We start from the raw sequence: 57671 nt of genomic DNA on the forward strand, positions 1-57671 counted from the left end.
CACAGGAATGGGCGGGAATCCGGAAACTGCCGCATCAATGGCAGGACTCTCTGAGCTTAACTGTAAAAATCCCTCTCCATTTTCAATCAGCTTTGGGTCCAGATCACTCATACCCGATGGCCGATCGATTCCCAGCGTTCCTGAAGAGATATTGCCCAACCATACTTCGTCCCCTGACGGGTCATCAAATATCACATCCCTTGGGTTCGCGAAAATATTGTTGGCAAACACTACATGCTGAGGTGGGTAACTTCCTGATCCTCCCAACTTTACTTCCTCAGAATCCACAATGGTATTGAAATAGATATGAATGGAGTCTAAGGGATCGGAGGACTCGTTTTGCAAATAAATGGCGCGGCTGCTCAATCCGGAAAAGTAGTTGTTATAAATGAAGTGGTTTTGCCCTTCACGCACTCGGACACCGCCCATGTTGTTCAGAAAAAAATTGCCATAAACAATGGCCTCATCCCCGTGACGTAGCACCAGCTCCCCTTTTGAGTTATTCTCGAAAGTATTGTACCGAAAGACATTTTGCGCAGCCTTATTTGAAATCAATTCCCCATCACCATCACAATTTTCAAAATAGCAATACTCTACAATGGTCCGGCTGTCCAGGTGTGCCTGTGTGCTCACACCAATGCGAATAGGCTCCACGCCCATGTCACCACCACTACCCCGAAAGTTTCTAAATGAGCAATACTGAATTTTATGATATCCCGGTTCATTATCCACCAGAATGGACAGGATGTTTTGATCTGCCAGAGTGATTCGATTCTCGAAATTGCAATAGCTAATGGTTGTCCTCCGTGAATCTTCATCAACGATCAAATATTTAAAGCTCGTATAACCCAAAATGTTTATTCGAGTAATCAGTACATCACTCCCCCAATTTCGGATCACATCATCTGTACCAATATCTCCCCCTACAAATTGAAATCCAGACAGGACTACTTTGTCGGCATCTATTTCCACTTTTGAAGCTCCCGTGAAGATGACGGATCCATAGCTTTCTGCGGTAACGACAAGACCTGCAACTTTGATATCCATAAAAACATCCTCGTATCTGCCTGATTTCCAGACAATGGAATCTCCATCTACTGCATCATCAAGAGCAGATTTGAATTCTGACAGGGAAGAAACATCGTACCTGGTTTGGGCAAGTGTCACTTCTGCAACAAGTAAAATCACTAAAAGGGCTGCAATTCGCATATTAATCAATCTGTGAAAAAGTAACTCTTAATTATTCAGTACTCTCGTGAATCGTCCTCCCGGAACTATTCACCGTTATCGGTACTCATCGGTTTGTGTGTTTTCAGCCATTCCTGGCCCTCCTTAGTCAGGAAAAAGTCCATCCATAAGTAGTACATCTTCTTGTTCTCACCCACTGTGACCCAGTGGCTCGAACCAATAGGAATGTGCAACAGTGAGAACTCCTTGAACGCCGTGGAAGCTGCATCCGCGTGAACCACCACATCATTGTTGGATAGTCCTAAGAACAGCTGGTCAAGCATAGGATGCTTATGAGCACCCACCTCATCCGGCCCCATGGCTTCAACAGTCCCAAGCGAAACACGAGGAACGATATCAGCCGGTAGCACGGTTCTGCTGACGGTATTCGGACTCTTTATCTTTTCTGTATAAGGTTCGCAATCCTCAAACCGTGTAAAAAACAGGTTATATCTATTCTCCTCAGGGAAGTTCTTCAGATCCTCCAGATCCTGAGTGGACAATTTTTTGGTAAACTGCAGAAAATGAAGTTCCTCCCCCGCAGGTACCTTAAACTGTACTTGATCCGTGTCGTTCATCGGAATGGCAATGGACTCGGGCACCAGGTTGTACACCGTTGAATCAGCCTGCAGGGTTCCATTCCCACTTACAAACAGAAACATGCTCACATGCTCCCCGGAAAGTGAGATGGTTTGCTCGGTAGGCCCAGCATAAGCGAGGTGCTCAATCCTGGTCTCGGCAATTTCACCTGCCAGCAATTCTTCTTTGAAAACCTGCTCGCCTGCCGGTATTTGCATCTGCAAATCCTGAACAATAATTTCAGGCGAGTCCGGGCCTGAAGAACAAGACGACAGCATGATTGCCATGATCACATAAACTCCAATGCCTTCCTTTTTTAGAACCTTCAGTATATTCATGATTCGGTTATTTACTTTTCACATGCATCCAGGTTGGATGGATAACAAGTCCGTTAATTTTCTATTTCGAAGGTTGAATGATCAACCTTTGAGTTTTCGTTTCACTGCCAATTCTCAGTTTGACGATATACAAGCCATTGGGCAGATTGTCAGGTGTCCATTCTACTTTCTGGATTCCCGGGTTTTGGAGTTCATTCACCAAATCCACAATCTTCTGACCAGACACAGTATATATGGTCAATTCTACGAGCGCAGGTTTGGATACTTTATAGGCTATGGTAGCCCTGGAATGGATCGGATTGGGATAGACAATCATCTCACTGTCCGAAGCCTCGAGTGCATTGGGATACTCAACACCAAGCGTAACTTCTTCCTCACTAAAGTGAGCAGTGACTGACTTGTCGGCATCCATGATGATGGTCGTTTGTTCTGAGGTCCCGGTCACGTCCCCACTCCAACGGTCAAATAGATTCCCATCGTCCGGCTTAGCGGTCAGGTACACGAGTGTTCCCGCTTCGTAAACACCTCCGGTGGGATTGTAGCTCACAAACCCGTTTCCAACGGCCGAAGTGGTCAACGTGTAGGTTTGCGTGGCGCTAACAGTGATGTTCACTTCCGGCGAGGTAGTTGTAGCTCCTTCATTGTCAGTAGCTACTGCGGTAAAAGCATAACTACCAGTGACCGCAAACGGAATGGTAAATGAATAAGGAGTGGTCTGATCCTCACCAAGTTTCGTTGCCCCATTGTAAAACGCTACATTAGAGAGTGTACCATCGGGATCAGAGGCATCAACCACGATGGTGATGTCGTCCCCATTCACAAAACTTGCACCATTCTCAGGAGAGGTAATATGAACTACCGGATTCACATTTCCCCCTGATCCGTCAGCGACATACAACTCATCAAAGTAAGCAGTGGCCTCCCCGTCATCCTGCAGATATACTCCGGCTTTCCAGTAGCTGGGGAATGTCCAAAACGAAACATCCATATTGGCTTTTTCGGCTCCATCTACATCAATGATCATGTTTCCATCCACCAAGCGGACGTCACAGTCGAAATATCCGGCAGGCGCTTCACCCAGGTCCACATGCGTGGTATTTACACCTTCTATGTCAGTTTTTATGGCCGCCCACAGGTGATTGACTGGTGACTTGGTTTGATGCTTATAGATTCTGAGGAGTGGTTTGTTTGGGCCACTACCGGCATTGGCATCATCGTGAATCTGCAGTACCGTCACCTGGTCACAGGTCTGCTCCACAATATTAATCCTGGCATGCAATGAACGATTACCTTCTGAAAGTGTCCAGTTGGTCTCATACCTCAGTTCGGTGCGCTGGCTGGATCCTGACTGATTAAAAGCGACTTTATCTTCATCCACAACATAAAAGTTGTCATCCGTATAGCCATCCTTTAACTGAGATTGCGTGGCGATTGTGGAGCTCGTTGGTGCCTGTAACTTACATTCCCCAATGAAGGCCTTAAACCTTGGAATGTCATAAGGTGCATTGTATTCCGTAAGAGGGTTGACGGTAATACTCACTCCCAAAGCCGTGTATGAAACGCCTCCATCATCTGTAGCCGTGGCAGTGAGCACATAGCTCCCCGCAGGCACTGCACTCCAGGTATAATCATAAGGAGCTGAGGTGACTTCACCCAGTTTTGTGGTGCCGTGAAAAAATTCTACTTTGGCCATCGAACCATCGCTATCAGAGGCATCCGCCGAAATGGTGATGTTATCTCCGGCACTAAAAGTTGCGCCACTGGACGGAGCGGTAATGCTGGCTGTCGGTGCCTTGTTTCCGGCCGTGGAGTGAGAGTTGCTCAAAGCGAAAAATGAAGCCTGACAATAGTCGCCATCCTCTCCGGAGTTGTTTTGATTGTATACGCCAGCTTTGAAATACATCCAGTCATCAGCAAAGCCACTGTCGGTCATGTCTACCACTTTCTGCACATCAGGTTTTCCAGGCCGCATAATGGTCACGGTAAGGTCATTACCCTCCACTTTGATTTCGTAACTAAACTTTTCTCCAAGCGCAATACCATCTTCTGGATCAGCAGCATCGTCGCTTCTGCTGCCGATCATTTCATGCCATTGCTCTGCACTGGTGGTAGGCTCATGAGCGAAGTAGATGGACCCTTTGGTGTTTCCTGGCAATTTCCTGTAGTATATCCGGCACGGTTCATCGCTTGATGCATGGATTTGTCCAATGATTACACGACCCACTTTGCCGGCTTCCCCTGTGGTAGACACATGATCCACAGCAACTGTGGCTGTCAGTGTTCCGCCTACTCCACCGGCTGCCTCCTGATTGGCCTGACTGGAAGAAGCGAAGACCCAGTTGTTGGGGCCGATCCCCTGTGTGTTGAAGCTGGTATTGCCAGCCCGCAACATTTCGCGAAGTTCACTTCTGGGGTAAGAGCTCCCGCCGGTTTCTCCGTCATTCCGGCATCTAAAGACCATTGCCCCGGTGTTGGGGTCTGTATAAAACTGAGCCGGCCTTTCAAAACCATTGGATAGTTCAGCTTCCTGAACTTCCGACTGATCCTCCAAAGTGATCTTCCAATCAGTAAGATCAAAATTTCCACCAGGTGGTAAATTAGGATCCTGGGCCCAGCTTGCTGAAACCGATGCGAACTGTAGGAGAACAAACATGATCAGGCAGGAGAATACATTCCCTATTGATGATGAAAATTCCGATTTCCTGGTTGCTGTAGCTTTCATATTGTCAAAAATTTTACTAGTACTTAAATCGAATTCAAGTGCCTTTTTCAGCACTTATGGGTAATATCGAGAAGAGAAGTCTCCACACTTTTGCTAATACATTAATTTCAGAGGCAGATTTTCTTCAACAATCAGCGCTCCGGAGTTTGTAATCACATTGTCAGCATGAGAATTGTTTTTGGCACCCCACAGCCGAGCCACTTGCTCTACCGGGTTGTTCCGAAACTTATTACCAGAAATGTCCACATTGATGATCCCGTAGGTGTTGATCAAAATCCCATTCTCCTCACCAGCACCAGATTGGGTAAATGTGCTCCCTCTGACTATCAGGTTGCCACCTACTGTGGACTCGTCATATCCGCCCCGGTAATAATCGATGACATTCTTATTGACCCTTTCAAATTGACAATCCACGATGTACACGTTTTCAGCATTGTATTCGCCCCGGTCGTCATCTTCTGCAGAAAGCTCAATGCCGTTGCTACAATTTTTTATCACCGAAGATTCGAAACTGATGTATTCAGAAAACGAGTACTTGTAGGCTTTAAGGACATAACCAAAGTCAGATAACTCACAATCCTTTACCTTCAAATTGTAAAGGCCGGACATGTTTTCTTTCAAGGTGGCAAAAGCGTAATTCTCCCCATTCCCACTGAGAATGATCGCATTCAAAGACAGCTTCCCTTTCGGATTCATTTCGAAAGCCGGGGTACCGGCAGGGCCAGAATAGACAAGAGATACTTTAGCGTCAGCCTTTGCAGGCTGAATGGTCAGCTTTTTGTCAATGATCAGGGAGTAATTGAATTCAAAACGCTCCGATGCCAGCTCAATGATATCGCCATCCTGAGCTACTTCTATCACTTTGGCAAACTCCTCTGCGGTACTGACCGTATGCGTTTCCTTCGAGGAATCGTCAGCTGAGGAATTGTACCAATCCGGACCGTACTTTGACGCATCCATCATGTTAGGTCTTTCCGGACCGGCTCCATTGGTGGCCCCTATCGAACTGTTTTCCGCTCGGGAATTCCCCAGCAAGTCTTTGTTGATCTGATCAAACTCAAACCCACTAAAAGGCTGGATTTCGGACAGGTCGCTGGTCGGGACCCAAATATTTTCTTCCAATTCCCGCATGGAGAAGTCTTTTTCCTCAAGACCCTCTACGCCTCTGAAGGCTACGCCCTGGTTATTGATCACGTTGCTTTTAAAATCAATCCCGTCAATGGAATCGTAGCGTACAATAGGCATTTGGTCTCCGACCGAATTATAAATCAAATTGTTGGCAACGATGGTGCGGGTGGGCGTTTCTGATCGGATCTCTGAAGATGGGAGCACCTCTTTTTGATCCACATTTGATCCAACGCCAAATTGCCATGGCGAGGAGCAATTGACCCAGGTATTGTAAGCAACCACCACGTCAGTAACCTGAAAGTATCTGTTGACAGCCGGTTGTCGGATGCCGTTCATCATGGCCAGCGGGCCTCTGAAAATCTCCCCGTGAAGGTTGTAGAAGTAATTATTGGTCACCTGATGCCCGGTGCCTATCAGCCGAACTCCTCCCACCTGCGGAGAATTCTCATCACCGATAAAGTAGTTCCCATCGACAATGCAGTAATTACCGTGTCTGGTGACCAGCGATCCCTGGCTTTTGTAAAAGACGTTGCCTCTAAATTCATTGAAATTGGATTTACTGGAAATAACCTCCACCTCTCCATTGCATCGATCGAACAAATTATTAGCCACCAGGGTGTGGCTGGGTGTCATAGATGTGGCACTGTTTCCAATCTGAATGGTCTCAGCACTTGGCCCTCCTTTTGGTGGCCGGGGACCAAAATAGTTGTTATTGATTTTGTGGTAGTTTCTAATGCTTTCATTCCCTTCCAGATCCACTCTTATGGTTGGCCCTCTGTTCGATTTTCCTTCCAGATAGCAGTGATCGAGTTGGTTATGCCTTCCCTTAAACAGCACCCACAGATCCGTCATGTCCCGTTGCGCTTTGTTGAAATCTTTGATCACACAATTGGTCACCCGGCTGTTGTTGGCAAGAGTATTCTTATTGATGAAAAACTGAATAACAGCTCCGGAAGGAGAGGCCCCATTCGTAAAATAGAGCCCATCTACTACCAGGTATTCTCCACCCAGTTTCAGATCAGATTGCCCCCGGATGATTACTTTGCCGGGGGTTTCAGCCCGAAGGGTGATCGGTTGATCTTCAGTTCCCTTTGCCATAAGGCGAATTTCAACATCCTCCCACTGCCCATTGGCCATGACAATACTGGTTCCTGGTTGTGCTTTTGAGATTGCGTCCTGCAGCTCCTTAGCGTTGGAAACCAGGATTCCATTATCAGATGCCTTTGGTTGACAACTCATCAACATGCAAATTGCCGTAAGTAAAAAAAGTACGTTCTTCATCATCATAATTTTAGTTGGGTCAATCTTGATAGATAATTTAATCATTCACCTTCAGGTTCGTTATGCTTCATTCCACAGCTGTTGCACAGTCGTCAGGTCTTTTTTCATCGCATCAAAAACAATTTTTCGATCTACAGTGATTTCATAATGACCTTTTTCTGCTCCTCCCAGTGGGTATTCCAGGTGCAATGAGACTGGAGGATTCAGGCCATAAGTTTTCAATAACTTAAAATAACCTATAAAATCCACCATTCCTTCACCTATTGGCACGTTCACTGCTTTCCATTGGCCCTTAACCTTTGCCCATTGAAAATCTTTGAGCACAATCGTTTTGATATGCTCGCGGAGCAACCCTAGTCCATTTGTCCAGGACAGTCCGCCCTCCACTGTGGCGTGGCGGATGTCATATTGGGTTCCAAAATAAACCGGGTCCACGGTTTCCAGCAGTTGCTTTATTTCCCAAAAAGAAGATCCGATACTGGTACCGGCATGATTTTGATAGCAACCGATGATACCATATTGTCTACCCTCCTCACCCAACGCTTTGATTTTTTGTCGGTAGATTTCAATAGACTCCTGCATTGGCTTGTCTGCATGATATTCAAACCAATTGGTACGATAAAACCGAATGCCTTCTTTGGCTGCAGCCTTGATGATTTCCAAATCATAATCACTGTTCACATCGGTAATGGCTGTGGTAATCAGCTCACAGGTAGAACCAGACTCCTTAATGGCCTTAACAGCTACCGGCAGGTCAGATTTCACATTTTCGGGTAGCACATGACCGTTGGGACGAACCGTCAGATCAATGCCATCAAACCCAAGTTCTGCGGCAACCTGACCGGCTTCTTTAAAATCTAAAAACTGTAAATGCTTGGAAAATATATGCACTTTCAAAGGTTCGCCAGATCGATCCAGATTCATTCCACCAACGGTTGACGGTAAAAAAGGAGCCATGAGAACCACCGTTCCTGATTTTTGCAAAAACTTTCTTCTTGAAATGCTCATATCTTCACAATATCTGATGACCTTATCCGGGAGTCAATAGTAAAACCAGAGCTTTACGGACAGAATCACTATCGTCATGAGCAACAGTGCCTTAATCCATTTATCCCCCTTTTTGATGGAGAAAAGGCTTCCCAGCCATCCTCCCAAAGAAGTACCGACTGCCAGGGTCAATCCGTACCGCCACTCAATCAAGTCATTGTAAATGAAAACCATCACCACTGCCAGGGTATATACAAATGCTACAATGACCTTGATGCTGTTAATTCTTACCATTGTATAATGGTGTAGCCTGTCCAGCACGAAAATGATGATAAAACCTACTCCCGCATGGATAAAACCGCCATATATCCCAATCAGAAAGAAAATCAATATCCCAACCCACGGCCTTCTTTTTTCTTCTCCGGTATTGACACCAATCTGCTTCTGAGCCGAGCCAAATACAATCATCAACCCTACCGCCAACATGATGATTGACAAAATCCGGGTAAACAACTCACCCTTAATATCCACTGCCAAAAACCCGCCTAACACCGCCCCCGGGATCGCTGCCAGTCCCAGGTAAATACTGTAGGGATAATCAATGATCCCTGCTCTTCTGAACTTATTGATGGCAAATACATTTTGCCAAAGGATTGCTATCCTGTTGGTGCCATTGGCCATGGCGGGCGGCAGCCCCAGAAAGATCAATAAGGGTAGGGTCAACATAGAACCTCCACCTGCCACAACATTCAGGAATCCTGCGCCTATACCGGCAAGAACCAGGAGCAAATACTCAAATGAACTCATCATATCTGCTCCGGTTCCCTAACTACAACAATCCAATTTCCATTTATATCCCTAAGGCCTGACCACCACCCACTTGTATGGTCTCAGCAGTGATGAAAGATGCATCCTTACCTGCCAGAAAAGACACTACAGACGCTACTTCCTCAGGCTGACCCAAACGGCCTAACATGATATTATTCTTCCACGAAGCAAATACTTCAGGTTTCGTCGATTTGATTTCAGAGTGAAATGGCGTATCAATGGTACCTGGAGACACCGCATTTACCCTGATGCCGTATTCTGCCAAATCTTTTGCCAACGCTCGTGTAATGGCATGAACTCCGGCTTTGGATGTTCCATAAACTCCGGCTCCCGGTCCACCGGCATTCCACCCTGCATTTGAGGTATAATTAATGATTGAAGCATTTTCTCCCTTTTTCAAGTAAGGAATGGCTGCCCTTGAAGCAAAAAACACTGAATCCAGGTTTAAAGCCATCACAAATCTGTAAAACTCTGTGGTCATTTCTTCAAACCTTGACCTGCCTCCTAATCCACCTGCATTGTTTACCAGCACATCAATTCTGCCATATTTTTCTCCAATTGCCTTAATATTTGAAGTTACTTCTTCATCATTGGTCACATCAAAGCCATAATATTCTGCGGTGATCCCTTCACTGGCAAGCTCTTCTACTCGCTTAGCCCCAGCTTCGTCTTCAATGCCATTTAATACAACAGTGAATCCGTCTTTGCCCAATCTCTTGGCTACCTCGAAACCAATCCCGCCTGTGGCACCCGTTATGACAGCTACTTTATTTTCTAGTTTTTGTTCCATGTCTAATTATTCGTTTAATCTTTAATATCTAATCAATTGGTTTAATTTCTTTCGCGAAAAAGTACACTGAAGCTACTCCCAGTGGCACAAATACCGCGATCATGATGAATATGGGCGTATAGGATATTTCTGAAATGATCGGAACCAGGAAGTTCATAATGATGACCGAAAAGACACCAACCGTACCTCCCAATCCTGCCAGTGATCCCACGGATTTTCCGCTGAAAAGGTCACTTGGGATCGTCTGGATATTGCTAATGATAAACTGAAAGCCAAACAGTACGAAGGCTACAATCACCACAAAAATCAATGGACTATTCGCCAGGAGGATGGTGGCTACGAGCCCCAAAAACATGATCACTCCTCCGATGGTGATGGTGAGCTTTCTGGCCCGGTCTACCGATGCCCCATTGAGCATCAGGCGCCCGGCAAAATAACCACCAGACAAACTACCCAGCGCAGCGCCCACGTATGGCACCCATGCAAAAAACCCAATCTCCTTTACATTGAAGCCATAAGTCTCTGCCAGGTATATGGGCATCCACCCAACAAACAACCACCAGATGGGCTCCACAAAAAACCTGGATATCAGCACAGCCCATGATTCACGGTGGCTGAGTATTTGCTTCATTGACAACCCTTTTCCCAGAGGGTTATTGTCAGCCTCTGATTGCCCTGATAAGATGTATTTCTTCTCTTCTTCGGTAATCCATGGATGTTTATTCGGTGTAGCCTTATTGATGAGTACCCAGGGCAATACCCACAACAAACCAATAGCTCCAACCACCATAAAGGTGACTTGCCACCCAAAAGCCACCCACAGCAGGGCAATCAACGGTGGGGCTACGACAGATCCAAGTGCTGCTCCGGCATTGAATATGCCCTGAGCCATGGCTCTTTCCTTGACGGGAAACCATTCGGCATTACTTTTTACGGCCCCAGGCCAGTTTCCAGCTTCTCCTAATCCCAATAGCACCCTGAAGGCTGAAAATGAAAACAATCCCCTGGCCAGTGCGTGCAGCATAGTGGCCACACCCCACACCGAAATGGAGACTACGAACCCAAGCCGTGTACCGATCTTGTCAAACATCCGGCCCGATACCGACTGCCCTACGGCATAGGCTATCATGAATATGTTCAGAATAAGCGCATAGTCGTTTTTCGACATGCCCAGATCCTCTGAAATACTTGGCCACATAATGCTGAGCGCCGACCGATCAATGTAATTGATTACGGTAGCCAGACATATCAGTCCAATGATCCACCACCTAAGTCCTTTAACCTTCATCTTATCCTTTGTTATATGTCTATTTTATTTATCGCCGAAGTACGAAACCCCCGACCCGTCAAGAAAATCTTCTCTCACCGGACTGAAAGTATCGATCAACATTCCCGCTTCCAGACAGACCGCACTATGAAGAAGGTTAGGCTCGATGTACACCCCATCGCCCCCACTGACTATCTGTTTCACGCCATCGATTACAAACTCGAACTTGCCAGAAACACAGTAGGTCGTCTGGGTATGAAAGTGTTGATGGGGCGAGCCTTCGGCTCCCTTTTCAAACTTCACCTGTACCATCATAATCTGATTGTCCCAGCCCAGCATTTTTCGAGACACGCCCCCGCCAAGCTCTTCCCATTCCATCTCTTTGGTTAAAATGTATTTTTCGCTTTTTCTTCCCATTTCTCAATTATTTTATTTTCTTAAATTCATAAATTCCCTGCCACATCAACTTTCCTTTAGATGTTTTCACAGCATGCTGACTTGATCCGCTATCATCTTTCAGTGAAAAAGCCAGCTGGTATTCCTCACCACTATTCAATAGAAATCGAACCACGATATATTCCGCTGATTGATGCAGCACTTTTAAGTCCGCAATGGAAGTGAACAGGTTCAAAGGACGCTCAGTTGAGTAATCGTAACTCCCATGTATTTCATATAAGCTGGCAAATACGGTATTGCCCCCTGTCCTGCGGTGAATAATTCCCGGATCGCGTCGGAGGTTAAAATTGGGATCATTGGCGCCTATCCTTGTCAAAATCATTTCGTCGCCGGATTCAATCACAGAAGTGACTGTATAGAATCTCTTCTTATTGAACCAGGTCATTCGATACAAGTCTCCTGTGAGATCTGCCTGCGCTTCAGCCCATAGGTGCTGGTATCCGGACTCTTTGCCCATAGGGGTCAGGTCATTATTGGTCTGAAGTTTCTGATTGGAGGACATGAATTCTCCCACGTAATAGAGGGGCAAATCATACCTGGTTTCCGCCGGTGCCTGTACCGATAACAGATCTATGACCAATGGGTGCTCTAATTCCTCCAGATCAACCATAGCCATGGTGCGTTGCATCACAACGTCATCATATGCCTGGGTTTCTTTGGCGCTTACAATGCGAACGCTTTCACCAGCGACAAAATAATAAGGAGTGCCAGACGTCTTATCGGCTTCCTTAACGTTCCCATCGAAATGGGAATCCTTATTTACCACCAGGGCATTGTGAGCTACAGTCTCCTTGGCCCAGCTGTGATTTTCCTTGAGGTATCCACCCCCATCCTTGTGTTCAATGTTCACCCAGCGAGCTGAGCCATAGTCCTGAATGACTTCACCGGTCTCATCGTAAAGCATGAACCCCAGCCGATCGAAATGTCCGTGTCCCATTCCATGCTTCGCGTACTTCATGACCAGTGTAAGGTCACCTCCTCTTAAGATACCAATGGCACCCTCATCCCCATTGGCACCATCGCTGAGCTCTATACTTGGTTTGATAAATGGCCTGGTAAGCCCTTCACCAATGGCTTTAGCCACATCAAATCCGGCATCATTGAGTGGCACTCTTCCCTGAGCGGCTATGACCGACAGTAACCTGGGGTCCTGTGAGCCATAGTGATAAGCCATACTCACAGCATTCACAAGTTCACGCGAAGCGAGCGACATACCTTTCTGTGAATCATTGATGGGGAAAAATTCACCTGCAGTGTTAGTTTGATGAAGAAGGGCGTAGACCCCTCTGATCAATACTGAATCCTTATAGGCCAGAATCTTCAGATCCGGGCGTTTATTAGACAAAGCCTCCGCAAAGATCAAAAATGGGTACATGGCGTATCGCTGGTAATAGGGGCCCTCAGTATAATATCCGTCAGGAGAGAACGCATGGTCTATTTGTGCCAGAAAACCCATTTCCTGATCTTGCGAAATAATGCTTCCGCCATCATTGTCTACAGCGCCGGATTTTACCGATACAGCCCTTGCTCCATACAATGCCCGATCGACCAATTCCTGATCATCAATGACCAATCCGATCATCCCCACGGCAGCATTGCCCCATGTACTGTGATTGTGAATCCGGTTGAAAAACTGAGGGGTTTCTATAGAAAGAAAATCCGCCATCGGTCTGAAAAGGCCGTCATTGAGGGCCTGACGATCTTCCTCAGCAAGCCACTCATAGATACAGTCGTAGGCCTGACTCACATAGACCAGCCAGTTTGCATCGTTGAGGCATTGCCAGAAGAGTTTTCCTCTGGCGTAGGAGCGCTCAGCTGGATGTCGGTCCAAATCAGGATATAGATCCAGATAGGCATACAACATGTCCTTGATATAAGTAGCATATCGCTCATCCCCGGTAATCTGAAACAATACACCCGCCTTTTGCAAGGTGAAAAAATTAGTCTTGTGCTGCTCATGTGTATATCCACCAGCTAAGTCTTTGGGTACAGGTACATCTATTCCCTTCTCTATCTGTTCGTCCACTTCCTGTTGTACCGCAGCCAATGTCTGATCAAACAGGGGCACCTGACCAAGCCCCAGGCGAATCTCTTTGATTCCGTCTTTCGTCAAAATCAGGGATGGGCTGGTTTGCCCATCCGATTTTGACTGTATGAAGAAGAAAACAATTGCTATGTAAATTTTAAATCTCACTATTTCTTAACTTCTTTATTTTGATTGAATGTACCTTCCTGTTGGTCCCTGTGATTCAATGCTTCAATGACTCCCGAAGGGATAACTCCATCAGGAAAATCTTAATCATACACACTGGAATTGATCTAACATCTCCATCAACTCTTCTGGGTCTTCCCATTAATCATCCCATTTTGCTTGAGCGAAAAACTCAAAATATCCTGCAAGTGGTGTTCCATGGTCTCAGAGGCCAGTTCCGGGTTCTGCGCCTCAATGTGTTCGAATATTTGGTAGTGTTCTTCCAAAGCACTCACAGGCCTGTCTCCAACACAAATATTGTTCTCTTTGAAATGCGTCAGTATGTCCGGGGATATAATCAGCATCAGCGATTTAAGGGCCGTATTATTACTTGCCTCGGCAATCTTCAAATGAAACATTAAGTCATGCTCAACAGTATCCGCTCCTTTTGAGACCGCCTTTTCATAATCACTCAACGCCTTTGACATGTGCATAAGGTCATTATCCGAACGGCGCATGGCTGCAAACTTGGCTGAATTAACCTCAAGCAAAACCCTGGTCTCAACCAAAGCACGGAAATCATTCGCTTCTAGCTTTAACACATCCGAAATAAGGCCCTCCAGGGCCGTGATCCCCATTCCGCCAACTACTGTTCCGCTTTGTGGCAAGGTCTTAAGAATCCCGTAAAACTCAAGCTTCTTTATCGCATCTCTCAAGTGGGTACGACCTACTCCAAGCTTCTCACAGAGCTTGCGCTCAGGAGGGAGTCTGTCCCCGGGTTTCAGCTGACCAGATGTAATCAATTCCTTGATTTGATTGATGATCTTATCAACTGGTGTTTCAATTTTAATACGACTAAAGTTGCTAAGTATTTCCATAATTAGTAATCGGTTGCACCCAACAATTGGTCGACCAATTTAAAGAGTCACAATTGCAGGTCAAAATTATTGAACAAAATATTTCCCATAGTCAGATCAGTCCACAGCTCTCAACACACACTATTCTATAGAGAGGTCTCAAACTCCTTTTTTTACTCTCTAATTATCAGATTGTTAAGTCAAATAACTAAAAAACGTGATCGATATTCCTTCACAATATTTGGTTAACCAAACATTGGCTGACTAGTGACTATATTCGGCAAACTTACCAAAAGTCCTGCGATTCCGCATCACAGCTACTCAATCTTGAACCCTACCCGTGGGTTTCCATATGAGTTTTCTTAAAAGAGACCACCACGTTCGGATGGCCTCTTTTAGTAGTCAATGATCTGCAGGTTACAATCCTTCGTAGCCTACGTTTTGCTTAAGCCCCTCCAGTAAATCCACATCCACATAGTACTTAGGCCATAGGTAATCCACACTGGCATCAAAGTCTCTGTTCTCCAGCGCAGGTGCTGAACCGCTGAACACATTACCCATTTTCCTACGCACAATGTCATACCATCTCACGCCCTCAAAAGCCAGCTCTAATCTGCGCTCCTCCATCACATCCTGAATGGTCACGGCACCAGTAATATCAGCCGGAACAGGACTTGGGGGATACTTGCTATGACCGGCGCCTGCTGCATTTCTTGCACGGGCCCGTACTCTATTGATATATTCTACAGCAGCTCCGTTATTACCCAGTTCTACCGCTGCTTCTGCGGCTATCAGGAGTACTTCCGCATAGCGCAAAATGATTTGCTTGGAATTAGAATCTCTTAGACTTGCTCCCTGAGATGTGCTTGTCCTTAAGCCAGCTTCTCCCACAGCTCTGAAGTATTTTGCAATGTGTGGTCTTGCGACATTCTGACTAATTCCATCCCATTCAGTAAATCGATAATCTTCCTCACCCAGATAGGTAATGGCGGTATCCAAGCTCACAGCTTTACGATAATCCCTTCCATCCCAGGTATTGTACACACTTAACTCCGGTACAGCCACACTCCATCCGAAAGCATCTGAACTAAGTGCTGAATACCTTTCATCACCACGCGGACCTGTAACAGATGTTATCTGATCGGTACCTGCATTAGATCCACCCAGTTCTCCCGGAGTGATGTTATGATTATCATTGGCAATGAAAGTGATATTGAACAAGATCTCAGAAGAACTGAAATCAGGTGCGAAAATATCGTAGTAATTGGCATCTAGTGCCACCCCGTAGGTACCTTCATTGTCAATCACATGTTTGGCATTGTCAAAAGCATTTTGCCAATCATCAGGTTGTGCTACTTCAGAAGTAGCTCTGGTCATATAAACCGACGCCTGCATGCCATAAGCTGCAGCCTTACCAGGATGAGATCTGTCCACTGGAATATCTGCCAGCCATTCTTTGGCAAATTCCAGGTCGTCTATTATCCCTTCATAGATATCTGCCACAGAAGACTGCTGCACGGCATAGGGATCATCTATTGGCTGACCATCCATGTAAATAACCTCACCAAACAGGCGTACATATACAAAATGCACATACGCACGCAGGAAGTATGCCTGTGCCACCACTGCATTGATTTCTTCTTCTGATCCCTCTACATTATCCTTCGCATTAATCACCTCATTGGCAGCTGCAAGGGCTCTGTAACCCACAGTCCAAAATGCGTTGACCAAACCATTGTCCTGCTCCATTTGCATGAGATCACAGGCATGTCGCCTGGTAGGCGTACTTGGATCTCCAATACCCACCATGTCTGAACGCAGGAGCAGTGCAAGCGTCAGCTTACGGCCGTGAAAATCCTCACGAGCAAGTTGGCCATAGGCGCCATTAACTCCGGCTTTTAACTCCTTTACCGATACAAAGAGACCCTCAGGACTTAATGTCCCTACTGGTCGCTCTTCCAAATCTTCACATGACATGGTGGAAAACACCATGATCAGCGCGAATAATATTGAGTTTAAATATGTTCTTTTCATTATCTTTTTTATTTAGAAACTGACAAATAAAACAACCGTCAATTGTTTAAAAACCCAGGTTTAGACCCACAGTATAGGTTTTCACGTTAGGGTAACTACCATAATCCAGTCCCAGATTCCTGTTGGAATCAGCATTACTTGTTGAATTATTGTAGGCAGTTTCCGGATCCAGCCCAGAGTAATCAGTGAATGTCAAAAGATTCTGTGCACTTACATAAAACCTTAGTGATCGCACGTTGACCTTATCAAGTAAGGATGATGGCACTGTATAGCCAAGGGCAATATTCTTTACACGCAAATAACTACCATCCTCTATCCAGCGAGAGGTTACTTTTAGCGTTCTGTCTGTATCTGCTGAAGGAATAGTCCCTTGAGCATTGTCTATCGGATGATAGCGGTCAAGCGCGGCAGTTGACACATTCCAGGTACCTCTAAAAGATTCCAGTTCCATTCTGGTAAGGTTCATCATATCATTACCATGAACACCCTGAAGGAAAATGTTCAAATCGAAATTCTTGTAGGTGAAGTTGTTGTTCAACGACCAAACAAAATCCGGATGTGGATTACCAATGATTTTTCGGTCATTGTCATCCAGTATTCCATCATCATTCAAGTCTGCAAACTGCTCTCCGCCTATTTTTCCATCTGAGCCATCCAGCAGAGGATCACCGGCCTGGGTCACTCCCTCATAGACAAAACCGTAGTAAACACCTACAGGCTCTCCTATTTCCAGTAGCTGAAAGCCAGAAGCGATATTGAAATGCCCCGGAGCGTCCTCATATTGAATCCCGGCTGTGTCAGCCAATGACACTATTTCATTTCTATTCATGGAAAAAACAAAATTGGAGGTCCAGGAGAAGTTTGCTCGTTGCACATTTCGGGTGGTGATAACAGCTTCAAGACCCTTGTTTCTAACTTCACCAGCATTCTGAATCTGCGTGGCCGTTCCTGCTACACCGAGAAACGATGGAATCGGACGATCAAATAGTAGATCACTGGTAAGTTTATTGTAGTAATCCACAGTGAAATTGATCCTATCATCCATCAATCCAACATCCATTCCAACGTTCAGCTGAGAAGTAGTCTCCCAGGTCAGATTAGGATTTGCCAATGTGCCCAAAATAAAAGCACCTTCGCCTGGTCTGATTGAATATTGCGAACGTAAGGTTGCCAAAGAGCCATAAGCACCAATGGCCTGATTACCTGTCAGACCATAACTGGTTCTGATTTTCATAGAATAGATTGGGTTAAAGTTTTTCATGAAAGCTTCATCACCAATGTTCCAAGCTATTGCTCCGGATGGGAAAAATGCCCATTTGTTATTCGCAGCGAAATTAGAAGCACCATCATATCGACCAGTGACTGTAAACACGTATCTATCGAATAAGGAGTAGTTCAATCTGGAATAGTATGATTTCAATATTCTTGTCGAGGTTCCTGAATTTGGAGCAGGCCATGTAGCACCTCCACCTAAATTCCAGTAGCTCACTGCCTCAGAAACAAAGTCACTCGAGGTAGCCAGCAGATCTTCGTCCTGTGATTTCTGATAAGAATATCCATTCACCCAATTGATTCGGTGTCCGTCAAAGTCCTTTTTGACAGTGAAGTAATTTTCCGTCAGCAAATTGATCGCCTTATCAAACTCCAGCGTTCCGATACCACCATTGCCTCCTCTTCCAAGCTGTGAGGAAGTAAAAGTGCCCTCTCTATAAGAAGTAACACCAGCTCCCAGGGTAGATTTGAAACTCAGCCAATCAAGGATCTTAACCTCCGCAAAACTATTGACCTGAAATCTGTCAGTAATTCTCTCCCGATCAATGCCATTGGCAATGGCCACCGGGTTGTCTATATTATCTCCCAGTTTGGATTGGGTATAATTACCATCTGCATCGCGCACTGGTGTGTCAGGCTCCAATCTGGCTGCTGCTCCTAACACCCCTGTATTGCTTGATCCGCCGGTGGTTTCCTGGGTAAGCACACCATTTTGAATGCTCCTTCTACCATAAAGATTCACCCCAAGATTTACTCTTTCAGAGGCCTTCAAGGACAAATTACTGGTAATCGAGTAGCGCTCATAATCCGAATTCACGACAACCCCTTCCTGCTCAAAGTGGGTAGCAGATATGTAATATTTCGATGAAGGACTCCCTCCACTTACGGATACCTGATTATTCCAAATATGACCTGATTTTAATATTTCATCCTGCCAGTCGGTATCCACATCGGGATTGTAATCATAATTTGGAAGCACCTCCAGAATATAATCTCTGAAGTCTTCGCCTGATAACAAGTCCAAACGATCGCTGGCCTCCTGATAAGAATAAGAACTATTGAAGTCAACTTTCATCTTACCTTCAGTACCGCTTTTGGTGGTGATCAATAATACACCATTGGCTGCCCGTGATCCATAAATAGCAGTAGCCGACGCATCCTTCAAAATTTCCATGGATTGAATATCCTGTGGGGGCGGCATTTCACCTCCTACAAAGCCATCCACTACTCTGAGTGGTTCACTGCTGGCATTAATGGAACTTCCGCCTCTTATTTTAAGACTGAAGTTAGCTCCTGGCTCACCACCGTTAGTAGACTGGATCTGCACACCAGCTGCCCGACCTTGAAGCGTCTGAACGGCGCTCAACGCAGGAAAAGCGTTTAATTCTTCGGATTTTATCGAAGATAAGGCTCCGGTGTTATCGCTTTTCCGAACGGATCCATAACCAACTACTACTATTTCATTAAGTTGCTGTAGATCCATCTCTATTGACACGTCTATCACAGACCTGCCAGCCACCTGCACCTCACTGTTCACATACCCCACAAAACTCACACGCAAAACAGCGGATTCCGGATCGGCTACAGTGATCGAATAGCGTCCATCCATATCAGTAATGGTACCGTTGGCAGTACCTTTCTCGAGTACCGTGGCACCCGGTATACCCTGGCCGTCCTCGGCCGAAGCAACAACGCCGGACACAGTCATCTGTGCAGACGCTAAATACGACACAAAGCACATCGCGAATAACGCCATGTACTTGCTCTTAATCTTCAATAGTAATAGTCTTCTCATAATTTAAATCAACTAAACAACAGAAAAATAATTGAACTGATTGATCGGTCAATTGATTGGTCAACCAATTGCGCTTGGGAGCAATATAACTATTTTCAATAACATCACAAGGAAATTAAAAATAATTCAGTGGCGAGATCACAAAAGCGATTCTTTTTCAAAATATGTCAATCCCCTCTTTTTGAACCCCTCAGGGGCGTTCTTACTTAACAAATCTTCTAAATTGGTCGACCAAATATTTTTTTATTGAAGTTTAAGTAATACAACACAGCAAACCGACCTGGAAGTGCAAGGTACTTCTATGGGAAAATATGGCGTGATCTGTCCTGAACGGCACATATTGAGTAATGCCGTACAATTCCTACTGGATCCTAACCGCCGGAATGCTTACCCGTGCCGTTTCCTCTTTTCCACTCCCCACGACCTCTAATCAATGATCTTTACACATTCCCTCCGGCTGCTCAGATCTCCCCAGAACACACTGTGAGGAATTACAAGAATTGAATTTTTTTCACTCAAAATTGGTCTGCCAATTTAAAATTGCTTAATTTACCAATCACATATTACTAAATTCGTTTTTCCATTCATCTGAATGAGAGGCAAAAAGCATGAATGTAATAAGGAAAGCCATCTTATATCTTGACCTGGAGCTAATGAATGAAGAAGTGACTGATAAAAATGGAATGACTACCATTCACAATTCCTAAAGCATTCAGAATAGGAAGTCTGTAGCATTTCAGTAAAATAAAAATTCAATAAATAATCCAATACTAAAAGTGTAAAAATTATAAAAAAGAGAATTTCAACACCATTTGGGTTGATTTCTTGCAATACAACTTTCTATACTCTATATTGGTCGACCAATCATTGGAGCACCATTAATAATATTATTTACTACTAAACTCAAATTAATTATGAAACGAACATTTCTATCCGACAAGAAGGCAACAGCCTTTTTCTCAAGAGGCCTGGCGGCATCTATATTAGCCTTTGGGGCACTCATCTTCACTACATCTTGTGGAGAGGATGAAAAAGTGGATCCTCCAGTACCTGCAGCTGCATCTTTTGTTGCTCAAGTGGATGTTTTCGAGGTGACCTTTGTTAACTCGTCTACTGGCGCAGTAAGTTCTGCCTGGGATTTTGGAGATGGCAACACTTCTACCGAACTCAATGTAGTACACACTTATACATCACCGGGTGATTACACCGTAACACTCACCGTAACCGGTGAAGCTGAAGACACTGATACTGCCGAAGAAGTAGTGTCAATCGTTATTCCAGAGTCATCTTTTGAAAATGGTGATTTCGATCTGTACCCTTCTGACCATGAAATGTACCAGGCCAACAATGACATGTGGGAGCCACCAACTGTAGACGATGGCTGGACAGGACGTGAAGGCTTCAGAGCTGGTGGTATGACCACTGACGGTAAAAAGCTTGAGGATGGCACTAAAACAAACGGTCTTAAAATTTATGGTCCGGAGCGCGGTGCTTACCAGGTAATTGATGTGGTTCCTGGTGCTACTTATGTAGTGACATTCGAAGCAGCCACCGAGGTAGTTGACCAGCCAGCAGTGGATTTGGTATCTGCATACATTCTCACAGAGGAAATTAAAACCGAGGCAGCTATTACAGAAGCCAATACGATGGCAAAGGTTACGGTAACCAGCTACGCCACAGCAGCTAAAGGTGAGTTCCAAACCTATTCTATGGAATTTACAGCAACCACTGACAAAGTGCTTTTCTTCCTGATCAGTGATGATCCACTTGTGGATGGCACCCGTGAAGTTTGGACAGATAATTACGTTATCGATTTCAAATAAGCGCTCAGCGCACTTGTGCAAAAAAAGGCTGCTTCACTTTCGTGAAGCAGCCTTTTTTATTTCATTACTACAAATCTCACACGAAGCAGGAGATGTCTTTGACTTAAATCAACGACTCCACCTCTCCTGAATCTTTGTTTATTTTTCGGCCACTGCTGATCCGTCTATTATTTTACTTTGAGTCAATGAAAAATTCAAAATATCACTCAGGTGCTCCTTCATCGATTCGGCAGCCTCTTCAGGTCTTTTTCGCTCAATGTGCTCCAATATCTTGTAGTGTTCGTCCAACGCGGTAACCGGGCGATCGCCCCCGCACACATTGTTTTCCTTAAAATAGGTAAGAATGTCCGGCGTAATGATCAACATCAGGGAGGTCAGCACCGGGTTCTTGCTAGCCTCGGCTATCTTCAAATGAAACAACAAGTCACACTCCACCGAGTTTTCACCCTCCGAAACAACCTTTTCGTAATCCGACAATGCACTGGCGATAGACACAATGTCGTCATTGGTCCTGCGCATGGCCGCAAACCGCGCAGCATTCACTTCCAAAAGCACCCTGGTTTCTACCAAAGCATGAAAATCGCTGCCCTGCAACTCAAGAACGTCTGATATAAGCCCCTCAAGGGCCCCGATTCCAAAACCAGCCACCACGGTGCCACTCTGTGGGAGCGTCTTTAAAATACCGTAAAATTCAAGCTTGCGAATAGCATCTCTCACATGGGTTCGTCCTACGCCGAAACGCTCACTAAGCATACGCTCAGCAGGCAGCCTATCACCCGGCTTCAATTGACCAGAAGAGATCAACTGTTTAATCTGCTTGATGATCTTATCTCCCGGTTTTTCAATGACTATTTCCTTAAAGTTATTCAGCAAGTCCATGTCCTTATAATAATTTGGTGTCGATAATGACCAGTTTATTCTAAATTATAATCTCTTCAAAACTTTAGCCACTTTTTATACATTTTTTTGTTCTGAACAGTTCCGTCTGTGCTAAAACAAGCCATTAAATACCATCAAAAGTGGATTTCGGTGATACAATCAGAAAAATCGGGCATTAATCGAGTGGAAAGATAAGCATAAATTTTGAGCCTCAAAGCCCCACCAACACCGACGACTTTCTATCTCACTGACGGATATATTGCATGTAAAGAGATGAAAATTCCTTTCAGCAAGGGGCTCTCTCTCCCCTTTCAAAAATTATAAAATCCACCACGACAATTGTCTACACAAAAAAAGCCACTCTGGCGAGTGGCTTTATGTAGTCCGTAGGGACCAACTAATATTTGATTATTGTTGTTTTCTCCACCCAATATCCACTTAATCAACTACCATTATCGCTTAATCACCATACGGTTATAATGCTTACCACTTACACTTAGTCTCAGCAAGTAAACGCCCGATTTCAAATGACTCATATCAATCTGAGTCATACCTTGCGATGTTTGTTGGCTTACTGGAACCCGTTCACCCTGAAGGGTGAAAACATCGAGATAATCCACTCCTCCATCCACAGTAACATGAAGGTGATTTTCTACAGGATTGGGGTAAATAGACAGTTTTGGTGATTCCACTGGTTTCCACGTAGTGGTCAAACGAGCCCCACTAGCCGAGCTTATGGATATATCCCTGAATGTCGCTTTACCTTTTTTGGTATTGTCGTGAGCAGTAACCGCCAGGCCAACATAGAGATCACTACTCATAACAACTGTGGAGCTATCGATAAGTGCCCAGGTGTTCCCGTCATTGGATTGGTAGGCTTCAAATAAATCCCCCGATCGTTTTAGCTTCAACCAGCGATCAATGCTGGTTGCGTCGGAACTTTTTACGCAAGTTCCGCCAGTGCTTTGTCGGGTCTGATAGGCATTCCCATTTTCCGGAGTGATGTACACCATTGCGTGCTTTGAGTCGGCATCAAGCGTCTCTCTAAACATCAATCCTGCCTTCATATAATCATCTACATCAGGTGATATTGAAGGAATCATGGAGATGATTTCTCCATCTCCTGAAAAGGGCTGATAGGCGTACTGAAACTCATCGGCACTTCCCCAAATATTACTACCCGAACCTTGAATCACGAAAACCTGACCAGAATATTTGTCTACAGTACTACCAGCAAGCCCTACTGACCCAATATCAGTATTGTCCCAGGGATCTGGTAATGAAGGAACAGAAACATTGACACCTATCGTGCGAATATTATCTATATAAAAAGTATCGGCTGTGGCTATTCCAGGTGACATCAAAAATACCATCCGGTCTACAAGGTTGTCTGGAACACTTGCGTCGGGTGAGCTTACATGATTGAAGATTACCCTGTGCCATTCACTCTGTTTTAGTGTTCTGGCTTCATAGATACTATGCCTACCTGCCGGCGAGCTGCCCAGCATGGAATCATTTCTCAGTTGAATTTGCATCAGCGTGCCCACTGGTGCTGCAGTTCTGAGGTTAATAGCAAATGCTTTGGCTTCCGACTCATACTCAGAAGCATCTTCAATCGCCTCATTGACAAACGTAAGCCCATCATAAGTCGCTCCGCTGTTTCTGATATACATGGAAGTGGAGTCCGTTTTGTTTACGCTCTCAATCCACTCATTGGCTACTACGGAATAACTTCCACTCGCGCTCAGCTGAGTGATAACACTGGTCGTTTCATAGTTCTCAAAAACGATATCAGATGACAGTTTATCTTCAGATTCTTTTTCAATCCTGATATTGTCAAAATAGTAAGTATATGAAGAGCTGGTACCTGCATCGAAGGCAAACACGAGCTGGTCCACCAAATGGTCTCCAATGGACGGGTCTGGAATGTTGTAGAAGTCGAATGTGATAGATCTCCATTCATTCTGTGCAGGCACTGTGGTTTTATACACACTATTTCTACCTGCGGGATAACTCCCTGCTGCAGCTGCGGCATTGTGAAAGTTGAGCTGCAAGGGTGTACCTATGGGTGCATCGGTATAGAATTCCATCCTTACTTTGAAATCACCATTCTTGAACTTCCCGGCATCCTCTACTGCCACTCCGCTGGAAAACGTAAACTTATCATAAGGATCTGACCCGGGAGCTACATATCGCCCTACCGAGTCAGTGAAATTACCTGTTTCCTGATATGGGTTTGCTATCACGCTGTACGTCCCCACGGAAGAGTCTAAAAGTAACGCTCCTGTTCCTTCATAATCCATCAAAAGATCTGTGGCATATTGTACCTGAAAAGGTATGTTCATTAAAGCAACTTTGCTATTTCCATCGAGCACAACCGCATATAGGCGATATGCTCCTTTTTCAGAGGGAGCTGAAAAGGCAATACTATCATCGCTTTGATAGGTAATCAGCCCATCAAGCCCGGGAAGACTCTCACCGGAAGTCGCGTCATCCAGGTCATATCCTTCTTTGACCACATACCATTCATAGCTGAGACCATCACCATTGGGGTCATACGCATCTACAGTGGCCCAGTTCATACTTCCTACTGAAAGACGTACATTATCACCTTCCTCCTGACCATTCAACACCATCTGAGTAATACGAGGTGCTCGCTCTGCCGGATAGCTACCCGTCCATGAGTACTGCATAGCCTCTACTACTTCTGTTGATTCTCCATTGACGGTGAACAGGCTATACCATGACTCTACTTCTCCGTGATTTTGATGCCCCCAGACAAATACATAAGATCCCAGGCATTGTCCCATCGGGTTGGCCGCTATATAGCTGCTATAACGTGTTCGGTAGATATAAGCTTTACTCGTGCTACTAAGCTCAATGGGTGCATTCCATGCGGTTTCATCTGTTTGCCAGGTACCATCCACACCCCACTCTGTCACAATGTAGGGTTTGGTCCAGCCATTGGTGGTCAGCTGATTTTCCAAATTATCGAGGGTTTTGTATACATTGATCCCCAGTACATCTATTTCCGGAGCTCTTGCCTTGATTTCAATAATATCCACATCATGGGCAGAGGCCAACACCGTCATGGTAGGATGCAGTGTGTCCTCCTCATGGATCATTGCTGCAATGTCATTGACAGCATCCCACAATCGATAGTTGGTATAGCTGGCGTCTGCTTCATTCCCGATGGACCACATGAGTACTGCCGGATGATCGCGGTACATTCTCACATAATTTCTAAAATCCTCTAGTTGTGCACTGACTGCCGCGGTATCATTATAGTTAAAAAAATCTTCCTCACGCCCTGCGTAGAGTCCCATGGTAACCGTAATACCCAACGAATCTGCTTTGTTTAGCAAGTCTATCGTAGATGAATCCGTGGAATAGGTTCTAATGGAGTTGCCTCCATATACTGAAAGTGAGTCCAGAAAATGACCGCTGAAAGCGGCCCCATTTACGTAATAAGGGCTACCATCGCGATACAGTTCAAAAGTTCCGCCGCTCTCTTCGATGGAGACCTCCACACCTTGAGATTGAGCAACTAAAACAGAGCATAGTGCTCCGAATACTAGTAAAAGTTTTTTCATCATTTATTAATTTGGGTAAGCTCAAATCAATTCATTAAATGATAAAACTATCTTCAATAAAGTGTCAGAAATCATGAAATAATTGCCAACAATGGCATTATCTGGCAGAAACACCCCATTTTCTCATCAGGGCCTCAGAAGCCAACAGGTCATACCTGAATCGGTCTCTCTCAATCGAATTGTTGTAGGTAGACCGCACTGTTGCCTTGACGGTGTCATCAGCTATTTCAAACTCGCGGATAAAGCTCAACGCTCTTGCACGGCTAAAAGGCTTAGCCGTTTGATTGAGAACCCTTTTGATCGCATCGAGTGCTAAATCTGTCTCTCCCTGAAGGTAAAGGGTTTCTGCGGCTACCACTACCAAATCGTGAGACTCATCTTTCAAAACTCGCTTCAGCGCTTTTTCATGCTTCTTCTTTAGTTGATCTTGATGAATTCTCAAACCAACTGTCGCCCAAAAGCGAATAGGCGCTTCTTCTGATTTCAATCCTTTTAAATAAAAATCAACATCTGCTGAACCTGAGGATTGATCTGCCCAATTCAGAATGGACTCCAGGTCGAATGTCCCATCTCTCATGAGATCATAGGCTGCTGTCGTTGATTGATTCACTTCATCCAAGAGCATCTGCTCCGGAACAAATCCCGTGTCTCCAATATTCAATACCCAAGCCCGATTAGCCGCTCTCATTTCTACCAAAACGCTTTCATACTCCGGATTTTCGGCAAGGTTATTCACTTCCCACGGGTCGTTCTCAGTGTCGTATAATTCCTCTTTCGGTTTTTGTTTCCAGAAAGTCATTTGCGCTTCATTGCAATTTCCTTTTGTGCATTCCTGCTCCCAGGAACTAACAGATGGAGCCTTCCACAAATATTCGATGTATTGTCCATAAATCTCATATGGGAGATAATTTCGGATGTAGCGATACTTCTTATTTCTGACTGCCCGAATCAAATCATGACTCGCATCCATTCTGTCCCGAAACATGTATACATTCTCAGGCTCTTCTGTTTTCTTCGGACCTAAAAAGGCCCTGCCTTGCATATAATCAGGGATGGACTGGTCTGTTATGCTCAGCATGGTTGGCGCCAGATCCACAAAACTTATGAGCTCATCTACCGCTTCTCCAACCTCCGACGGCCTCAGCGTTTTGAATTTTTCAGGGATGCGAACGATAAATGGAACATGTGTGCCTGTCTCGTACACGAAGCGCTTGCTTCTTGCCAATACACCTCCATGATCGCTGAAATAAAAGACCATGGTATTTTCTGCCTGACCGCTTTCTTCCAATTCTTTTAAGATTTCTCCCACACGTTGATCCATCAGGGTGATCCGATCATAATACTGCGCCCAATCATGCCGAATTTCTTTGGAATCGGGGTGGTAAGGCGGCAAAACCATTTCCTCTGGACGGTGTATTAGTGATGAATCGGGGAGAACCCTATGCAAAGAGCTCTCATGTGAAATACTGGTATTGACTACATGAAAAAACGGCTGACCGTCTTCCCTATTGGCATAATGTGCCTCGCGGGAAGATTCATTCCAAAAAGCATCAGTAGTGGAAGTATTGTAATCTTTCTTGGACATGTTGGTGCAGTAGTAGCCCAGGGTTCGGAGATACTCGGGAAAGAAGCGAACAGTATCCGATAGCGGATAATTGCTCCGCATGTGCTGATTGCCATTGGAGTTGGCATAAACTCCGGTAATAATCGTATTTCTGGCTGGGGCACATACGGGGGCGTTTGCATATGCCCGGGTGTAGAGGTGACCTTCCTTGGCGAACTGATCAATGTTGGGAGTAGTAGCCAGACTATCTCCATAGCACCCGATATATGGGCTATTGTCCTCACTGACGATCCAGAGAATATTGGGTAATTGTTGGGCTTCTAATTGCTGAGACTGCCATGCAAAAGCACAAACGAGTAGTAACAGATTTCTCATTATTCTTTTTTAGGTGATCTGGTCGCATCCTCCCAATCGTCTGTTCGAAAAGACGAGGCAGGCAAAAAACTATCTTCATATAATGTGCCAACCACCCAATTACTCCAGGCATACCTCACTGCCAATGGTTCAGCCACCTGTTCCGACCTAACAAGCACATCCCTTCTATTGACAATTTCTGCCTTGGCGGGATAGAACACATGGTCTTCTCCAGCAATCTCAAATCCGGACAACTCTTCAAAAGCATAAAGGCCTCTATCCACGTTTTTGAATTTTAAGAGAATCTTATCATTCTGAATTTCCAGAGCGTCGTATACCGGAGATGTTCCGTCAACATACTCATATCCATAGGTCTGACTCAGTGCGTTATACAGCAGCCTGTCGGCTACTTCCTTTTTCTTGGCTGGGTGGATGTTGAATTGTTCTCCTGCATCCAAAGTTATTGCGATACCTGAATTTGGAATTAGATTTACACATTCCAGCTGTGCTTCTCGCATGAAAGCAGAGTTTGAATTGGTGTTAAAAACATCAGGTTTGTTGTAGAAGTACGGGGCGATTTGCACAAAATAGAAAGGAAAGTCACCGATCCCCCAGCGGGTTCTCCAATCCTCAACCATGGTTGGGAATATCTTTTTATAACTCTCAGGATTGGTGTAGTTGCCCTCCCCTTGATACCATAAGGCTCCTCTTATTGTATAGGGAATAATCGGGTTGATCATGCCGTTAAAATGTGCTGTCGGGACGACCCTTGATTTTGCCATGTCTGCATCCTCAATGTTCACTTCCTGAAACTCACTCAGAGCCTCCTTACTAACCCAAGCCTCCACCCGGCTACCACCCCTCCCTGACTGAATGAGTCCCACAGGAACATCCAAAATTTCTTGTAATTGTTGACCGAAAAAGTATCCTACCGCACTGAATTTCCACACGCTTTCCTGTGACGCCAGTTCCCAACTAGCTGCTTTTCCAATTTCACTTTGAGGTGTTTTTGCTCCGATCTGCGGTACCACAAATAGACGGATTTTAGAATTTTCTGATTTGGAAATCGCCTCATTGCTCCCAAAGGTTGGCTGACCATTAAACCCTCGAACGGGCATCACCATATTGGACTGTCCCGAGCACAACCAAACCTCTCCGAAAAGTATGTTTTCAAGGTTTATTGTTTCGTCCTGAGATTTGATCTTAACTGTTTGAGTTTCCTTACTTCCAGTGGTGGCTACTTCAACCTTCCAATTGCCTTCGGCATCTGCGCTCAGCGCCAATGGCTCCTGAATCCACGAGGCTTCCAGTATGAATTTCTCATTAGGGTCAGCCCATCCCCAGAGGACAACCGTTGTGTTTCTCTGGAGTACCATGTTTGAAGAAACAATGGCCGGCAATGTGATCCTGGCCTGTGCGCTTAGCAATGCAACCAAGATCAAGCCAGTTAAAAGTGAGAATCGTGTATTCATAAATAACCTCATTAAACTTCAAAATATGTTTTATTCCATCAAAATCTTACTCTTAAAGAAGGAACACGGAAATTCCGTGCTCCTTGACTCAATAGTATAAAGAAGTATTTTTCGCCAGTAACCTGTTCAAAACAGATTATTTGAAGTGTCTATAAAAACCCTCTGGGTTCTTATATGCGCTCAAAGTTTGTTCATTCACTAGGCCAAAAGCCACTCGATGATCAGTCAAATCCTTCTGATACGTCGAATCCAACGCGTCATTGACCATCTGAAGTGGTCTCTTTCGCATGTCATAGAGCTGTTCATTATGCTCCTTCCCATTGTAATAAATGCCATAATAGAAGTCTTTGGAGACGATGCCCATACCTGTGGAAAACTCTACTGGAATATATGACCGATCGATTTCTGACTGCTGTCCTAAAAATATTCTGGATATGTCCTTTCCTTCATATTGAACCTTTGGTTGCACACCAGCCAGGCCAAAAATAGTAGGCAGTAAGTCCAATCCATTAGAAACCAAATTCGTACTATCCACAGTTTCGTTAAAGTCGGGGTGGGATACTATAAACGGCACATGACAAGCCTCATCATAAAAAAAACCTTTCCCCGCCATTTGATGAGCTCCATTCTGCTCGCCATGGTCGCTGGTAAAAATAATATAGGTGTCATCATATCCAGCTTCCTCCAGGCCTGCTAATAGTTCACCTACTTCCCGATCAATCTCCTCTACAAACTTCACATATGCAAAACGGTGAAGCCTCCAGTCGATAGAATCGTACTGACCTCTATAACGGCCAAATGAGGCAGCCATCCCTTTGTCCTCTTCTCCAATTCCAGAGATAACACTCGGCTCATCCGATTGTGGCAGATAGTTATCAGGCAGTGGCGGCGCATTATCCAAATAATAATTGATAGGTTCAAAACCACCAGCACCCGTTTCGCCCTCTGGTATTCTCAGGTTGGCAAGCACAGATTCCCTTAACAAATCTTGCCAGCCACCCCCATCAGTCCGCTCATTGATCTTCTCCAAATCAAACTGATTGTCCCTGATGTGAGCATAGCAAATATCATGTGGGTTCATCAGGGAAGTGACCATAAAAAAGGGTTGGCCTGAATGCTCTTCCCGATGCCTTTTGAGGGTTGCAATAGCTTTAGGTACGCAATCCACCCCCCGGTATTCTTTGCCATTTGAGTAAACCTCAAATCCAAGGTCTTCAGGTTTGAAAGCATAATCTCTCCACCCAAAGTGATCCTTCCCTCCATAGTAAGCCTGATAGCCGGCGGTTTTCAATTCGTTAGCTATCTGATGGCTCTTCACATAGGCTCGCACATCTACTTGTTCATTTTCAATCCCTTTGGGTATATGAAAACCAAAGTAAGTGGGTCTTTGACCAGTAAACATACTTACTCGTGAAGGGATACAAACAGGGTTGATTGCGTATGAGCGATCAAATCTTACTCCGCGCTTGATTAAGCGATCAATATTGGGGGTATGAACGTACTCATTCCCCACAGCAGAGAAAAAATCCCAATTCAACTGGTCACTGATAATGAGAAGAATGTTTGGCTGCCTGGGTTGATCTTTTTTTCTCTGATCACAGGATACTACGATCAATCCAATAGTAAACAAAAGGGTTACAATCCGTTTCATATCAATTCAATTTTCCGGCTAATTTCAAAGACTTACTTCTGAACATTACCAGCACTACAAGGGCGAATGATGTGAGTATCCCGATGAAAACAGACACATCTACAGGTAATGAAAAACCCTCGGGAGCCAGCAAAATGTAGGAAACCACTACGGCTGTCATAAATACCGATGGAATGAGCGCGATCCAGAAGTTTTTGTTTTCACGAATAAGATAAACGGTGACCGTCCAGAGCACCACGGTAGCCAGGGTCTGATTAGTCCAGGCAAAGTACCGCCAGATCACCCCAAAGTTGACCAGCGTTAATAAATACCCAACTATAAAAAGAGGAGCACTGATCAACAGGCGATTTCTAATTGACTTCTGATCTGATTTCATAAAATCTGCAATGATGATGCGAGCACTTCTGAAGGAAGTATCACCCGATGTAATCGGAGCTGCCACCACGCCCAAAATTGCCAGCAACCCACCCAGGGTACCTAATGCCCCATTGGATATTTCATTCACCATAAAAGCGGTATTGTCTCCATTCTCAAGCATCGTAAGGTTCAGTTCGCTCACACCTCCAAAAAAACTCATGCTAATGGCTGCCCAAATGAGGGCAACTACTCCCTCAGTAACCATGGCTCCGAAAAACACGGTTTTCCCCTGTCTTTCATTGGTAATACACCTGGCCATCAGGGGAGACTGTGTGGCATGAAACCCCGAAATAGCTCCACACGCTATGGTGACAAAGAGCATTGGAAATACCGGAAAAGACCCGGGCTTATAGTGATAGTTGGTAAAACTGGCCAGGCTCAGCTCCGGTACCTTCATGTCCTGCCAAATCATAGCGACGAGCAGGCCAAAAGCCATAAACAACAACGCCATCCCAAAAATAGGGTAGAGCTTACCAATGACCTTGTCAATAGGCAAAATGGTACTGAGCACATAGTAAGCAAGAATTATTACTGTCCATCCAAACAAGTTAACAGAGCCCTCGGTCATTCCCGCCAGTATTTTGGCAGGTCCTAATAAAAACACTGCGCCCACGATAATCATAAGCAATACCGTAAACCCACGCATAAACTGTTTGATCCAATTACCCAGATAATACCCGGACACCTCAGATACACTCTCCCCTCCATGTCGCACAGACAGCATGCCACAGAAATAGTCATGCACACCACCGGCAAACAAGCTGCCCAGTACGATCCACAGAAAAGCAACAGGCCCCCAAAGTGCACCAGCCACCGCTCCAAAAATGGGCCCCAAACCAGCGATATTCAGAAACTGAATAAGAAAAATCTTCCAGGTAGGCAGTTGCACAAAATCCACTCCATCAGGTTTGGAAACCGCAGGTGTTGGTCGCGCAGGTTGTATACCAAATATCTTCTCAATAACATTCCCATAAATCCAATATCCAACAACCAATACGACTATTGAAATGCAAAGTGTTATCATATTATTCGTGAATTAATTCAAATGTTTGTGACAATACCTCGGCACTATTTGGGCCAACCATAACCGAAAAAATACCAGATTCTGTAATGTAATCGTCGCTCACTGAAGACCAATATTGAAGCATTTTGGCATCTATCACAAAGGAGAGTTGTTGATCTTCGCCTGGTTTCAACAGAATTTTCCGAAAGCCTTTTAACTCCTTAACAGGTCGGACGATCTCTCCCACATGATCTCTGATATACAGCTGCACTATCTCCTCCCCCTCTACATTTCCGATGTTGGTCACGGTAACAGACGCCTCTATGCGGTCACCTAGGGTAATATTCTCTCTATTCAGTTTTAGGTTTGAATAGCTAAAAGTGGTATAGCTCAGGCCGAAACCAAACGGGTAAAGAGGACCATTGGGAATATCGATGTATTTGGAAGAATACTGAGAGGAGGCAGCCGGTCTACCTGTGCTATAGTGGTTGTAGTACAATGGCACTTGCCCTACATGGCGAGGAAACGTCATGGTGAGTTTACTTGATGGGTTATACTCACCAGCCAGCACTCTGGCAATGGCATTACCACCCTCTGTTCCTGGAAACCAAACATCCAGAATGGCATCTACATTTTCCTGATACCATGAGATGGTGAGCGGTCGGCCATTGAACAACACTAATACCGACGGCTTGCCCGTAGATTTTACCAGTTCGGCAATTCGATTTTGATTACCGGGAATGTCAAGCGTGGCTCGGCTGGCAGCCTCGGCTGACATTTCCTTTGGCTCACCTAACGCCAGCAAAACCAAGTCTGCGTTCTTTGCTGCTTTGATAATTTCAGCCTCTTTCAGTGGACTTTCTTTCCAAAAATCGCCAACATTCAGCTTGGTTATATGGGCTCCTGGAAATTGGTTTTTCATTCCTGTATAAAGACTAATCGCATCACTTGTATCCCCCTTGGCAGACCACCTCCCCAGAATATCTTTTGAGTCTGCAAAAGGTCCTATGATCGCGATGTTTTTAACCGAGTTGCCCATTGGCAAAACGCCATTGTTCTTAAGCAGCACCATAGACCGCTCAGCGGACTCACGAGCCATTTTACGGTGAGTCTCAGATAGGGTAAGACTGTCTGTTTGCTCAGCTGTTGCAAAGCGGTAAGGATTTTCAAATAACCCTAATTCAAATTTCTTTTGAAGTATACGGCCTACGGCTTCATCAATTATTCTTTCGTCCAACTCACCAGAATCAATCAGCTGTTGAATATTTTCATGATAATTTCTCGATTGCATTTCAATGTCAACTGTACCCGTCAAAGCCTGATTTGTAGCTTCGCTCGCATTGGTCGCATAGCCATGTTTGATCAATTCCCCTACACTCCCAAAATCGGAAATCACAATTCCTTCAAAGCCCAATTCCTTTCGTAAAACAGCTCTCAGAAGGGGCTCATGGGCCACTGTGGGAACACTCTCCACCACGTTGAAAGAGGTCATCACTGACGCAACGCCTTCATCAATGGCCGCCTGAAACGGAGGCAGGTGAATGTTTCTCAGGGTTTCCTCACCAAAATCTGCAGTGTTGTAATCACGACCACCTTCTACGGCTCCATACCCAATGAAATGCTTGACGCAGGCCATGATCGTCTGCGGGTCGTCCAACCCACTATTTCCCTGAAATCCTCGAATAGCCGCCTGAGTCATAAGCGATGAGAGAAACGGGTCTTCGCCGTTTCCTTCCATCACCCTTCCCCATCTTGGGTCTCTGGAAACGTCCGCCATTGGTCCATGATTATAACTAATGCCCGCACTTGCGGCCTCCAAAGCTGCGATCTGGTGCGCACGGCGTACCATAGCTGTATCCCATGAGCATGATAGCGCCAGGGGCATGGGGAAGATGGTTTTGAAACCGTGGATTACATCATAATTAAAAAAGAGTGGAATCCCGAGACGGCTTTCTTCCACTGCAAAGCGCTGCATCTCCTCTACATCATGCACATCTCCCGGCACAAGTATGGAGCCTACTCCACCGGCCTTTACCAGTTCGATGAGGTCACGTGCCTTTTCGCCATCTCCCACCCTGGCGTGTCCCCTACCCAGACACTGATACATCTGACCAACTTTTTCATAGAGGGTCATCTTCTGGAGTATAGAGTCTATTTGCTCGTCATATGGACCACTACTTCGCTGCTGAGGTTGAGTATTGCAACTAAAGCCTGCAATGCCAGCCAGGAAGATCCAGAGAAAGATCCTCATGACCCAACCGTTTTTTGAGGGACGAGCAATACTGCATCGGCACGAACTACACCGTCTTCATTTGCCTGGATAGATACCGAGTGCTGGCCTGTAGAATCCAGCAAATGAACTCCAACTGAGATCCATTCTCCTGATGTCTGTCCGATTACCTCCACGTCATCGACTAAAATCTCGAGTGTTTTGGTTTCATCACCCATGCGGAATTTTACGCTGGTTTTAGGTGACACGCCCGCAATTTTGCTGAAGTAAACAAATACTTCATAGGAGGCGGACTGAGTAACTTCCAGTGGAAATGTAACCTCTCCGGTGCCTTTACCTTCCAATGCATCCTGACCAAAGCAGTCTTTGGAAACGACCTGCCAATCACCTTTCACAATCACACGTTCATCCGTATTGTCAATGAGAATCTCAGGCTGAGAGCCGTCAGAAAGAGGGTCTGTGATCAACGACTTTTGGATCCGAAGATGATCAACAGCTTGTACCGCTTGTTTTTCCTCTATAGCCTCAGCAGCTGCCAATGCAGCCACTTGCCCCAAAGCCATAAAGACGGGCTCCATTCGGATAGAACCATAAGCGATATGACTGGCAGACAAGCAAACAGGCACCAAGAGGTTGTCACATTCCGTTTGCTTAGGCACCAGAGCACCATACCCAATGGGATATGGGCCAAAGCCTCCGATCTCTACATTCCCTTCGTTTTTCACCATGGCCACACCGTCCTTTTTCACCACTACACGCTGACAGTTATGCGAATCCATCGTGTAAGCTGCCAGGGAAATCGGGTCTTTCACCACTTCCTTTGCCTGACAGTGATGCTGCGTCATGACCGTCTGCCCAACCATCCTTCGAACTTCCCTCACATATAGCTGAGGTGACCAGTGATTGTTATCAGTATATTCATCCTTTGGGTATCCCCAATCCTGCATCTCCTTTCTAAGCTGCTCAGGTACGCGCGGATCTGTTTTGTAGAAGTAAAGCAATCCCTTGGTATAACTTTCGTGCATTTCTACTATGGCTTTGCGTTCCTCGTAAGAGGCCTCAGGATAGTCATAGTTCATGCCTATCATATCTGTAGAAAAACCTCCGCGATTGTTGATGTCTGTTTTGCCTCCAGGCATCCTACTCCAAATAAAATAATCGTTAAGTGACCGCCTGTCTGGCTGTGCCTCAAACAACCTCAGCAACATCTCATACCGGGAAGAATCATAGTCTGTAGGACGGGAAATAGGTACTTGATTGGCAGCATCATTGGTGAGACAGATGCGAAAGTTATAGGCTTGTAGTTTTTGATCACCTGTGCCATCCGGAGCCACCTGAGCAGGACTGATTCCCCAGATCAAACCACTTGAAGAATCCCCTTTGATCTTGTAAGGGTCTATGAAATCAGGGAATTGATGTCGTTTTCTTAGCTGTACTCCATTGTAGGTTTCCCCATATTGTTCGTTGCTTTCTCTCCCCACGGTATATGACACTCCAGCTTTGGCCATAAGGTCTCCTTCATAGCTGGCATCTATAAAAACCCGGGCGCCCAAAGTCAACGAATGATCAACCTTATCTCGGGACAGGGTGATTTCATGAATAGAAGCGCCTTGTTTGGATACCTCCTGCAGCCTGTATCCATAGAGTACTTCTACATCTGCTTCCTTGAGGTAATCATCAAAAACTTTGCTGGCGGTACCAGGTTCAAATATCCAGCGCTCAAAAACACCATATTCTTTACCTATCCGTCTGTAAAAGTCTTTCGCGAGGCCTTTGATGGCATATTTATTCCCAATATCGGTATACCCCAGGCCTCCGGTAGTCAAGCCACCCAGGTGATTGTCGGGAGAAATCAGCAACACTTTTAGCCCCTTCATCTCAGCCGTGTACGCCGCAATAATGCCAGATGAAGTGCTTCCATAAACGATCAAATCATAAGAACCAATCTCTTCATTGGAGGTATTGCATCCAGAAATGATTGACCCAAAAAGGATGAGAAACGCGAATATTTTGATTTTCATTGGATGATAAGTTTAGCTGATTTTAAATCTTCATTGGCGGAAGAACTTCCTGTGGATACCAAAAACGCTCCGGCTTCTATTGTTCTTTCCATGTCCAGGTTATAAAAAGCGAATGCCTCCTCGTTCAGCTCAAAAGTCACACTTTTGGTCTCCCCGGGGGACAAACTGATGCGCTCGAAGGCCTTAAGCTCCTTCATTGGTCGGGTGACTGAACTATAGAGATCACTTACATACACCTGCACCACTTCCTCTCCCTCCAGATCGCTCGTATTGGTCACATCCACGCTGACCCGCACAGCATCACCAGCCGCTATTTCAGCCGTTGACAACACTGGATCACCATACGTAAACTTGCTGTAGCTCATACCATAACCGAAAGGATATAGCGCGCCAGTTTTGGACCATTTATATTTTTTGACATAGTGCGCACGCTTGTGATTGTAATAAGAGGGTACCTGCCCCACATTGCGTGGAATGGTGATGGGAAGTTTTCCTGATGGATTTACCTGACCAAAAACAACCTCTGCAATGGCCTGCCCACCGGCACTTCCGGGCTCCCAGGCCTCTATCACGGCGGGTACATTTTCTGCAATCCACTCCACTCCCAGCGGTCGGCCATTAACCAAAACAACTACCACCGGCTTGCCTGTCTTATGTAGTGCTTCCACCAACTGCTGCTGCTTGCCGATTAAGTCGAGGTTGTCCCGGGCAACATTCTCACCATTGGTCTTAAGCTTACTTTCATACCTCAGAGAATTGCTGCCTACCACCACCACGATCACGTCATTGTTTTCACTCCTGCTTACCGCCTCGGCAATGTGCTGATCCGTGATCTCGGTCACCTGCTTACCCATGTTGTAGTAGTTGAGGTCTATATCTTGTGGTTTGACCAATGCAAAGCCCTCATGCACTGTAGTGATGTTATCTTCTGGCTGCTCAAAGCTCCAGTCTCCCATTAAGCTGTGGTTACCGGCATTGGGCCCGGCGATGAGGATACTCTTCACTTTATCTGCTGATAAGGGCAAGACATTCTCATTTTTCAATAGCACAATGGATTTGCGAGCCGCCTCCAACGCCGTAGAGGTGTGCACCGCGGTGTGAATGGATTCGCCAATTTTGTCTTCATTGACAAAAGGGTCTTCAAAAAGGCCCAACCTGAATTTTGCCTCGAGAATTTTGCGCACCGACTGATCGATTCGCTCTTCCTTTAGGCGACCCTCGTTGACCAGCTCTACTACCGGCTCCAGAAAATCCGGACCATGCATGTGCATGTCCATGCCCGCATTCACCGTAAGATAACAGGCCTCTTTCTGAGAGTCAACCACACGGTGAACCGTTTTGAGTCGCTCTATGTCCATCCAGTCGCTCACCACAAACCCATCAAATCCCATTTCACCTCTGAGCATGTCCGTCAGCAAGTATTTGCTGCCATGGCATGGGTCACCATTGATGTCGTTGTGTGCTGCCATGGCTGTGAAAGCACCCGCATCGATGGTTTTTTGATATGGGGGAAAGTAAATCTCTCGGAGGGTACGTTCACTCACATCCATTGGTGAAGCATTCAGCCCATTCACAGGTTCGCTTCCCGCCACGAAATGCTTGATACATGCCAGCACATTGTCAGGTTTACTGAAATCCTCGCCCTGAAGACCCTCCACCATGGCGACACCCATGGCACTCACCAGGTAAGGATCTTCTCCAAAAGTTTCGCCTACTCTACCCCACCTGGGGTCACGGGCCACATCCACATTGGGAGAAAAAGCCCAATGCGATCCTGTGGCACGCATTTCCTTAGCGGTCTGCTGTGCCACCCTCTTGATGAGATCAGTATCCCAGGTAGATGCCAGACTTAATGGTGTGGGATAAACAGTTGCCCCTTCATATAGTGCGTTTCCGTGTATGGCATCTATCCCAATGAGTAATGGAATCTTCAGCCGGGTTTGCTGCGCAGCTTTTTGTAGTTCATTGGCTTCTTTGGCTGACAGCACATGTAGGAACGAACCAATTTTGCCCGCCTTAATCAAGTCATAGAGGTCCTTGCCACTCAAACCGGGATAAAATGCGTTGGCATCATCGGCCATTAGGTCGATCGGGGTGTTGAGATCAGCAGATTTCTTTAGATGAAACAACCCCACATACTGACTCATTTGACCCACCTTTTCCTCCAAAGTCATTTTGGACAACAGGTCTTCTACCCTTTGTGCCACCGGAGCGTCCGCATCCAAATAGTCCTTCTTTTGATGTCCTTCAACACTTTGGCAACTATTCAATGAATAAATTGCAACTAACGAAATTAACAGACAACTCACTAATCCTTTATAATATAGTCTCATCGTATCAGCTTATTTTTCTACTTTAAATGGGATCGCAGCAAAGGCTACGTTTTCATGGCTATCATGCACAAATGCATACAATCTGTACTCACCTTCACCGGGCATGTTAAACGTCACTGATTTCTGATCACTGGAGGTAAATAGTCCTTCTAAACCAGGCAAAGAGCCTTCAAAACGCTGATCTCGATAAATCACCAGACCTTCCCGGACAATCTGCCATTCGTAGGTCAACTGATCACCCTCCAAATCAACTGCTTTGATACTGGCGTAATTTTCATCTCCCACTTTGAGCACAATATCATCCACGTCGGTTTTCCCATTGAGTGTCAGGCTTTCAGATGATTCAATGCGGGGTGCCCGGTTGGCCGGATATCCTCCTTTCCATGAGTAGTACATGGACTGTGCAGCCGCCAGTGGCTTCTTTTTGGTAGTGAACAAACCATACCAGGTAGCTACTGCCCCGTGGGTTTGATACCCCCACAGGAAGGTATAAGAACCGATACACCCTTTGTTGATATTTGCAGCAATGTGCTGGGAATATACATCTGTATAGACCTGTGCCTTTTCTGTGCTGGTCAGCTCATAAATACCACCCCATGGGGTCGTGGGTACGTTGCCCCAGGTACCATTCGGACCCCATTCGGTAATCATGTAGGGCTTGGTCCAACCCGCTCCGGCTATTTTGCCCTGAGCGAGAGAAATGGCATTGTAGGTATTTACACTTAAAATATCCAAAGATGGTGCGCGCTGAGCAATTTCCACAATATCTGTAGGGTCAGCCCCGGCAAGCACCGTAGTGGTCAGGTGATTGGTGTCAAGCTCATGAATCATGTCAGAAACCTCACCAATAAAATTCCACACTTTATAGTTTGTGTACCTGGAATCTACTTCATTACCTATCCCCCAGATCATCACTGCCGGATGATCTTTGAATTGTAACACTTCTTGTCTGATGCGCTCTTTTTGCTTGACAACCTCTTGTTCATTATTATAGTCAAAGCCGTCGGTTTCCCTGTTGACCCATATGCCCAGACAAACCGTGAGTTTATTCTCCAGCGCACTATCAAGAACAGCCTGAGTATCTTCGTTGACCCCATAGGTTCGGATAGAATTGCCGCCATACGCTGGCACCAAATCGATGAAGTTATTGTAGGCAGCGCCTTTCACGAAATAGGGTTGACCGTTTCTGTAGAGCCGAGGTATCTCACCTTCGTAGATGATTTCGGCTTTTACAGGACCATTTGTGGGATAATCTCCTGGAACCTGGTCTTTACCTTCATCTTCCCTGCTGATAGATTCTTCCTGACAGGCACAAAATACCGGTAGCATGGCGATTGAAACAATCCATAAAAGTGATCTTGACGTTTGATTCATACCTGTTCTTTAAGTTTTAATCTACAATAAATGGAATTACAGCATTGGCTACCTTGCCAAAATTGTCCTTCACAAAAACATACAACCGGTACTGCCCGGTGCTAATAGCTTTAATTTCAGCATTGCTGCCATTATCTACAACCACCCAACCAGATAGACCCGGAGGACGATTGCCCAGTGGTGCTCCTTCCTGCACGACTACCCACTGATAAGTAAGTGGGTCTGTATCTTCCGCGTTGACCACCGCTGGATAAGTTTTGTTTCGTTCGAGTGTGATACCATCAAACGCCTGTTTTCCATTCAACAGAAATTTAGTGCGATCAGTGATAACCGGAGCCCTATTGGCCGGATAGACACCTGTCCATCCATATTGCAGAACATCAGCCATCCCGTATGTATAGCCTTCCTCATTAAAAAAAGCATGCCAGTTGCGTCTACTACCTGATTGATGAGAGGCCTGATCACCCCATAAAAAGGCAAATGACCCCATGCATCCATAGGCAATGTTAGGCAGCACATCATCGTTGTAAATCTCATCAATGAACTGAGCCTTTTCGGTAGATGTGGGCTCAACTAATGCGCCCCAAGACAGAGCCGGGGATTCGGGAAATCCTTTAGGAAGGGCTCTATTGCCAAATTCACTCAGTATAAAGCCAATATCCCATCCAGCCTCTTCGAGGTGCGGCACTACCAAACCAGATTGTGGGTACTTGGCATTGCTCGAAAAGAAATCAAGGTCCGGTGCCCACTTTTGCATGTCAAGTAACTTTTCAACACTGGAATTGATAATGGCAATAGTGGTGGGGTGATCAGGATCCTCACGATGTATCATTTCGCTCACCTGGTTTACAGCCTCCCACATCGCCTGTTTGTTTACATTGTCGTCGTAATGACCGTCCAGCTCATTTCCAAGGATCCAAAAAAGGAGTGCCGGATGATCCTTATATTCACGCACTTGCCGGGTGAGCATCTCCAACTGCTCCTGGACCAGAACTGGATCAGTATAATCAAAACCATACTCGGGCTGCTGAAGCCATAACCCAAAGGCTACGGACAAACCAGACTCATGCGCACGATCCATGATGGTCATGGTGGAATCGTTGATCCCGTAGGTTCTGATTGTGTTACCACCAAATTCCGTTATCCGATCGTAATACTGACCTCCTGCTGCTCCTTTGATGAAAAAAGGCTTGCCATCCTTATACATCTTCCATGTACCACTTGCCTTGCTCACCTGAACTTTGGCGGGCCCGAGTTGTAGGTCATCAACCTTGCCTGGTTTGTTTTCCACGTCTTGCTCACAGGCCATGATCAGAAGGACCCCAATCAATAAACTTGTTGCTTTAAGTGGGTGATACATTAATCTCTTCTTAAGATTTGACCATCTTGTATGAGCCTCTCCTCCAGCTGCTCATATGGAACGTCCTGTACACTTTGTCCATTCTCTATACTTAGCACAGCTGCTGTGGCCGCTGACTGACCTAGCACCATGTAGACAGGCTCCATGCGAATAGACCCAAAGGCCACGTGAGAAGCGGACAAACAGACGGGTACCAACAGATTGTCACATTCATTTTTCTTAGGTCGGATCGATTGGTAGCTAATAGGGTAATTGGGGGTTCCCATCCAATAGGTTCCTTCTCTTCTCAGCTGACCCTTTTCATCTACTACCGTGGATACATAGTGGCAGTCGAGCCAATACGTAGCCAGGCCTACTGACTCAGGAGCAACTTCATTTCCTTTGCAATTGTGCTCTGTCATCACATAGTCGCTCATCATTCGTCGAGCTTCCCTTACATAGAGCTGGTGAGGAAAATTGTCATTGTCAATGAACTCATCTTTAGCCAGTCCCCAGTTTTGCATTTCCTCTCGGATGTTCTCTGGTACTCTAGGGTCATTGCCCAAAAACCAAAGCTTCCCTAGTGCATAATCTTTATGCATTTGCGCGATTTTTTCCCGCGTTTCATAGTCACCCTCCGTATAGTCATAATTGGCTCCCACAAAATCCAAATGATTGGTATCTGTCTTTCTGTTAGGCATTGGTGTGAGGGTAATGAGTTTTTTTCTTAACGGGATATTAGGATCCAGTTTGAGCTGCCTGGCCTGCACTTCATACCAAAACGAATTGTAATTTTCCGGCTTTTCTATCGGCCTCATATTGTTTGGATCGTCCGTAAGGGTAAGACGGTAGCAGTAGGACTGCATGCGTTTATCAGCACTTCCGGGTTTGATATCAGGATTATTTTCAATGAATGGCAGCAGACCCGATGATGGATCACCTTCTCTCAAATAAGGATCCACGGAAATCTCCCCACTTTCACTCTGCACACCAATGATGTCGTTCATTCGAAACCCATTATAAGTTTCCTTAAAATCCTTATTCGAATCTCTTCCATAAGCATATGATACTCCGGCCTTAGCCATCAGGTCACCCTCATATGTAGCATCGATAAAGACCTGAGCGGTGTATTCTTCTCCGGTCTCCATCTTGATGCGCTCTATAGACTTACCATTTTTAAATACTCCATTATCCAGATCAAGTCGCTGATTGAAAACCACCTGCACCCCTGCTTCCAGCAGCATCGTGCGCATAATATCTTCCGCCACATGAGACTCGTACACCCATTGCATGGACAGTGAATCACGCTTACCCTGGAATACCCGCTTCACGATGGATTCGAAATATTCTTCCCGATCCTGGTTTTTCCAGGCTGCCGGATGAAGATAATACTGATAGATACGCTGATAAAACTCCCTGGAAAGACCTCCGATAGAAAGGTGCGAGTTGATATCCGTGGCAGTGAGCCCTGATGTAGTGGTCCCTCCCACATGATTGGTATTGGAAATGAGTACTACATTTTTGCCCATTCGGCCTGCCTGCACCGCGGCGGTTACCCCAGCGGAGGTTTCTCCATACACGCAGATGTCATATTGGGCATACGTACCCAAACTTAAAAAAATCAGGGCTACAAAAATGCTGTTTCTAAATCGGGATGTCTTGAATCGAAACATAAATTGGTTTTCTAATTTCATATAATGATTTAGTAAGAGGGGAACCAATGGTTCCCCTCCATTTCTCTTATTGTTGTACTTTATAGTCGAAAGTGATCGAACCTGATGAGCTGGCCACTATGGTTTTTACCAAAATCAGCGCATACTCTTCATTGACAGTCTTAATGGCGAGGATCTCCCCTTCTTCTGTTTTAGTAATGTTCTCAGCGGAAGGCTCACTGGCGTCAAACGTTTCCAGAATCAGCTTATCGTCCGCTATGGCATAGAAGTCATCAGAAGTCATCAACTCCGCAGACACTCTCCTGATTTCAAGGCTGTTTCTTACCGTCCAGTTACCTAGCCAGTCGTCACCCCAATTGGTGGTATTGTAGATAAACTGAGCGGCATTGCTGTATGTGGGAGCGAATAGATTGATTCCACTAGACCCACTTCTAAACGTACCCATATCCACATTCGCACTATTGGCCTTTGCCTCCGGAACTGTATAAATCACATTTTCTGACAAGTCAATGAATGGTCCCACTTCCGGATTGCCCTGCATTCCCAGTACCACATCCAGGTGTGTGTCTATTGCCAACGGCACGCGCTCACCTATCACAAACAAGGTATAACTTATCTCATCGGACTTGAGCTCGTCATCGGTGGCCCTGAACGTAAAAGTGACGTCCTTACCTCCATCCTCAGACACCAGTACATATTGAAAATGATAAGTATGAGCAAACGAGTTTTCGAAGGAGGACACAGTAAGCCCCTCGATCGGATTATCATAGAGTAGAGTCTCTATCTTATCCAGCTCATCTTCAGACTTGATTTGCACTTCAAAATCCAGTGTATCCCCCACCTCTAGCGTGTCTGGCAAGATCTCTGGAAGTGTAAACTCCATATTTACCGGCTCCAGGACAACCTCCACCAAATAGCTCACGTCATACGTAAACCCTCTCTTATCATGTGCCACTACTGCAAACTCTTGTGTGCTTCCCAGGTCGGCATTGGTTGGTTTGTAGCTAAACTGGTACTGATAATGCTTTGGATCGTCAAACGATGTGATTTCAGATCCATCTAACGTTTGAAAATCGACTTTAAGCTCTACCTTTTCTAAGCCCGCTTCGGCATATACTTCGATAGGGAAGCTGATCACCTTATTGGGGAAAGCCGTCTCAGGAGCCGTAGTGGGAACCTGAACATAAAATACAGGATTGCCAATTTCGTCAATTGCCTCTGTGTCACATGCACCGAGCACACAAAGTACAAGGATCCATACTATGATGTATTGAATATTTTTCATGGTTTTCATCTTTTGGGTATCAGTAATCATCATTTTGATCCAGGAGATCGTTCACAAGTCGTTCCTGCTCCGGGATCGGAAACAGTAAGTGTTTGTCCAGCACTAAAATGGAAGGATCTTGTGCGGTCACAGCTTCTTTTAGTCGGCCCCATCTTAGTAGGTCAAACCTGCGCTGTCCCTCAAAGGCAAACTCACGCCTTCTCTCCACCATGAGACTATCCAAAAACTGTTCCTTGGACAGGCCGGCAGTCAGGTCAGCAGGTGACGCCACCTCCAGTGGATATCCAAAACCTCTTCTTCGGATCTGATTGAATGCATCGTAAGCCAATGCCGTTGGTCCATTCAGTTCGTTTTCAGCTTCTGCGTACATCATCAGCACATCCGCATAGCGCAGGATATAGTAGTTATTGCCGCCATCACCTACAGTGGTCGCCTGTGGGTCCTGATATTTGTTTACGTAGTATGGATACTGAACCGAAGAAGGAGCCCCAGGCACGAATAACACGTTCACGTCCCTTCGATTGTCATCCGGCGCATAGATATTGTAGTGATTCTCGGTAACTGGATTGTCACCATACCCTGAAAACTCTCCCTCTCCCGGAGCTCTTACTGAAGCAGGGGGTTTGAAAAATCCCTGATAAGAGGAGCTAACTGAACCATCCGTACCTCCGGTACTTACAAACTGAATTTCAAAAATCGACTCTCCAACATTCTCATTGGCGATATCAAAAACCTGCTCATAAGTAGGCCAAAGTGCATATTGTCCCATGTCCATGACGGCCTGAGCTGCCTCTTTGGCTTTTTCATATTCCTTGTTGGTCAGGTAGACTTTGGCCAGAAGTGCAGTAGCTGCACCTTTGGTGGGCCTGCCATAATCGTCAGGGCTATACTGGGTAGGTAAGCTGCTTTCACTAGCCATCAGATCACTAATGATCAGCTGATAAACAGAGTCCACAGAAGTTCTCCGTACCTGAAGGCCTTCCAATGTAGTGGTGGGTTTGGTAACCAGAGGTACCTTTCCAAACAATCGAACCATATTGAAATACATCATGCCTCTTAAGAAATGGGCTTCACCCAAAAATCTGGACTTGACCTCCTCATCTATGGACATATCAGCCACCCGGTCCAATACAATATTGGTCCTGTTGATGTTCTTATAATGGTTTTCCCAAAAACGGTATATAAGATCGGACGAGGCATCGAATTGAAATTTATCCATCTGCAGCTTGTTGATATTGCTGGTGTTGCGGCCATAGCCCCATTCCGCGTCATCAGTCCCTTGTGACTGTACCACTTCCATGAATTGGTTGTATACATCATGCGTCTGCATGGAGGCATACATGGCATTCACCGCTGCCTCTGCATCTTGCTCGGTTTCAAAGAGATTTTCCGCTGTGTTGATACCATCTGGCTTTATATCCAGATCAGAGCACGCACCCAAAGCTATTGCTGTAAGAATCGTATAGAATATTTTTTTCATCGTTTTACTCTATTTAGAATGATAGATTGAAACCTGCTGTAAACACCTTGGTATTAGGATATGCTCCTGAATCAAAGCCCTGACTAATATTGTCAGAACCGTACCTGCTCACCTCTGGATCAAGACCAGTATAGTCAGTGAATGTGAACAGATTTTGGGCGTTGACATATACTCTCAAGACACTCACTCCCAGTTTGTCCAGTGCTCCTGATGGTATGGTATAAGCCAGTTGTACATTTTTCACACGGAGGTAAGATCCGTCTTCCACATACCTGTCGTAAGACACATCGGTGGGCTTGGTTGCCGTGGCTCTGGGGACATCAGTATCTGTATTTTCCGGAGTCCACCTGTCCAGCACTGTAGTCCGCTGATTTTGGTTACCCGTCAGGTTTTCAAGTGTGCGAAGATTCAGGTTATAAAGGTCGTTACCGTATACATACTGCAGCAAGACCGATAAGTCAAACCCTTTGTAGGAGAAGGTGTTGTTAAACCCTCCGAAGAACTGTGGTTGAGCATTTCCTATAATTTGCCTGTCACTTTCATTGATCACGCCATTTTCATCAAGATCCACAAACCTTACATCACCAGGCTTTGCTGAAGGCTGAGCTGAAGCAGCTACTTCTTCAGTGCTTTGGAACAATCCATCAGAAACGTAACCGTAGAATGTGCCCAAGCTCTGATTGATCCTTAAGACTGTTGGAGACGAGGCAGGTATGATCTCGCCTTCCTCTCCCAGGCTCGTAATCTTATTTTTATTGAAGGTAAGGTTAAACCCAGATGTCCATTTAAAACCACGATCCAGAATCACTCCATTGAGAGAAAACTCCACACCCTTGTTTTCCACTGCCCCTATATTCTTCATCCCTGAGCTGAAGCCTGAAGTGGTAGGAATGGTCACTCTGAGCAATAGATCATTGGTCTTTTTGTAGTACGCATCTGTAACAAATGTCAGTCTATTCTTAAAGAAACCCATTTCCAGACCTACATCTGCTTGTGTGGTTCGCTCCCATTTGAGGTTCCTGTTACCCACTTGAGAGGGAGTGATCCCTGTCACTATCCGATCACCAAACACATACTTGGTACCATCCCAAAGATCAAGCGAAGGGTAGTTTCCTATGCCATCCTGATTTCCTGTAATACCATAGCTCGCCCGAAATTTAAGATCGGTAAATACATTGAGATCTTGAATGAAACTTTCCTCAATGGCTCTCCATGCAATTGCCGCTGAAGGGAAGTAGCCAAATCTATTGTTGGCACCAAACCTTGACGACCCATCTGCTCTACCTGTAAGTGTCAGTAGATACCGGTCCTTAAATCCATAGTTGATTCTGGCTATGTAAGAATGTATTACCCAATTGGCTACCAATGAGCTTGGTAGCTGTGCCGCATCCGGATTACCCAGACTCAGGTCGTATGTACCTGTCACGTCATTGAGAAAACCTTGCGCTGAAGCTCCCAGAGACTCATACCTGGACGATTGCTGGGTGAATCCTCCCAGTAAATCCAGGCTGTGCTCACCAAGTGTCTTCTTATAGTTAATGGTATTCTCATTCAGCCATGTATATGTCTGCGCTGAAAATACCGATGCATCACCACCTACCTGAGAACCTGAGAATACACTCTGAGGCATGTAGGTGTCATTTTTATTGAAACTCGCATCCAGTCCCCAGGAGGTGCGGGCTGTCAGACCATCGATGATCTCCCATGAAGCATATGCGTTTCCTATGGTTCTAAAGGTCTTATTTAAGTTTTGATAACCATCCAACAATGCAATGGGATTATTAAACCCAATTCCCTGATTGTTGTACTGGGTGTAGCTCCCATCAGGCTGCTTGATAGGCAGATTTGGAGCCGTAGTGAGCATAGAGAAGATAGAGCCACTGTTGGCTCGGTTGGTTTTTACGTAGCTAGCTGTTAGGCTATTCCCAATTTTCAGCCTTTGCTTGACTTCCTTATCCAAGTTGAGTCGGAATGAATATCGCTCCAGGTCGGAAGTTTTGATGACTCCTTCCTGATTAAAATAATCAAAAGAAATCAGGTAATTGGTACCATTGTCACCTCCTGTAGCTGAGACATTATAGTTGGTCATGGGAGCCAGGTCTCTGAGCATTGCATCCTGCCAGTCTGAAGATACAGGGTTCAGGCTGGGGTCATATAAAAGCGGCCCACCATCTGCCAGGCTGGCCTCATTGGCAAGCGTCTGAAACTGCTTGGCATTGAGCAAATCGTATCGGTTTGTTTCCTTCTGAAACCCATGATAAGCATTGAAGCTTATTCTTCCTTCGCCACTTTTGCCACGCTTAGTAGTAATCAGCACCACTCCGTTACCTCCTCTGGATCCGTATATGGACGTAGCTGAGGCATCCTTGAGCACTTCTATTGACTGAATATCGTTGGGATTGATGGTATTGAGCGGATTCAGTGAGTTTGCATCCCCCTGACCAGAAGATATGGGCACCCCATCTACTACATATAGAGGTTCATTGCTTCCGTTTATGGAGTTTCCTCCCCTGATCCGTACAGAAGAGCCTGCTCCCGGCATCCCCGAACTCTGTACGAAAAATACACCCGCAGACCTGCCCTGCAATGCCTGGTCGACACTGCGAAGCGGAAGGTTTTGTATCTCTTCTGTTCTGATGGAAGAGATGGCTCCGGTTACATCCTTTTTATCCTGAGTACCGTAGCCTACTACCACTACTTCCTCTAACTCAGACATATCAATTTGTAGGGTGACATTCACCTGAGAACGTCCGTTCAAGGGGACTTCTTTGGCCAGAAATCCTATGTAACTAAAAACCAGGACGGCATCTTCTGAGGTGACAGTCAAGGTATAGTTGCCATCTATATCAGTGATGGTACCATTCATAGTGTTCTTTTCCTGGATGGTCACTCCCACGAGTGGCCCTTTGTCCTCAGCAGAAATGACGCTGCCTGAAATTCTGGCTTCCTGCGCCAGCACCTGTATGCTCCCCAAACAGAGTAGCATCAGAGAAATCCAACATCGTTTTACTATTTTCATATACTTCATTTTAGGTTGATTGATAAAGGCATGTAGCACCTGATAGTCCTGTCACAAAGCAAGCAAGGAGTTATCAATTACCTCTTTAAAAAAGGAGCACATTTCTTTGAATAAGTGTCAATCTACATCATTAAAAGTCCTTCAATTTGCCAAATAATCAATTATATAAGCTATTTGGCCTATATTGACCGGTATGATTTTCAACAGTTCGACTTGCAAATTCGGCTTAATACTCTTCCTTATTTTATGCCATAAAACTGTATACGCTCAAGCTGATTTTAATTCTGTGAATATCACGGACAGAGATGGGCTTCCTCAGAACAAAATCAAAAGTATTGTAAAGGATTCGCTCGGATATATATGGATCGGTACACAAAATGGTATTGCTCAATACAATGGATACAGATTCAAAACCTACACAGCACTAAATGATATCGAGATCACCTCTATTTTTCTGTCAGATCAAAACGACCTTTGGCTGGGGACGCACCAGGGCCTATTCTTTTTGGACAGAACTCATGACCTTTTTGACAAAGTATCACTTGGTGATATCAGACACCTTACTGCCTCGGGAGATGAAATATACTTTATCACACCAGACAGAATGTACAATCTTCGCAATGGCAAAGTTTCGGCCATTGAGTTAGAGGAGGAATCATATCTCCGACAGGTAGTACTTCAGAGTAAGAAACTGTATCTCGGGCAAGGCAAAAACCACGGGCTCGTCAAAGGAGAGATCATAAAGGGACGCCTTTCAATCAAACAACACCTCTTGGGCTCCAAAGTAATTACTTGCCTAAAGACCATCAATGATCAGGTATGGGTCGGCACATCAGATGGCCAACTCTACCATCTGACGGATGACGCGGCCATGTCGATTGCTCTTCAAAATAACCACCCTGTTAAAGATATCGTGCTTCACAATAATCAGCTTTGGGTAGGCACTGATGGAAATGGTGTGTTCATTATAGATGATAAAGAACAAATAGTAGCTCACCTCACCCACAATCAAGGTGAGAAAAACCTGATAGGCAGCAATAACATACAAAGCATATTATCAATAGATAAGGGGAGCATCTGGGTGGGAACTTATGATGCCGGGGTTTATGCCTTATCCTCCAATCAGCTACAGTTTCAAAAACTTCAGGACCTTCATTCAACGGATTTAGTGAACCTTTCAGAAAGTGCCACAGCCTTTTATCAGGATCACTCCGGAAATTTACTACTGGGAACTCCAGGTGGTTTTGTCAAAATAGATCCATCCAGCGGACAAAGCATAGAGATTGGGTTTGACAAATGTCAAAAACTCCTGGGTGGCTCCAAGGTATTGTCCATTCTGGAGACCTATGATGAACACATCTTAATAGGTACCTACGACGGTGGGATGGGATATTTCACCAAAAACCTTGAGCACATTAAAACCTTCTACCCGTTTGGAAATGAAGGACAGGAACAAAACATTAGTTTTCTATTTAACCTACCTGACCATCGGGTACTGGTAAACTCTATGTACAAAGGAATGGTGGCAATGGACTTGCAAACAGGGTTTGTAACTCCAATCGCCCTGAAAGAAAGTGGAGAAAAAGTGTTCAAATTTCAATCCCAGGCACTTCGAAAATTTAAGAACGAACTCTACGCCTATATATTTGGAAAGTCATTGTACCGGATAAACACCACCGAAGCGATGCTCGAGCTGGTGCTGACCCCTCCTTTACCCCTCAATGATTTTTATCTAAACAGCGATGGTACATTTTGGCTGGCGACACGTGGGGAGGGCTTAATACTCACCTCTCCTGATGGAGAAACAATCAGGCAAATAGATATAGAAGATGGGCTCCCGTCCAACTTTCTACTGAGAGTAGAAAAAGACCACACCAATCATCTATGGATCAGTAGTATCTCCGGGCTTTCCAAAATAGATGCCAGCGGCGAGGTTACTACCTTTGACCATAGGCACGGACTTCCCTCCAGAGAATTTACGCCATTTACTTCCACAGTACTACAAAATAACAACCTCCTCTTTGGTACGGTGAAGGGATTTGTGCTCACCAATACAAATGCAAATCCTCAAGGATCATCCCCTCCAAAAACCATTATTTCAGATATCACCTTTCAAAACCAAAGCATTAAAACTCTGGGAGATGAACTATTGACCAGTCCTGTTGAGACGTTGGTTAATCTGGAATTGCCCTTTTACCGGAATTCATTTACAGTTCACTTCTTTAATGATGACTATTCTTTACCAAAGTTCAATAAGTTCAAATACAGGATGTTAGGACTTGAGAAGGATTGGATTGACCTGGAAGAAAACACTCAAACCACCTATACTAATCTGTCCCCCGGTAATTATCAGTTTCAGGTAAGCTCATCCAACAAATACGGCACGCAAAACGACCAGCCAACGACATTAAATATTTTCATCTCGCCCCCCTGGTACATGTCATGGTGGGCATATCTGGTTTACCTTCTTGTAGGGATTGGCCTGGGCTACATCATCTATAGAATTATGCTCTACCGCACACACATGCTAAAGGAACTGGAGTTTTCTGAATACAAGATTCAAACCATAAGAGACCTCAACGAAAAGAAACTGCAATTTTTCACCAACATCACCCATGATTTCAAAACACCCCTCACCCTGATATCAGCCCCACTGGAAGAACTACTGGAAGATCAAACGATAGGTGATCGGGGAAAAAACAACCTGGGGCTGATCAAGCGGAATTCGGATCGTTTGTATCACCTCATTATTGACCTGCTTGATTTCCGAAAGATCAACAACCCTGACACACTTCAGCTTGAAGTTTCAGAAACTGATATGGCGCGGTTTTTACAAGATCTGTACGAACCCTTCCACAGCGCATGTGTACATCAGGAAATCCTATTGACACTAGATAACCAATGCTCGCCACCCGTTTTCATAGACACCGAAAAGGTCAAGCGCATTCTCTGGAATGTCCTGTCAAACGCCCTCAAATTCACTCCAAGAAACGGAAAGATCAATATTAACTGTAGCCTTGATGGAGACAAAATACTCCTTAGCATTGTAGATACAGGTAAAGGCATGACCGAAAGTGAAATCAAGCTATTGTTTAATCGCTATTACCAGACAGGGCATGAAGTGGAAAACAAGGAATTTGGCACTGGGTTGGGCATGGCTATCGTAAAGGGCCTAATTAATAGCCATCGGGGTGAGATCAATGTGGTCTCGCAACCTGGATCCGGCACATCCTTTCACATTGAATTGCCTTGGAAAAAAGAATCTTACTCCGCCGCAGAACTTAACACCAAGCCAAAAGGAAATTACAGGTATCTGCCTCCAGTATTAAGTACCCGAGAGCCAATACAAACAAGTGTGCCCGGGCGGTATAACCTGCCTACGGTGCTGATCTGCGAGGACAATCCGGAGCTCAACGAATTTCTGGTGCAAATATTTGAGCGAGACTACAAGGTCGTAAAGTGCTTTGATGGGGAGGAAGGATTTAGTCTCGCACTAAAAAAGACACCCGATCTAATCATTAGTGATGTAATGATGCCGAAAATGGATGGCTATGAGTTTTGTAAAAAAATCAAGTCCAACATAGATACCTCTCACACCCCAGTCATACTTTTAACCGCTAACAGCTCTCTGGACAAGCAAATAAAAGGCATGAGCTATGGTGCGGATATCTACATTACCAAACCCTTCAAAACGGAATTTCTTCTGGCATCAGCTGTCTCTATTCTGGAGAACCGACAAAAACTTCGAGAGAAGTTTCAAGGTCTACAAAAAATCAATGAGCCTGAAGAAAGTATCACCAGGCACGATCAGGAGTTCATGAACAAACTGCGAGATTTTGTCAATGCGAATCTGACGAACCCTGATTTATCAATCGAACTGCTGGCTGAGGTCATGAATTGCAGTAAATCCAGCCTGATCAGAAAAGTAAAGGCACTCACCGGAATCACGCCGATGACATTTCTGAGAACCTACAGACTCAATACTGCCTACGAACTCCTCACTAAAGAGAACCTTACAGTCAGTGAAGTCTCCTACAAAACAGGATTTTCTGATCCCAACTACTTCGCCACAAGCTTCAAAAAACACTTCGGCAAGAATCCCTCTCAGGTCGGTTAAACAAAAAAAGCCACTCTGGCGAGTGGCTTTTGTAGTCCGTAGGGGAATCGAACCCCTGTTACCAGGATGAAAACCTGGCGTCCTAACCCCTAGACGAACGGACCATAACTTTTATCAATATTCTGTCTTTTGCCTTATTCAAAGCAGGTTTTCCGAAAACCTGGCTCCCGATAACTATCGGGACTAACCCCTAGACGAACGGACCATTTTGTATTTGGTGGTGCAAAAATAGATAAGCTCCTTTATTATGCAAATGTTGACCGCAATTATTTTCAAAAAAAATTCTCCCCAAAATATTTCCACTGCACGCCCCCCGTTTCCGTTGTGAATTTTTCAAAATCCGGCGCAAAAAACTAAAAATCCACCAGCGTTGAAATTATATATGCCCGCCAACCAAAGATAATATGGAAACCTCCCTGAGCCTCAGGACTGTAGAGCTGAAAATACTAAAAAAGTGTTCTTTTTGGAAATTTGTTTCTGAATAATCTAGTTATAGATTTGCATCGAATTTGAGCAAAACATTTCAAAACCAATATATATTATGTCAAAAGTAAAAATCGGAATCAATGGATTCGGAAGAATCGGCAGACTGGTATTCAGAGTAGCCGCTGAAAATCCGAATATTGAAGTGGTGGGAATCAACGACCTTATAGATGTTGATTACATGGCTTATATGCTAAAGTACGATTCTACACACGGCCAGTTCAAGGGCGATGTAGAAGTAAAAGACGGCAAACTGGTAGTAAATGGCTCTGCAATTCGCGTAACCTCAGAAAGAAACCCCGCTGACCTTAAGTGGAGCGATGTAGGCGCTGAGTACATTGTAGAATCTACCGGACTCTTTCTCACCAAAGAATCAGCTAAGGGGCACATCGATGCAGGTGCGAAAAAAGTAATCATGTCTGCTCCTTCTAAGGACGACACCCCAATGTTCGTAATGGGTGTCAACCAGGACGCTTATACCTCGGATATGGTGTATGTATCCAACGCCTCATGTACCACCAACTGTCTGGCTCCGATTGCCAAGGTTTTGAATGATAAATTCGGAATTGAGTCTGGCCTGATGACTACTGTACATGCTACTACTGCTACACAGAAAACCGTAGACGGACCGTCTATGAAAGACTGGAGAGGCGGAAGAGGTGCCGGACAGAACATCATCCCTTCTTCTACCGGAGCTGCTAAAGCTGTTGGTAAAGTAATCCCTGAGTTGAACGGTAAGCTGACTGGTATGTCTTTCAGAGTACCTACGCCTGATGTTTCTTGTGTGGACCTTACCGTCAACCTGAAAACTGAAACCACCTACGAAGAAGTATGTGCGGCCATGAAAGCTGCTGCTGAAGGCCCGTTGAAAGGCATTCTTGGATACACTGAAGATGCCGTAGTGTCTAACGACTTCCTGGGTGATCCCAGAACTTCTATCTTCGATGCGGGTGCAGGTATCCAGCTGACCCCTAAGTTCTTGAAAGTGGTATCATGGTATGACAATGAGTGGGGCTACTCCACTAAGGTTGTTGAGCTATTGGAGTTCATCGCTACCAAATAAGAGATCACAAATCATTAAAAAGGGGTTCGGACTAAAATTCGAACCCCTTTTTTTATTCTGTCTGGTTAGAACCACTCAAGATTATTTCACCACAATCTTCCGGGTATACTGTTCACCATTCACCGACATCCTCACGATATACATCGCGTTGGACGGTGGTAACTGGCTCGCCTGAAAAGTGATTTGATGCCCCCCTTCGGGTAATTCTGAATCAAAAAGTTTCATGCTTTGCCCACTGGTATTAAAGACCTCCAACCTGACATGCGCGGCCGATGCCAAACCAAATGACACGCTGGCTTGTGAGAAAAATGGATTGGGATAAATGGTCAGGTCACTTTCATCCAAAATAGCCGTACGACTACCGCTTCCAGACCAGCTCCCATTGGCGTAATACGATGTGGGGCCACAGGTATATAAGTCGGCAGTCTGATTGGCTCCGTTGTTATTGAAGATCACATTGGAGCAATTCGCGGGAATCACCCCGTAGTACCAACCGTCACCATTGTCAGTAAGCGCACTCCCGGGCCAACCATTGGTGTAGGTCTGTCCACCCCCCCAGGCATAGAAATGAGAATACCCCTGAACATAGACCGTGAGGGAACTTCCACCCCCATTAGGGTCTGAGGCATACCATGCACCATTGCTGTAATAAGGAGCATCATTACAGGTATACAAATCATTGGTCTGATTACTGCCATTGTTGCTAAAAATGATGTTGGCACAGTCCTTTGAAATGGTGATTTCACTCCATCCGTTGGGCCCTGATCCCAAAGCCGATCCTGGCCAGGCACCGAGCAACGGGTTCAAATTGGCATCCCAGGCATAGGCATGGGTGTAGCTCTGTGCATATACGGTCATGGAGCCGGTACCACCACCGCCTCCTCCACCTGGCTCGTTGGCATGCCATGTGCCATTCTCATAGTAGGGCATATCATTGCAGGTATTGAGGTCTGCGGTCTGACCTGCTCCATTGTTGCTAAAAATGATATTAGAGCAATCAGCCCCGATGGTCACTTCATTCCATCCGCCCGCCCCGGCTGTCAGCGCAGTACCTGGCCAGGCACCGAGTAATGGGTTTTGATTACTATCCCAGGCATACGCATGAGTGAACCCCTGGACGTAAACCGTCATGGAGCCACCTCCACCTCCGCCTCCGCCACCGGTGCCACCTTCAGACCATACGGCATAGTTAGTTCCTGAAGCACTCAACGTCCATGTGCTGCCCATGCCCTCGGCCGCAGGGTCTCCCCAGTTGCCATAGCCCATCTTTAAGAAAACGGTATGGACATCTCCAGCGATGGAGGCCACATATAATCCATTTTCACTGCGATGAATCGTTACCGGGCTTTGACTATGGATTCCAGCACCCTTCCTCACCTGAATCAGCGCCTTGATCTCATCAGTCACCGCCGTTCCCCACTCATACATGTGGGGCCAGTAAATACACGGTACTCCGGGATGTGTCAAAAGGTAAGCATATGACTGACCTACGTTATTACCATTCAATACATTATTACCAGGATCATAGTCAGGCGTATCATGGTTTTCAATGAAGGTGGTATAATGACGCGGATCCCAGCCAATACCCCCCGAAGGTGCTCCCTGTGACGACAAGTAAGAATAATTATTGTCCTTGATGACCGCCTTAAGAGTATAATAAGTGGAAAAATCGAAGGCCGTGGAACCCGTGGCATTTACCCAGTCCTGTACCACCTGCTTGTTGGCATTCCAATTTTCACCCACGGAAAACGTGGGGTTGGTATGCCCATTGTATACAGTGAAATAATAAGGATCAAAACCATGAACAAAGTCATATCGCCAGCCATCATAGCCAATGGCCTTCAGGTTGTCCAAAAATGCCTTAATGTCATTTTGAACAAAACCTTGTGAATGATCAATATCCCTGGCGGCGGCATATGGGGTGCCTGAGTCGTAATTACCTCTGAGAGAGATGCCACTATAAGCCGAATTGCTCCAGACTTCATCGTCAGCGGTAATGGAGTTGGTGCCCCATGTAGGGTTAGTGAAATCCACCCAGTTGGTAGAGCCCACCCGATGGTTCACCACAATGTCCGCAATGGCCTCTATGCCCAGCCCGTTGAGGGTAGAGAGCAGGCTCTGATGCTCAGCAAGTGATCCGTATGAATTAGCAAAATTATTGAGCTCCCTGGGGAGATAGCCCTCCAATGACCCGGCATCACTCGGAGGCGGGAGCCAGATCATGTCTATACCCGCAGCATTCATATCGGCAGATTTGCCTTCCAGGTGACTGTACCAGTCACCAGGGTAATCATGGGAAGATTCCCAGTAAAAACCCTGAAGCAGTACCCGACTGTCATTGGCAACCTGAGCACCGGCGGCCATCATGAGCAGTAAAAAAGCGAAAGAAAGTAAGAGGTGTTTCATCATAGATTGGATTTGGTTAGTAATTAAAATTTGTAAACCAATCTCTCCACTTATCACCTCATATTCGCTTCATTTCATAACGCGAGACAGCTCACATAGCCCGATTGATCCAGTGGCACTATGAGTTACAAGACTCAAAAAACCTGCCTGAGACGCCCAAAACAGATGAAAACATCAAAATGGCGTGTAATTTTAATGGTACTATCAGACTGAAGCCAATACGGCATATAGTTTTTCCTGCTCGATGGGTTTGAGTAAAAACCCATTGAAAAACTGTGCGGACTCATCACCAAATCCCACCATCACATCGGCAGTGAGGGCATAGATGGGGGTATTAACG

33 protein-coding genes and 1 tRNA gene (2 of these 34 running past the window's edge) are annotated in these 57671 nt (G+C 45.4%); 3 read left to right on the forward strand and 31 right to left on the reverse strand.

Going from position 1 to position 57671, the window contains the following annotated elements; all coding sequences use genetic code 11:
- The 13 genes from RIH33_RS08395 to RIH33_RS08455 all read right to left on the reverse strand — a co-directional run.
- Positions 1-1209 carry the 5' portion of a chondroitinase-B domain-containing protein gene (locus RIH33_RS08395; RefSeq protein WP_406650426.1) on the reverse strand. It extends 678 nt beyond the left edge of the window, so only the first 1209 of its 1887 coding nucleotides appear in the window; its start codon is at positions 1207-1209; its stop codon lies beyond the left edge, outside the window.
- 65 nt (positions 1210-1274) lie between these two features.
- Positions 1275-2144, reverse strand: coding sequence for a hypothetical protein (locus RIH33_RS08400; RefSeq protein ID WP_406650428.1), 870 nt, complete (start codon positions 2142-2144; stop codon positions 1275-1277).
- 61 nt (positions 2145-2205) lie between these two features.
- On the reverse strand, positions 2206-4866 hold the full coding sequence (locus RIH33_RS08405; RefSeq protein WP_406650429.1) for a polysaccharide lyase family 7 protein: 2661 nt from the start codon (positions 4864-4866) through the stop codon (positions 2206-2208).
- A gap of 93 nt (positions 4867-4959) precedes the next feature.
- Positions 4960-7233, reverse strand: a complete 2274-nt coding sequence (locus RIH33_RS08410) for a chondroitinase-B domain-containing protein (RefSeq protein ID WP_406650431.1) — start codon at positions 7231-7233, stop codon at positions 4960-4962.
- Positions 7234-7335: 102 nt separating this feature from the next.
- Positions 7336-8199 carry a sugar phosphate isomerase/epimerase family protein gene (locus tag RIH33_RS08415; protein WP_406650432.1) on the reverse strand — a complete coding sequence of 288 codons (864 nt, stop codon included), beginning with the start codon at positions 8197-8199 and terminating at the stop codon, positions 7336-7338.
- Positions 8200-8316: 117 nt separating this feature from the next.
- A complete protein-coding gene (locus RIH33_RS08420) occupies positions 8317-9072 on the reverse strand; it encodes a sulfite exporter TauE/SafE family protein (protein ID WP_406650434.1) in 756 nt (251 codons plus the stop codon).
- A gap of 40 nt (positions 9073-9112) precedes the next feature.
- On the reverse strand, positions 9113-9880 hold the full coding sequence (locus RIH33_RS08425) for an SDR family NAD(P)-dependent oxidoreductase (protein ID WP_406650435.1): 768 nt from the start codon (positions 9878-9880) through the stop codon (positions 9113-9115).
- A 28-nt stretch (positions 9881-9908) separates the two neighbouring features.
- Entirely contained in the window at positions 9909-11168 is a 1260-nt protein-coding gene (locus RIH33_RS08430) for an MFS transporter (protein WP_406650437.1), read from the reverse strand.
- 24 nt (positions 11169-11192) lie between these two features.
- Positions 11193-11564 carry a cupin domain-containing protein gene (locus RIH33_RS08435; RefSeq protein ID WP_159582031.1) on the reverse strand — a complete coding sequence of 124 codons (372 nt, stop codon included), beginning with the start codon at positions 11562-11564 and terminating at the stop codon, positions 11193-11195.
- A 7-nt stretch (positions 11565-11571) separates the two neighbouring features.
- On the reverse strand, positions 11572-13797 hold the full coding sequence (locus tag RIH33_RS08440) for a heparinase II/III family protein (RefSeq protein ID WP_406650439.1): 2226 nt from the start codon (positions 13795-13797) through the stop codon (positions 11572-11574).
- 137 nt (positions 13798-13934) lie between these two features.
- On the reverse strand, positions 13935-14672 hold the full coding sequence (locus RIH33_RS08445; protein ID WP_406650440.1) for a FadR/GntR family transcriptional regulator: 738 nt from the start codon (positions 14670-14672) through the stop codon (positions 13935-13937).
- A gap of 396 nt (positions 14673-15068) precedes the next feature.
- Positions 15069-16685 carry a RagB/SusD family nutrient uptake outer membrane protein gene (locus RIH33_RS08450; RefSeq protein ID WP_406650442.1) on the reverse strand — a complete coding sequence of 539 codons (1617 nt, stop codon included), beginning with the start codon at positions 16683-16685 and terminating at the stop codon, positions 15069-15071.
- 46 nt (positions 16686-16731) lie between these two features.
- Positions 16732-19752: a SusC/RagA family TonB-linked outer membrane protein gene (locus RIH33_RS08455; RefSeq protein WP_406650443.1), complete on the reverse strand. Its 3021-nt coding sequence runs from the start codon at positions 19750-19752 to the stop codon at positions 16732-16734.
- A 914-nt stretch (positions 19753-20666) separates the two neighbouring features.
- Here RIH33_RS08455 and RIH33_RS08460 point away from each other — a divergent pair.
- Entirely contained in the window at positions 20667-21575 is a 909-nt protein-coding gene (locus RIH33_RS08460) for a PKD domain-containing protein (protein ID WP_406650445.1), read from the forward strand.
- Between the two features lie 138 nt (positions 21576-21713).
- Here the strand turns inward: RIH33_RS08460 and RIH33_RS08465 are convergent, their stop codons facing one another.
- The 15 genes from RIH33_RS08465 to RIH33_RS08535 form a co-directional block, all read right to left on the reverse strand.
- Positions 21714-22454 carry a FadR/GntR family transcriptional regulator gene (locus tag RIH33_RS08465; RefSeq protein ID WP_406650447.1) on the reverse strand — a complete coding sequence of 247 codons (741 nt, stop codon included), beginning with the start codon at positions 22452-22454 and terminating at the stop codon, positions 21714-21716.
- Positions 22455-22906: 452 nt separating this feature from the next.
- Positions 22907-26050: a T9SS type A sorting domain-containing protein gene (locus RIH33_RS08470; RefSeq protein ID WP_406658707.1), complete on the reverse strand. Its 3144-nt coding sequence runs from the start codon at positions 26048-26050 to the stop codon at positions 22907-22909.
- 94 nt (positions 26051-26144) lie between these two features.
- Positions 26145-27986 carry a sulfatase gene (locus RIH33_RS08475; protein ID WP_406650450.1) on the reverse strand — a complete coding sequence of 614 codons (1842 nt, stop codon included), beginning with the start codon at positions 27984-27986 and terminating at the stop codon, positions 26145-26147.
- Positions 27986-29401: a sialate O-acetylesterase gene (locus RIH33_RS08480; RefSeq protein ID WP_406650452.1), complete on the reverse strand. Its 1416-nt coding sequence runs from the start codon at positions 29399-29401 to the stop codon at positions 27986-27988. Before RIH33_RS08480 ends, RIH33_RS08475 begins: the two co-directional genes overlap by 1 nt.
- 172 nt (positions 29402-29573) lie before the next feature.
- The gene (locus RIH33_RS08485) at positions 29574-31088 is read right to left on the reverse strand and encodes a sulfatase (RefSeq protein ID WP_406650453.1); all 1515 of its coding nucleotides are present in this window, start codon (positions 31086-31088) and stop codon (positions 29574-29576) included.
- A 1-nt stretch (position 31089) separates the two neighbouring features.
- Positions 31090-32529 carry a carbon starvation protein A gene (locus tag RIH33_RS08490; protein ID WP_406650455.1) on the reverse strand — a complete coding sequence of 480 codons (1440 nt, stop codon included), beginning with the start codon at positions 32527-32529 and terminating at the stop codon, positions 31090-31092.
- A gap of 1 nt (position 32530) precedes the next feature.
- Positions 32531-34759 carry a glycoside hydrolase family 3 N-terminal domain-containing protein gene (locus tag RIH33_RS08495; protein WP_406650457.1) on the reverse strand — a complete coding sequence of 743 codons (2229 nt, stop codon included), beginning with the start codon at positions 34757-34759 and terminating at the stop codon, positions 32531-32533.
- On the reverse strand, positions 34756-36759 hold the full coding sequence (locus tag RIH33_RS08500) for an FAD-dependent oxidoreductase (protein ID WP_406650459.1): 2004 nt from the start codon (positions 36757-36759) through the stop codon (positions 34756-34758). The genes RIH33_RS08495 and RIH33_RS08500 overlap by 4 nt, the downstream gene beginning before the upstream one ends.
- Positions 36756-39029, reverse strand: coding sequence for a glycoside hydrolase family 3 N-terminal domain-containing protein (locus tag RIH33_RS08505; RefSeq protein ID WP_406650460.1), 2274 nt, complete (start codon positions 39027-39029; stop codon positions 36756-36758). The genes RIH33_RS08500 and RIH33_RS08505 overlap by 4 nt, the downstream gene beginning before the upstream one ends.
- Before the next feature lie 72 nt (positions 39030-39101).
- Positions 39102-40466 carry a glycoside hydrolase family 2 TIM barrel-domain containing protein gene (locus RIH33_RS08510; RefSeq protein WP_406650462.1) on the reverse strand — a complete coding sequence of 455 codons (1365 nt, stop codon included), beginning with the start codon at positions 40464-40466 and terminating at the stop codon, positions 39102-39104.
- A 16-nt stretch (positions 40467-40482) separates the two neighbouring features.
- Positions 40483-41826: a glycoside hydrolase family 2 TIM barrel-domain containing protein gene (locus tag RIH33_RS08515; protein WP_406650464.1), complete on the reverse strand. Its 1344-nt coding sequence runs from the start codon at positions 41824-41826 to the stop codon at positions 40483-40485.
- Complete coding sequence (locus RIH33_RS08520; protein ID WP_406650466.1) at positions 41826-43499, reverse strand: FAD-dependent oxidoreductase; 1674 nt, start codon at positions 43497-43499, stop codon at positions 41826-41828. Before RIH33_RS08520 ends, RIH33_RS08515 begins: the two co-directional genes overlap by 1 nt.
- Positions 43500-43545: 46 nt before the next feature.
- Positions 43546-44763, reverse strand: coding sequence for a hypothetical protein (locus tag RIH33_RS08525; RefSeq protein WP_406650467.1), 1218 nt, complete (start codon positions 44761-44763; stop codon positions 43546-43548).
- 19 nt (positions 44764-44782) lie between these two features.
- On the reverse strand, positions 44783-46243 hold the full coding sequence (locus RIH33_RS08530; RefSeq protein WP_406650469.1) for a RagB/SusD family nutrient uptake outer membrane protein: 1461 nt from the start codon (positions 46241-46243) through the stop codon (positions 44783-44785).
- A gap of 13 nt (positions 46244-46256) precedes the next feature.
- Positions 46257-49262, reverse strand: a complete 3006-nt coding sequence (locus tag RIH33_RS08535) for a SusC/RagA family TonB-linked outer membrane protein (protein ID WP_406650470.1) — start codon at positions 49260-49262, stop codon at positions 46257-46259.
- A gap of 286 nt (positions 49263-49548) precedes the next feature.
- On the opposite strand from RIH33_RS08535, the gene RIH33_RS08540 reads away from it, so the two are divergent.
- A complete protein-coding gene (locus tag RIH33_RS08540) occupies positions 49549-53379 on the forward strand; it encodes an ATP-binding protein (RefSeq protein WP_406650472.1) in 3831 nt (1276 codons plus the stop codon).
- Positions 53380-53411: 32 nt separating this feature from the next.
- On the opposite strand, the gene RIH33_RS08545 is transcribed toward RIH33_RS08540, so the two are convergent.
- Positions 53412-53483: transfer RNA gene (locus RIH33_RS08545), tRNA-Glu, on the reverse strand.
- A 437-nt stretch (positions 53484-53920) separates the two neighbouring features.
- Here RIH33_RS08545 and gap point away from each other — a divergent pair.
- Positions 53921-54925, forward strand: coding sequence for a type I glyceraldehyde-3-phosphate dehydrogenase (gene gap / locus RIH33_RS08550; protein ID WP_406650473.1), 1005 nt, complete (start codon positions 53921-53923; stop codon positions 54923-54925).
- 81 nt (positions 54926-55006) lie between these two features.
- Here gap and RIH33_RS08555 read toward each other — a convergent pair whose 3' ends face one another.
- Together RIH33_RS08555 and RIH33_RS08560 are read right to left on the reverse strand one after the other, a co-directional pair.
- Positions 55007-57334: a glucan 1,4-alpha-maltotetraohydrolase domain-containing protein gene (locus RIH33_RS08555; protein ID WP_406650475.1), complete on the reverse strand. Its 2328-nt coding sequence runs from the start codon at positions 57332-57334 to the stop codon at positions 55007-55009.
- Between the two features lie 201 nt (positions 57335-57535).
- Positions 57536-57671, reverse strand: the final stretch of a protein-coding gene (locus RIH33_RS08560; protein WP_406650477.1) for an ATP-binding protein. 2060 nt of this gene lie beyond the right edge of the window; the window shows 136 of its 2196 coding nt (coding positions 2061-2196); its start codon lies off the right edge, out of view; it ends in the stop codon at positions 57536-57538.

The organism is Marinoscillum sp., assembly GCF_040222955.1.
GTDB lineage: Bacteria > Bacteroidota > Bacteroidia > Cytophagales > Cyclobacteriaceae > Marinoscillum.

Coding starts and splice junctions, on each gene's coding strand:
- RIH33_RS08425 (WP_406650435.1), bottom strand. CDS start 9,880: ATGGAACAAAAACTAGAAAATAAAGTAGCTGTCATAACGGGTGCCACA.
- RIH33_RS08410 (WP_406650431.1), bottom strand. CDS start 7,233: ATGAGTTGTCAACCAAAGGCATCTGATAATGGAATCCTGGTTTCCAAC.
- RIH33_RS08415 (WP_406650432.1), bottom strand. CDS start 8,199: ATGAATCTGGATCGATCTGGCGAACCTTTGAAAGTGCATATATTTTCC.
- RIH33_RS08490 (WP_406650455.1), bottom strand. CDS start 32,529: ATGATAACACTTTGCATTTCAATAGTCGTATTGGTTGTTGGATATTGG.
- RIH33_RS08530 (WP_406650469.1), bottom strand. CDS start 46,243: ATGAAAAAAATATTCTATACGATTCTTACAGCAATAGCTTTGGGTGCG.
- RIH33_RS08400 (WP_406650428.1), bottom strand. CDS start 2,144: ATGAATATACTGAAGGTTCTAAAAAAGGAAGGCATTGGAGTTTATGTG.
- RIH33_RS08520 (WP_406650466.1), bottom strand. CDS start 43,499: ATGAAATTAGAAAACCAATTTATGTTTCGATTCAAGACATCCCGATTT.
- RIH33_RS08455 (WP_406650443.1), bottom strand. CDS start 19,752: ATGAGAAGACTATTACTATTGAAGATTAAGAGCAAGTACATGGCGTTA.
- RIH33_RS08445 (WP_406650440.1), bottom strand. CDS start 14,672: ATGGAAATACTTAGCAACTTTAGTCGTATTAAAATTGAAACACCAGTT.
- RIH33_RS08555 (WP_406650475.1), bottom strand. CDS start 57,334: ATGATGAAACACCTCTTACTTTCTTTCGCTTTTTTACTGCTCATGATG.
- RIH33_RS08525 (WP_406650467.1), bottom strand. CDS start 44,763: ATGAAAAATATTCAATACATCATAGTATGGATCCTTGTACTTTGTGTG.
- RIH33_RS08460 (WP_406650445.1), top strand. CDS start 20,667: ATGAAACGAACATTTCTATCCGACAAGAAGGCAACAGCCTTTTTCTCA.
- RIH33_RS08535 (WP_406650470.1), bottom strand. CDS start 49,262: ATGAAAATAGTAAAACGATGTTGGATTTCTCTGATGCTACTCTGTTTG.
- RIH33_RS08515 (WP_406650464.1), bottom strand. CDS start 41,826: ATGTATCACCCACTTAAAGCAACAAGTTTATTGATTGGGGTCCTTCTG.
- RIH33_RS08430 (WP_406650437.1), bottom strand. CDS start 11,168: ATGAAGGTTAAAGGACTTAGGTGGTGGATCATTGGACTGATATGTCTG.
- RIH33_RS08405 (WP_406650429.1), bottom strand. CDS start 4,866: ATGAAAGCTACAGCAACCAGGAAATCGGAATTTTCATCATCAATAGGG.
- gap (WP_406650473.1), top strand. CDS start 53,921: ATGTCAAAAGTAAAAATCGGAATCAATGGATTCGGAAGAATCGGCAGA.
- RIH33_RS08420 (WP_406650434.1), bottom strand. CDS start 9,072: ATGATGAGTTCATTTGAGTATTTGCTCCTGGTTCTTGCCGGTATAGGC.
- RIH33_RS08500 (WP_406650459.1), bottom strand. CDS start 36,759: ATGAAAATCAAAATATTCGCGTTTCTCATCCTTTTTGGGTCAATCATT.
- RIH33_RS08510 (WP_406650462.1), bottom strand. CDS start 40,466: ATGAATCAAACGTCAAGATCACTTTTATGGATTGTTTCAATCGCCATG.
- RIH33_RS08465 (WP_406650447.1), bottom strand. CDS start 22,454: ATGGACTTGCTGAATAACTTTAAGGAAATAGTCATTGAAAAACCGGGA.
- RIH33_RS08450 (WP_406650442.1), bottom strand. CDS start 16,685: ATGAAAAGAACATATTTAAACTCAATATTATTCGCGCTGATCATGGTG.
- RIH33_RS08495 (WP_406650457.1), bottom strand. CDS start 34,759: ATGAGGATCTTTCTCTGGATCTTCCTGGCTGGCATTGCAGGCTTTAGT.
- RIH33_RS08475 (WP_406650450.1), bottom strand. CDS start 27,986: ATGAGAAATCTGTTACTACTCGTTTGTGCTTTTGCATGGCAGTCTCAG.
- RIH33_RS08470 (WP_406658707.1), bottom strand. CDS start 26,050: ATGATGAAAAAACTTTTACTAGTATTCGGAGCACTATGCTCTGTTTTA.
- RIH33_RS08435 (WP_159582031.1), bottom strand. CDS start 11,564: ATGGGAAGAAAAAGCGAAAAATACATTTTAACCAAAGAGATGGAATGG.
- RIH33_RS08485 (WP_406650453.1), bottom strand. CDS start 31,088: ATGAAACGGATTGTAACCCTTTTGTTTACTATTGGATTGATCGTAGTA.